The sequence below is a fragment of the Streptomyces bohaiensis genome (assembly GCF_012033785.1).
Lineage (GTDB): Bacteria > Actinomycetota > Actinomycetes > Streptomycetales > Streptomycetaceae > Streptomyces > Streptomyces bohaiensis.
The window spans coordinates 1-55,835 of sequence record NZ_JAAVJC010000005.1; the positions used below are offsets into that span (position 1 = coordinate 1).

Consider the following 55,835-nt stretch of genomic DNA (forward strand, 5'->3'; position numbering starts at 1 on the left):
CGTCGCGGCTGGGACGCCGCGGTCGGGGTCAGGCGTGCTGGTGCCTGCCGCCGTGGTGCGCCGTGCGGCCGGTGATCATCCCGTACAGCCCCAGCAGGATGACCGAGCCCACGATGGCGCAGATCCAGGTGGAGAGCGAGAAGAAGCCGGCCACGCCGACACCGAAGATCACCACTCCGAGCCATCCGCCGACCAGGCCTCCCAGGATGCCGAGCACGGCGGTCAGGATGATCCCGAAGTTGGCACGACCGGGCAGGATCGCCTTGGCGATCGCACCGGCTATCAGACCGATCACAATCCACGCGATAACACTCATGTCCAGACTCCTCCTCTTACGTGGCCTGATTCCACTATCCCCCCGTCGGGCGAATCCGGCATGAGGAGCGCTGCGGGGCAAGCCGCCGGGCCGGGCGGAAACCGTCGCCGTAACGAGACCGGGGAGACCTTCTGGCGGAGCGGTGAACTTTGGTAACCATGGGTCGTCCCCCCGCCTTGTCCCGCCTGTTCCCGCAAAACGCCCGGAGGGGCCGTGCCCGCACCATCGCCGGAAGCGCAGACCGCGCAACCCACCATCGAGGAGGACCGCCTCACCGGCGCCGTTCCCCAGCGACTGATCCAGCACGGCGGCCTCGCCGGCGCCGCACCCCGGCTCCTCGCCGCGCTCGCCGACACCGGGTCGGCGTCCGAGGCGACCGCGGTGGTCGCCCGCCACGGCCGGTCGCTGTGGCGCGAGGCGATACGCCGGCTCCGTGAGGGCGACGGCGACGACCGCCCGCTGTACTGGGCGCGGCTGGAACTGGCACGCGCGGTCCGCGGCTGGCAGCCGGCGTTCCCGGTCGACACCGGCGCACTGCTGGCGGCGCTCGGGCGGGAGTCGCGCGGCATCGGCCTCAACGGCCTGCCGGCGGGCCCGGACCGGCTGCGCGTCGTGATGACCGGCTTCGACCCCTTCGGTCTGGACGGGGACGTACGGCGCGGCAACCCCTCGGGGGCGGCGGCGCTGGCGCTGCACGGCACCGTCGTCCGCACCGACTGCGGGCGTTCGGCGCACATCGAGGCGGTGGTGCTGCCGGTGCGCTGGCGCGACTTCACCGACGGCGTCGTCGAGCAGGCCCTGCGCCCCTACCTGGAGCCGGGCCCCCGCCGCGTCGACCTCTTCATGACGGTCAGCCAGGGCCGACCGGGCGTGTTCGACGTGGAGCTGCACAACGCCGGCTGGCGGGGCAAGGGCGTCGACAACCTCAAGGAGTCGGCACCGGGCCCGGTCCCGCCGGTACCCGGCGCCGAGGGGGTCCCCAACCCGCCGTGGACCGCCGGCACACTGCCGCACGCGGCGATGACCGCCGCGGCCACCGGGCCGCACACCGTGCGCGGCAACGCGGCGGTCACCGAGGTCCCCGCGGGCGGCGGCGACCCGGTGGCCCGTCCGGACGGCCCGACGGAGGGATCGGCGGCACGGGCGGGGGGCGGTGGGGACTACCTCTCCAACGAGGTCGCGTACCGGGCGACGCTGCTGCGCGACCGCATCGCGCCGGGGGTGCCGGGCGGGCACCTCCACACCCCGGTGCTGGAGTTCGCCGAGGAGAACGCCGCGGAGGCGTCCGGCCGGTTCACCGACGGCACGCTGGTCGCCGGCCGGATGGACGTCACGGCGCAGATCCGCGCGCTGCTCGCCGTCGCGGCGGGCACCCTCCCGGCCGGCTGACCGCGCCGGCCGACCGTTCCGGGGCGGGGCCCGAGCGCGGCCGCGGTCCCACGCAAGCGCGGGCCCGGGGATGCCTCCCTCGCCGGGGTGGCGCCTCCCGGGCCCGCGTCGCCGTGCGGCCCGTCAGAGCCGCACGACCATCTTCCCCGTGTTGTCGCCCCGCAGGACGCCCAGCAGCGCCTCCGGGGTGTTCTCCAGCCCGTCCACGAAGGTCTCCCGGTAGCGGAGTTCGCCCGAGTCGACCCAGGGGGCGACCTCCCGGTGGAACTCGGGCAGGGATGCCTGGTGGTCGGTGACGATCATGCCCTGCGCGCGGATGCGCTTGCCGACCATCAGGCCGAGGTTGTTCGGCCCGGGCGGCGGCTCCGTCGCGTTGTACTGGGCGATCATCCCGCAGAGCACGATCCGGCCGTGCGTCCGCATCGCGGTGATCGCCGCCTCCAAGTGGTCACCCCCGACGTTGTCGAAGTAGATGTCGATGCCGTCGGGCGCCGCCACCGGCAACTGCTCGCCCACCGGGGCCTCGCGGTAGTCGAAGGCCGCGTCGAAGCCGTACTCCGAGGTCAGCAGCTCGACCTTGGCGGGCGAGCCCGCGCTGCCGACCACTCGGGCGGCGCCCATCAGCCGGGCGAGCTGACCGGCCGTGCTGCCGACCGCACCGGCGGCTCCGGAGACGAAGACGGCGTCGCCCTCCCTGATGTCCGCGATCTTCCGCAGCCCGACCCAGGCCGTGAAGCCGGGCATGCCGAGGACGCCGAGATAGGCGGAGGGCCGCGGGGTGTCGCGCGGGAGGGGTGCGACCTGGCGGGCTGGGACGGTCGCGTAGTCGCGCCAGCCGAGGTTGTGCGTCACGAGGTCGCCCGGGGCGAGCCCCTCGGCCTCCGAGGCGACCACCTCGCCGAGCGCCGCGCCGTCCATGGGCTCGTCCAGCGCGAACGGCGGCACGTAGGACTTGTGGTCGTTCATGCGCCCGCGCATGTAGGGGTCGACCGAGAGATGGGTGTTGCGCACCAGCACCTCGCCGTCGCCCGGCGCGCGGACCGGTTCCTCGCGCAGGGCGAAGTTCTCGGGGACGGGGGTGCCGTGCGGACGTGAAACGAGGTGCCAGGCTCGGCCGGTGGCGGGGAGCGACATCGGGTTCCTCTCGTCGTGCGGTCGGATGGGTCTGCCGGGACGGCTCGGGCCGGACGGTCCGAGCCGCCGGGCCGGGGCCCGGTGGGGTCGGGGCCCGGTGGGGTCGGGGTCCGGTGGGGTCGGGGTCCGGTGGGGTCGGGGTCCGGTGTGCGGCGAGGGCGGGCCGTCGGCCGTGCCTACCCATCGGGGCGCGGTGGAACGATCGCCACCGCCCGGGAGCGCTGTTCGCCGCTGGTGAACAACGCGGGCCGGCGGCGGCGCGAGGGCCGGCGGCGGGACGGCGGCGGCTCAGCCGTGCTCGCCCGAGAGCAGGCAGAACTCGTTGCCCTCGGGGTCCGCGAAGACATCGAACGACGGATGCGGCTCCCCCAGCTCCACCCGGCGGGCGCCGAGCCCCAGCAACCGGTCCGCCTCGACCGCCCGGTCGGAGCCGGGGGGCGGCGCGAGGTCCACGTGCAGCCGGTTCTTGACGGTCTTGCGCTCCGGGACCGGCACGAAGACCAGCACGGGCCCGGGCCGCCACGCGCCACCGGCATCGGAGGGCGGGGCGACCACGGCTCCCTCGGGCGACTCCTCGGCGACGCGCCAGTCGAGCACCTGCGCCCACCAGTGCGCCTGTGCGACGACGTCACGGCAGTCGACCACCGTGGAGAACCAACGAACGGGCATGCCTGGCTCCTTCTCGTGCGGAGTGGTTGCGATCACGCCGGGGGCGGAGGGGCACGGGCGGCGCAGCGCGGCGCGAGCCGTGCCGCCCGCCCGGACAGCGCGACGGGGGTGGGACGCACCTGGCCCGCCCCACCCCCGTCGGAACCGACACACCGCGCGGCCCCGTGGCCGGGAGCGGGCGGCGGTCGTACGACACCGCGTCAGGCGGCGCCACTGCCCCAGTCGTCGTCCAGCGGGTTCTGGCGGCCCTGCACCGAGCGCAGCTTCTGGCTCAGCGAACCGGGCAGCCGGTCACCGGCGCGGTCGGCGACCGCGTGGCCCGCGCGCACCGCGGCCTCCCGGCCGTTGTGGGCCGCGGTCTCCACGCTGTTGCGGACGGCGGGGTTCTCGGCGATCCGCCGGGCGGACGCGGCGATCCGGTCGTAGCACCCCCGGCCGGCCCGCGCGCCGAGCACGAACCCCACTGCGGCACCGGTGATGAACGTGAGCTTCCGCATCGGAACGCCCCTCTTCCCTGCACTCGTCGTCGCTCCGGACCGGTCGACCCGGAGCCCTACCGTCCGGGTACCCCGATTACCGATTTCAGAGCACCCCCTGTCATGCGCTAATGTATTGCTCGCAGCGAGGGAGCGCCCCCGGCAACGGGAAGCGGAACCCACGCGGCGCAGTCCCCTGTAGCTCAATTGGCAGAGCAGCCGGCTGTTAACCGGCAGGTTACTGGTTCGAGTCCAGTCGGGGGAGCATCACCCGAAGGGCCCCGTCCGGGGCCCTTCGGCGTTTCCGGCGCATAGCGGCCGCCCAGGAGGGAACCGATGTCTCCATGGCCTCGGCGGCGAGCTCGGGCGAGCACCCCCCGACCCGGGCGGGAGATCGTATGAGCGGCTATGCTGCGGCAGACGACGCGCACTGATGTGCGCGACGCGCCGCTGATGGGGCGGTAGCTCAGCTGGTTAGAGCAACGGACTCATAATCCGTCGGCCGTGGGTTCGAGTCCCACCCGCCCCACACAGCGCCCCACGCCATAGCAGCTCTGACCTGCGAAGACACGGTTCCTGGGGTCAATCGGCGTTAGGTGTTCGCCACACGGCGGTGTGGCGGACTTGGGTCTTCCCCTGTCGAGCGCGTTGCCTACATGGCTGTGACCTGGACTTTTTCTGGTCTCACGGTCGTGGGGGCGGTTAGCGACGATCCCACGGCCGAGTCACCCCGCGCGATCCGACGCAGGCCCCGGGGCCGTGCACGATCTCAGTACCGCTCCGCGAACCCCATCATCAGCGTCCCCGACGACAGCTCGGCGCCCCGAGCGGATCGCCGAGGTGCCACCGTTGCGACGAAGACCAGGCGGGGCAGGCTGCGCGGGTGAGACAGGGCCACGCCGAGGGGTCGCGGCAGGCGCAGTCGACGGCGGCGCCCCGCACCCTCCAAGCTTGAGCGTGCGTCACCGAGGACCGATCGCCACTGGCACCCTTCCAGTTCACCGAAGTGGCCAGGCCCGACGGTCAGACAGCGCTCAGGGCCTGTCCGGCGGGTCATGGGACTGTCCGATCGGCCGCTCGTTGGTTGGTCATGGGTCGGGGAGATTCGACGAATCGCGAGTGGTCGCTGCTGGAGCTGCCTGCTCCGGGTGGCCGTGGCGGCCGATGGAAGGATCACTGCGTCGTGCTCAACGGGATCCTGTTCCGGGTCCGTACCGGTGTGCCACGGCGCGACCTGCCGGAACGCCACGGTTCGTGGAAGACCGTCTACGAGCGGCATCGCCGCTGGTCCGTGGACGGCACCTGGGACCGGCTCTTGCAGCCCGGCCTGGACCGACGCCGACCTCGCCGGACGGATCGAGTGGGGCATGGTCGGCGTCGACTCGACGTCCTGCCGGGCACACCAGCCCGCGGCCGGCGCCCGTAAGGCCAAGCCGCAGCTCCCGAAAAGAGGACGACGCCCCGGCACCACCGCCCCGATGAGGGACTCGAACGGTCCCGGGACGGCCTGCCCTCCACGATCCGCCGTGCCGGTGAAGGCGGCTGCCACCCCTTGGCTTGACTGATCACTCCAGGTCAGTGGGGGTGACGCCCCGCAGATGATCGGGGTCCTGGACCGGATCCCGGTTCCCCGCCCGCTGGTCGGGCGGCCCCGGACCAGGCCCGATCACGTCAGCGGGGACAAGGCTTACAGCTCCCGCCGCGATCGCCGCTACCTGCGAAGGCGGCACATCGAACACACGATCCCCGAGCCGAAGGACCAGCGGGCCGACCGTCGGCACGGAGGCAGCGTGGGCGGCAGACCAGCCGGCTTCGACCGCAGGCGCTACCGACGACGCAACGAGGCCGAGCGGACCGTCAACCGAGTCAAGAACTCCCGCGCGGTCGCCACCCGTTACGACAAGCGGGCCTCCGTCTTCCACGGCACGGTCACCGCAGCGGCAGTCCGATGAAGGCTCCGCCATGATCCGCCGGACAGCGCCTGGGGCTCGGACCGCTCATGCCCAACCAACGCCGAATCTCCGACTCAGGTCACTGGCTGCAATCGCCCATGGATGCCCGCACCATCGTGCGTAGAGCCGCGCGGTCCGGCTTTCCCGCCGGGTTCAGAGGCACTTCCTCCAGCAGCAGGAGGCGTTCGGGGTGTTTGCGTCTCTCCACCCCGAGCGTGGTGAGATGCCGGCCCACGGATGCGAGATCGACGGTGCGCCCTGCGCGCGCCACGATGCAACTGGCCAGGCGCTCACCCATCAGGGCGTCGGGCACTCCCACGCAGACCACGTCTCGGATGTCGGGGTGAGAGGTGAGTCCCCGTTCGACCTCGGCCGGGCTGATGTTGGCTCCTCCCCTGATCACGATGTCCTTGAGTCGCCCCACGACGCGGAGGAGGCCGGCCTCGTCGATGACTCCGAGGTCGCCGGTGCGGACCCATCCGTCGGGCGCCCGGTAGCGCGCGTCGAGTTCGGGCGCCCCGACGTAGCACATCGGGGACATCGGCCCCCGGGATTCGATCTCACCCACGTCACCTGCCGGCAGCGGCTCGTGTGTGGCCGGGTCGGTGATGCGTATGTCGGTGACCATCGGGTCGGGGCGGCCCGCGACGAGACCCGAGGCGTCTTGGGGAGGCACCGTCGTGGCCAGGCCGGTGTGACAGTTGACCCCGTCGGCGGACCCGTAGAGGTTGACGACGGAACAGCCGAAGGCTCGGGCGGCGTCGGCGGCGGTCGTCTCGTCGAGCGCGGCGCCGCCCAGGACGATGGCCGTCGGTGCGGGCAGGGGCTCGTGGTCGGGGTCGAGGCTGGAGAGCATCATCCGCACCATGGTGGGGACTCCGAAGACATGGGTCGGTCGATGGCTACGGATGGCGTCCAGGGCAGCCTCAGGCGTGAAGTGTTCCAGCAGGACGAGCGTTCCGCCGTGTCTGGCCAGGGTGACCGCTGTGCCGTTGGAGCCGAACGCTGACGCGAGGGGGACGAGGAAGAGACAGCGTGGGGGTGTCGCGTCGGGGATCAGGGAGGCGAGAAAGTTTCCGCGCCCGCCTGCCAGAGCGTTGTGGGAGTAGGCCACCATCTTGGGCTCCGCCTCCGACCCGGAGGAGACCAGGATACGGGCCGGATCGTCGGCGCGGGGCCGGGCCGGCAGGAACGGCCCGGGGGCGGTCCTGGAAAGGGTGCGCAGGGGCACAGCGCCGCCGGGGGCGTCGGCGCCCACGGCAATCACCTGGCGAAGATGCGGCAATGCCGGGCGCAACTGGACGAAGTCGGCGGCGTGGTGGTGGTCCCGGTGACGGGTCGCCGCGATCACGGCGACCGCTTCGGAGCGGCGCAGCAGGCACTCGCTCTCCATGACCCCGCGACCGACGGGGAACGGAAGGGCCACCGCCCCCAGGGCAGCCAGGGCCAGATCCGCCATGACGGCGTCCCGGCCGTTGGGGAGTTGCACGCCGACCACATCGCCCGGGCCGATGCCGAGGCTCTGCAGGCCGGCGGCAAGAGAGCGCACCCTGCGGTCGAGCGCGGTGTAGCAGAGCGCACCCTTGGCGTCCAGGACGGCGGTGCGGTGCGGGTCGGCGACCAGCCGGGCCCGGAAGAGGCTGTACAGGTCGAGGTCGGGGCAGGTGCCGTCGACGGCCCAGGCTCGGCGGAGTTCGGTCGGCAGGAGGTCGTGGAGAACAACGGTCATGTCAGGCTCCAGGGGGTGCTGAGGGCGATTGCGCCGTGACTGTCGTTGCTGACGAGGCCGGCGAAGTGCGGGTCGTCAGCGATACGCGCCAGATCGGTGGTGACGGCGACTGCGGGTGTCCCCCGGCCGGTCACGGTCGCCAGCGCCTCACTCGTCGGCAGCTTGTCGAGTCCGGCTGGAGGTTCGGCCACCTGCTCGTCCGCGACCGCGACCCAGCCGTCGGCCGTTTGCAGCGGCCGACGGAATCCGGGGCGGCTCCGGTGCTCCCGCCCCTGGGCCAGCCGGCTCAACGCCGGAGCGGTCAGGACGTCCGCGGCCCCGAGGAGCGAAGATTCGGCCCGCACTCCGCATCCCGTCCGTTCCCGCAGCAGCAGTGCGGCGAGGACGGTCTCGGTGCCGAGCATCCCGCCCAGGACGTCCAGCAGCGTCATCAGCGACGGTGCAGGCACCTCACCCTCGGGACGAACCGCCTCGCCGACACCGGTACGGGCCTGGACCATGAAGTCGGTACCCATGGGCGGCGTACGCAGACGTCCCGCCCATCCGCTGGTGTAGGCGTACACGAGAGAGGGCCGGACCCGCGCGAGGTCGTCGGAGTCCAGCCCCAGCTCGGCGGCCTTGCCGGGTGCCCAGTTGTGCAGAAAGACGTCGGCGCCGCTCACCAGGTCGAGCAGCTGCCGCCGGCCCGACTCCGCCTTGATGTCGATCTCGACGGCCCGCTTGCCCCGGTTCAGGGCGAGCCATCGGGCGGAGACGCCGGAACAGGTCGGTGGCATCCCGCGCAGAGGGTCCCCGCCCGGTGGCTCGATGCGGATGACGTCCGCCCCCAGCATGCCCAGCAGGTGTGCCGCGAGAGGGCCCTGAATGCGTCTGCCCGCTTCCAGCACGGTGAGTCCGGCGAGTGGCAGGTCGGCCGGAGGGGCCGCCTGGCCGGGCCTGTGTGACGCGGGGTGGGCGGGCCGGAGAGACCACGGGGTCGCGCCGGTGTCCTCGGCGGCCCGCTCCCGGAGGGAGCGCAGTCTGCACACCTGGGCACCGGAACTGTCCGCCGCGGCCCGCAGGGCCGGCCAGCTGGTGGCGCGGGCCGTGTGGTGCAACGCCTCCGGAAGGGGGGCGCAGGCGGTGGCGTACCGGAACTGGAAGGGCCGCCATCCCGCCCGGATCGCCTCGGCCGGGGCGTCCAGAGCTCGCCAGAACGCGGCCCACGCGCCGGGGTCGAGCGTCTCCAGTTCGAAGTGGACGTCGTCCGCCGAGGTGAACGGTGGTCCGCCAGGCGCGAGTTCGGTCGCCTCGCTGTCTTCGGCGGCTGCGGCTGCGAGGTACTGCGAGACCGTCAGCAGCGCGGCGTGGTCCGCACGCGTCGCGGCCCTGCGGGTGGTGCCGCCGCGGGCCTGGCCGAGAAGCGCCGCCAGCAGACCCTGGACCGTCAGCACTGCGGTGGCGGTCGAGACGAAGTCGGCGGCGATCCCCCGCGGGGCACCGTGCCGCCTGCCGTGCACCGCCATGATGCCGCTGACTGCTTGGGCAGTGGCCTCGTCGACGGCTCCGCCCGGCCTCTCCGACCAGCGCACCGAGGCTTCCACGGGCACGAAGCCGGGACCGGCCAGGGTGAGATGGCCGACGGAGGAGGCCGGTGGCACCGCTGTGCGCGTCCGGGCACCGAGCCGCCGCAGATGGTCCGTGACGACGCCCATGATCGCCGGCGGTCCGGACGCGTCGAAGTTCAAGGTGTCCAGGGGCCGGTCCGTCCGGCTTCCTCCAGGTGACGCCATGTCTCTCCCTTCCCGGGACGGCGCTCGGCGCCGCTCCGGACGCGTGGTCTCGGGAACCGGCGGGCGTGCGAACCCGACCAGCTCCACGGACAGACAGTCGGACAACCGTTCCCACGGGTTCCCGGAGAACGAGAGAGGAGAAGCCGGTGGATGACGCGAACACCGCACACACCGACCCTCGCGAGGCCGAACCGGCCGCGGCCGCGCTGCGGGAACGAGTGGGCGATTTCGTCCGTACCCGGGTCATGCCGCGCGAGGGCGACCTCGACGGAGGCGGTGCGCCTGCGGCCGCCGCACTCCGCGACCTGAGAGCCCAAGCCCGGGGTGAAGGGCTGTGGGCGCTGCCACTTCCCACCGAACTCGGAGGTGGAGGAGCTGATTTCCGCACCTACACGACGTGGGCGGAGGTGGAGGGGGCGAGTGACCACGGCCCCGCCGCGCTGGGGTCCGCGTCTCTGCTCGATGTCACCATGCTGGCGCGGCACGCCGGGCCACGCGTGCGGCGCGAGTTCCTGGTCCGCCTGGTCGCCGGGGAACTGCGCGCCTGCTACGCGATGACCGAACCGGATCTGCCCGGCACCGACCCACTGCTGACGGCCACCCGGGCGGAGCGACGGCCGGACGGCGGCTGGCGCATCACCGGGCGAAAGTGGTTCACCTCCGGCGCGGCCGATGCGGACCTGGTGACGGTTCTCGCCCGCTCGGACGGCGGCCCCGGCGACCGCGCGGGCCTGTCCCTGCTCCTTGTCCCGACCACCGCCCCGGGGTTCCGTGTGGTCCGCGAACTGCCGGTCTGCGGGGTCGGCGGCCAGTACGAGATAGAGCTCGACGGGGTGGCGGTGCCCGCCGACCATCTTGTCGGAACGCGGGGCGCGGCTCTGGCCGTGGCGGGTGAGCGGCTGCGGATCGGGCGTACGCTTCGCTGTCTTCGCTGGCTGGGCCAGGCGCAGCGAGCCTTCGACCTGTTGTGCGAGCGCGCCGCGACCCGCACGGGTTCGCGCGGCCCCCTCAGCGGGCATCAGCTGGTCCAGCAGCACGTGTTCGATGCCCTGCTGGCGCTGCGCGGCGCGCGTGCGCTGGTCCACCAGGCGGTGGAGCGGATCGCCGCGGGCGCGGACGCGCGCGTCGAGATCGGACTCGCGAAGGTCGCCACCGCCAGGATGCTCCAGCAGGTCGCGGACTCGGCGATCCAGGTGCACGGCGCGGCTGGGCTCGGTCCTGACACGCCGCTGCCGGCGCTCTTCCGCACCGGCCGCGCCGCCCGTCTCCTCGACGGTCCGGACGAGCTGCACATCACCTCGGTCGCCCGCGCCGTCCTGCGCGGGTACTCCGTCGGGGACGCTACGTCCGGGTGAGGTCGACGACGCCCACGAGGGCGGCCAGGCCCACTGCCAGGAAGTAGTCGCCCCAGATCACCTCGTGGCGGACGGCCACACCCCGGTCGGCCTCGTAGCAGCCGTCCAGCAGCATGCCCGAGGGGCGATCGGGACCGCCACGGGAGAGGTGCCGCCGCACCAGGCGATTCAGGATTGCCGTGGCCCGCTCGGTGTACCGACCGGCCCGGCGACCGGGCACCCGAGCCAGTTTCAGCAGGGCGACGGCGGTGATCGCGGCGGCCGAGGTGTCGCACGGTCCGTCGCGCCGGGTGTGGTCGGCCAGGGGCACCAGCGGACCGGTCAGCACACCCTCCCCGGCCAGCAGCCGCTCGACGGTGCGGTCCACGGGCGTGGAGAGCCTCCGTGCCACCTCGGGCCGCAGCAGCGCGTCCACGGTGGCCAGGAGAAGCCAGGCGGGACCGCGACTCCAGCCCGGTGCGGGCGACGCGCACCTCTGCCAGCGTGCGGTCTCCTCGTCGAAGCGCCATGCGGGGAGAACGCCGTCACCTCCCAGGCACAGTGCGAGGTGGGCGTCGAGGTGAGACGCCGCCGCGGCAGCTCCGTCCGGGCCTGCGGCGGCCAGGAGAGGCACCATCCCGGGGACGCCGTCCGCCCGGGCCAGAAACCGGGGACCGCCCAGCGCCCCACCCCACGGGACCATGCCCAGGCGCGCGTCCACCGCGTCCAGGCAGGCGGCGGCGGCGCGGGCGCGGAGCGCGGCCGCGGCCCGCGCGTCGAAGGCGCCGCGGGGCAGGTGTTCCGCGGCGGTCCCGTACCACAGGATCAATCCTCGGGTCGCGGTGTCGGCTTCCGCCCAGGGACCGAGTCGACGCATGCAGTCGGCCGCGGCACTCCGGTGGTCCGGGTCTCCGGTTCTGCCGGCACGCAGCCACAACAGCCCCGCCCAGAACCCTCCGGTCCAGGAGCCGCGGCGCGTCGACGTCCAGCGACCGTCGGCGGGGTCGGCATACAGCGGGAAGCGCTCGCCCACCTCGGCCTCGGTCGCCGCGACACGGGCGAGGACACTGTCCAGCGCGTAGCCGGCCCACTGTGGGGCACCCGGCGCCGTCACCGGGCAGCCGCCCGTCGGTCACGGTGAGCCCACGCAACGGCGACCACCCCGGCCGCCGCGAGCTCGCACGCGACCAGCAGCCAGGCCGCGCCATACCGCTCGGCCTGCATCAGCAGTCCGAATACCGGCGGCCCCAGGGCGAATCCCGCGAAGAAGCCGGCGGCGACGAGCGCCGAGTCGTGGCCCGCGCGCCCCGGGAGGGAGCGCTGCACCACCAGGACCATGGTCACGGCGTTCGCCGACACCGCGAGAAGCCCGATGCCCGCCGCGCCCACCCACACCAGGGGCGGTACGTCCCGGGAGGCGATCAGCATCGCCACCGCGCCCACGGCTCCCAGGGCGAGCAGGCCGGGCAGCCACTCGGCGCGCCCGGGCCGCGCCACCCGGGCCCACCCCACACGGCCGACGACTCCCGCCACTCCCAGTACGGCGACGAGCACGCCTGCCTCCGTCGCTCCCATCGAGAGAGCACGCACCCCGTAGAGGGTCAGATAGGTGTTGACCGAGGCAATCGCCGCACCGAGCAGAAGAGAGAAGACCGCGAGCCGGGCGACCATTCCACGGAACGCGTAGCCGGCACGCACACCCGCCGCGGCCCGGCGCGGGCGCTCCGGGGGCAGGGCCCGCCACGTCCCCCACGCCAGCAGCAGCGCTCCTACGGCAGCGGCCCAGAAGGCGCTCCGCCACCCGAGGCCGCCGGCCAGAGCGGCCAGCGGCAGCCCCGCCGCGAAGGCCCCGAGCTGAACCCCGGACTGTTTCGTCCCCAGCACCGCACCTCGTCGCTCGGCCGGCACGACGGCGAGGACGGCGGTGTTCGTCGCCGGGTTGGCCAGTGCCTGCGGGATGCCTCCGAGGGCGACGGCGCACAGCAACAGTCCCGGGCCCGGCGCCGATCCGATGAGGGCGAGCGCACCGCCGGCCGCCAGGAGCAGAACCATCAGCGAACGTCGGGACCCGACGTGGTCCACGATGCGGCCGCCGAGCGGGGAGAGCACGGCAGCCGTACCGAACCCGATCGTCGTCGTCAGCCCCAGCACCACCGGGGAGACATCGAGTTCATCGACCAGCAGTGGGCCCAGCGCGCCCAGCAGGAACAGCTGGATCATCGAGAACGCCATACACGCCGTCAGCAGGGAGGTGAGCGGCCACGCACGGGCCGGGGCACGCCCCGGTGCCGAGACCGCCGATCGGTCCGTCATGCCACGCAGCTCCACTCGACTCGGACGGATTCAGCGCACACTCCAGTGAGTCGGCCCGGCGGACGAGATCGTTCCCCCACGCCTGGGCATGGTGAAGGCCGAACCCTCAGGATGCGGCTGTGGCGCATCAGCACTCCCGTGACGGAACCCGCCACTCCCCGGCGCCACTCGAACCACGGTGCGAGGGTGACGCCCGTGAGAAGTCCGGGTGGCTGCTCAAGGGGCGCGTGGGACTCGATGTTCGCGGCCGTCTGCGTGCTGCTCGCGGCGGTCGGCCACACGCACAGCTCCGGCACCGCGATCCCGTGGTGGCTCCTGGTCTCGGCCTTCGTCCTGACCACGGGCCTGACCTGGACTCTCGCGGCCCGCGAGCGCGGACGCCTCGCACTGCCCTCGACAGCCCTCGCGCCCCGGCTGTCCTCCACTGGGTCTTCACCCTCGCCGACCCTCCGCCGCACACGCCAGGCCCTCCGGACGATGCCTCATCCGGCCACGGGGTGGGGCGAACACCGGCGGAGCACGGGAGCGCGACGCCGTCCGACTGCCCCCTGCGCGAGGCGAGGCACCAGCACCCGCCCGAGGCAGCGGGCTTCGACATGATCGCAGGAACGGGCGGCCACGACCCGTGGTCGATGCCGGCGGGCATGCTGCTCGCGCATCTCGCGGCCACGGGCCCTCAGCGGCCTCTGGCCGGCGAACGAACGCGCCACGTTCCAGCTTCTGCGCGCGCTGGCCGGGCTGTTGCGCACGCCGCTGAACCTCATCCGTGCGTCACCATCCATCAGGCCCCGGCCCACGCCACGCATCCGGGCAGCTCGTCACGACCGGCCGCCACGTCTGGTGCTTCTGGCTCATGTCATCAGCACCCGGGGCCCCTGCGGCGACGGCTGTCCCTGAGGACAGCGAGATCCTCCTCGAGCGCCCGGCGTCCCATGGGCGCTCGGGGCCCGGTGCTGCCCCGTGGCAGGCCGTCGCACACGACCGGCGCGCCCCACGCACGCCAGCCCTCACCGGAAAGACCTGTGGCGACGACCCGAGCCCAGACACCAGCCGGCGGCACCTCCGCCCGGCGCTCCCCCGCATCCGACACGGCCGTCACCCAACTCGCCCTGGCTGCACGCGACGGCGACCCCGCGCGGCCCGCCGGGACTGGCAGCGCGCGGCGGAGCAGGCACAACGCCACGATCCTCCCGGCTGCGACGAGGGGACAGCTCTCACCGAGCTCCCTCCTGGCTCTGTCCGTGGAACGCCGGGGGTCCGATCCCCCGGCGCCGCGGTCGCGGGCGGGAGCACGCGGGCGGATGTCTGTGCTGTTGCAGGTAGCAGTCGACCGTGCCGAGCGCTCGGTGCACGGTGGGTGCTCACAGAACGCTGAATCGCACACCGTGCACCGGGAACTCACCGCGCACACGGCCCGACCAACTCCTGAGGAGGAGGGTGGAACGCCCTCCGAGCCGGATACGCAGGTGGCTGGAGGGCTGTTTGATGGGCGGGCTCGATGTCCGGATGCGCGACGTCCACTGCTGGCACGGAAGGACAGCGGCTGTCTCCGAGGTCGACCTGGAGATCGCCGCGGGGCAGCGGGTCGCGCTGACGGGAACGAACGGCTCCGGCAAGACGACACTGATGCGTGCTGTTCTCGGCCTGCACCGGCACTTCAGCGGGACCGTCCTGGTGGGCGGGTGCTCCGCCCGCACGGCCACCGAATGGGCACAGCGCCGCCGTGCCTGCGCCTGGATTCCCCAGAAGCCGGCCGCCGGCCGGTTCCCCCTCCTCGGGTCCGAGCTGCTCGCCAGCAGCGGTGCGGCGGGAGAGGCCGCGGACGCCGCCGCCCGGCTCGGGGTCGCCTCACTGACGGGAAACCCCCTGCACACCCTCTCCGGAGGTCAGCTCCAGCGGATGTACCTCGCCCGCGCCATCGGGTCCATAGCGGCCGGCGCCGACGTGCTGATCGCCGACGAACCCACCGCGGCACTGGACTTCGACGGGCAGGACGAGGCAGCCGACATCCTCACCGGGCTGCCCGTCACGCTGATCGTCGTGACGCACGACCGCGCCCTCGCCAACCGCTGCGACCGGGTCCTGGAGATGGCCGCCGGCAGGCTGCGGGAGATCGCGTGAACATCGCCTCCCAGGACCTCGGCACCCTGATCCAGTTGATGCCCGTGCAGAGAGCTGCCCTCGCGCTGCTGCTGGCCGCTGTCGGGCTGCCCGTGATCGGGGTGATCATCGTCGGGCTCGACATCATGCCGGTGCGCTTCGCGATGATGCACGTGGCACTGCTCGGCATCGCGGTGGGGCTGCTCACCGGTCTCGACCCGATGCTCTGTGCGCTGGTCGCCTGCGCCCTGGCCGGCGCCGGGGTGGCTCCGCTCGCCCGTACCCCCGACGGCCTCTCCGGCGCCATGGGGCTGCTGATGAGCCTGGCCATCGCGGCCGCCCTCCTGGTCCTGGCCGTCTCCGGTGTCAACGCCTCCGGCGCCTTCGCGCTGCTCTGGGGCTCGATTCTCTCGGTCGGAACCGCGGACCTGGTGGTGCTCGGCGCACTGGCGGTCGTGGTTCCCGGCCTGTTCTGGTGGCGACGGCGCGACATCGGCCTGCTGCTGTACGACAGAGAGCTCGCGCAGTGCTCGGGTGTCCCGGTCCGTGCTCTGACCCTGGCGTTGCTGGTGCTGGTCGCGGTGGCCGTCGCCGGGGCGATCAAGCTCACCGGGGCGCTGCTCGTGGACGCCCTGACTCTCCTGCCCGCCCTCGCCGCCCGCAGACTCGGCACCTCGCTGCGATCGATCGTCCTCTGGGCGATCGGCATCGGTGTGCTGGTGAACCTCACCGGTTTCCTGCTGGCCCTCTCCCTGGACTGGCCCCCCGGCCCCGTCCTCGTGCTCACGGCGGGGGCTGTCGTCCTCGCCGTCCATCTCATCCCCGAACGGAGACTCAGTTCATGGCGCGCACCCGCCTCCCCCGCACTTCCCTCATCGCACTGACGGTGGCACTCGCCTTCACCGCGGCCTGCGGCTCGGACGCCGGTTCCTCCTCGACGGACGACGCCGGCTCGCCGTCGTCGGAGGCTCCCGAACCCGAAGACCGCGGGGGCGACGACGGTGACCAGCCGGTGGTCGTCGCGACCACGACGTGGCAGGGGGCCTTCGCCAGTGCCGCCGGAATCGAGGAGGTCACGGTCATCGTGCCGCAGTCCGTGCACCACGCGCCGGACTACGACCCCAAGCCGTCCGACCTGGCAGCGATCGCGGAGGCGGACTTCGTCCTCTACGCGCCGTTCGAGCCCTACGCGGAGCAGATCAAGGACGCCGCCGGCTCCGACGCGGAACTCGTGGAGGTCGATCTCAACAACGACCCCGAGGTCGTGACCGCCGAGGTCGCCCGTCTCGGTGCTCTGTTCGGTACCGAGCAGACGGCAGAGCAGTGGAACGAGACCTTCGAGAGCGAGACCGCCGAGCTGGCCTCCTCCGTCGAGGACAGCTGGCCGGACGAGGAGAGTCCCCGGGTGGTCGCCCAGGTCTTCACCGGGTGGGCGGCGAAACTGGCGGGAGCGACGACAGTGGGCACCTACGGGCCGGAGTCGGTGACCCCGGCGCAGCTCGCCGAGCTGTCGGCCGAGGAGCCGGACCTCGTGCTGGACAACGCCCACATGTCCACCGGTGAGGTCCTGCCGGGCACCGATGCCGTGCAGATCGACGTCGTCAACTATCCCGGTGACGACCTCGACCTGCTCAAGGTCTACCGCGATGTGGCGGAACAGCTGCGGGAGGCGCTCGCCCGGTCCTGACGTCCCGGCGGGTGCGGCACGACAGGCTGCCGGTCGCACCGCACCCACCGGGCCGAGGTTGTTCAGGCTCGGACGACCGGGGAGAGCACCGGCTACACGCCGTGAGGTTCTGCGTACCTCCGGCCTGACGCGTGGCCCGGGGCCGCAGGGACCCGGGTGGGATGCCGGCCCGGGGTCACCCCGCTGCGCAAGGGTCCCGGCCGCCCGGCTCCACCAGGTACGGTCCGGCGGGTGCGGCGACGTCGCCGCACCCGGCGGACCGCGGAGGCGCAAGCAGCAGCACCGCGGTGGCGTTCGAGGAGGAGGCAGGTCGACCGCGGGAGCGAAGCGGCGGCGGAGACCTCGCGGCCCGAGTCCGCGAACTCAACCAGGCCGATGCCGAGCGGGCTGGAGGCACTTCTCACCATCACGACGTGCGAGGTTGACACTCTTGTCCGCCGTGTGACCGGTCTCGAGGACGAGCTCGCTCCGGCCCGCACACCTCCGCCGGCGTCGATCGCGTGCCGGGGGCGACGTCCGTTCCGTCGATCGCTGCCGCTCTCCGCGTGCCGAGTGGCCGGTCGCGCGGGCCGGCCGGTTCCCGTCCGGCCCGGGAACCCGATCGGGGGCCGCCGCCGAACTCACCGATCCCCGGTGCTCGCTGACCTCATTCGCCATGACGGACCACCACTGCGCTCGCCCGCACCTCGCCGGCCTGGCGGAAGACGAGCGTGAAGTCCAGCTCTTCCCCGAGCACCAGCGGACGCTTGAGGTGGACCATGATGTTCTGCGTGAACGCGGTCATCGCCAGCGTCTGCTCCGGCGCGAACGTGATCGAGTCGATCATCTCCATCCGTCCGGAGCCCTCGCTGAGGTGGACGTGGTCGGAGAACATCGTCTCGCCGACCTCACCGGCGTCCACCGCGATCAGCTCGTCCCCCGCGGTGGCCTCGTTGGTGACGGTGAAGAACAGAGCGGTCATCTGCCGGTCGTCCAGGATCGGACGGTAGACGCGGCCGTCGCTGACAGTCACGCTTCCCGGCACGCCCGCTTGGCCCGCCCCGACCCACAGAGCGAGCAACGCGAGTGTGCAGACGGCCGCGAGGACCGGTGCGGCGACCGGGCGCAGGGCGCGCGGTACACGTGGGGCTCGGAGGTTCATGCGGCCCACCGCCCGGTTGCGGCACGGGGTGAAGGGCGGGTCGCGCGTCCGTCGCTCCGCGGTGTCCAGGCACGCAGCTGGAGGCTGTGCGCCACCACGAGCACCGAGCTCACCGACATGGCCGCTGCGGCGACCATGGGGTTGAGCCAGCCGGTGGCGGCGAGGGGCAGGGTGACCACGTTGTAGCCGAACGCCCAGAGAAGGTTGATCCGGATGGTGCGGCTGGTCCGACGTGCCAGCGCCGACGCGTCGGCGAGCGCGGTGAGACCGCCCCGCATCAGGGTGATGTCGGCGGCCCCGGCGGCGGCGTCCGTGCCCTCCCCCATGCAGACGCCGAGGTCGGCTCCGGCCAGCGCGACAGTGTCGTTGACGCCGTCGCCGACAAAGGCGACACGGTGGCCTGCCTCTCGCAGCGATCGGACGAGGTCGGCCTTGGACTCGGGGGTGCAGCGGGAGTGGATCTCCTCGACGCGCAGTTCCGCGGCGACGGCCTGCGCCGCCCCGGCGCCGTCGCCGGTGGCGATCACGGGGCGGATACCGAGGCGGCGGAGCCGGTCGACTGCGCGGTAGGCGTCGGCGCGCGGGGTGTCGCCGAGCGCGAGGACGGCCTCGGGTTCACCGTCGACGACGACGGACACCGCGGTCCGTCCCATGGTGTCGGCCTCCCGCACCGCGGATGCCAGCTCCTCGGGAAGGCCGGTGCCGGGTACCCCGACCTCGATCGTGCGACCGTCGACGACACCCGCGACTCCGTGGCCGGCGCGCGCGGTGAAGTCGGTGACCGCGGGAAGGGTCTCACCTCGCAGCGCCTCGCCGGCGTGGGCGACGACCGCGCGCCCGAGGGGATGTTCGGAGCCCTGCTCCACGGCGCCGGCCCAGCGCAGCACCTCTGACTCCGACAGTCGCCCGTCCCGAGCGGTCACGGCGACCACCCGCATCCGGCCGGTGGTCAGGGTGCCGGTCTTGTCGAGCACCACCGTGTCCACCCGCCGCAGAGTCTCCAGCGCGCGCGGGCCGGAGACCAGGACGCCGAGTTGCGCTCCGCGGCCCGTGGCTGCGAGCAGCGCGGTCGGGGTCGCCAGGCCCAGGGCGCAGGGGCAGGCCACGACCAGGACGGCGACCGCGCTGGTCAGCGCGGCCTGCGGTGCGGCGCCCGCCCCCAGCCAGAACCCGAGGACCGTCACGGCCACGGTGATGACGACGGGGACGAACCCGCCCGCCACCCGGTCCACCATCCGCTGAACCCGCGCCTTCTCGTCCTGCGCGTGCTCCACACGCCGGGCGATCTCCGCCAGCCGCGTGTCCCGGCCGATCGCCGTGGCGCGCACGGTGAGCATGCCGCCGGCGTTGACCGCACCGCCGAGCACCGTGGAGCCGGGACCGACCTCCGCCGGTCGGGACTCACCGGTGAGCAGGGAGAGATCGAGCGCGCCGCGCCCGTCGACCACCTCGCCGTCGGTCGCCACGCGCTCTCCGGGCCGCACCCGGAACAGCCTCCCGACGGTGAGCTCGGCGAGCGGCAGACGGTGCTCGACCGAGTCGTCCACCACCGACACCTCGTCCGGTACCAACCGCTCCAGGGCGCGCAACGCCGTTCCGGCGCCCCGTTTCGCGCGGCCTTCCAACTCGCGGCCGAGCAGCACGAAGAGCGGCACCGCGACGGCTGCCTCCAGGTAGATGTGGGCCATGCCGTCGGCGGCGGAGGGCAGGAAGGTGAACGGCATGGTCATGCCTGGCTCCCCGGCGCCGCCCAGGAAGAGCGCGTACAGCGACCAGCCGAAGGAGGCCAGCACACCGACGGACACCAGGGTGTCCATCGACGCGGAGGCATCGCGCAACCCTGCCCAGGCACGCTGGTGGAACGGCCAGGCGCTCCACACGACGACCGGCGCGGTGAGGAGAAGACACAGCCACTGCCAGTTCGTGAACTGCAGTGGGGGCGCCATGGAGAGGACGAGGACGGGGAGCCCGAGCGCCGCGGTCACCACCAGGCGGTGCATCGGTGACGGGCCCGAGCCGCCACGGGGCGTCGGCACGGACCGCGGTTCGTCCGGCACGTGAGGTTCCGCCGGGTACCCCGCGCTGGTGACCGCATGCGCCAGCTCCTCGACAGTGGTCCCCCGGGGGTGCCGCACCGTGGCACGGCCGGTCACCAGGTTCACGGAGGCGCTCACCCCCTCCAGCTTCGCGAGTCGCTTCTCGACTCGTCGCACGCAGGCGGCGCAGGTCATGCCGGCCACGGTGAGCACGCTGGTCTGTTCCGCGACGGGGAGTCCGGCCGCCGACGGGGTCGATGGCACGGCCATGGTCACCGCACCGCCATACCGTGGTCGTGCCCGCCCCCACCGGTACCGGACGGCGCCTCGCCTTCACCCGGGTGCATGTCAGGAGAGACGGGCCCCATCAGGGATCCGACCAGCAGAGCCGTCGCGAACGCGCCGAGCAGGAGGAGGACGAAGCCTCCGACGCGCACAGCAGGGGAGCGGACCTCGAACGGCTGCGGGGCGTCGACGTTCCCGCTCGGCGGCCCGATCGGCTGTGGTGATGCCCTCATGTGCGGTGCTCCGTAATGACAGGTGGCTACCGGCCACCGGCCCGCGTCGTCCCGACCGGTCTTCCTCGACGGGGCGCAATTCCGGCAGCCTTCGGTTTGGCCAGTCAGTCGGAAGGGAATCCTGGTTGGTTCCCACGCTCCTGTGCCTACCGGCCCCCGCCAACGGACCCGGTGGCGGATACGGGGCCGACCAGTGCGAGCATGTCCCCACTGTGAAGAGTTGCCCCTGGGTGCGCACTGTCAGGGCCGTGGTGTTCGCGGCCCTGTGCGTGGTGCTCGCCGCCGGGGGCCACGTCATGATGTCGGACACGGCACTGCCGCTGTGGTCCCTGGCGACGGCGTTCGCGCTCACGGGCGGTGTGAGCTGGGCTCTCGCCGGCGTCGAACGCGGCGCCCTCGCCGTCACGTCGGCGGCCGTTGCTCTTCAGGCCGCACTGCACGTCGGGTTCTCCCTGGTACCGATGGCTCAGGCATCGGTACCCGTCGCCAGTGCCCCCTCGGTCGATGCGTCGGTGCAGGCGGCAGACGCGAGAATGCGGGAGCTGGCGGCTTCGCTGGTCTGCGGTGACAGCGGTGGAGCCCTCTCCCTGCCCGAGGCCCGACGCGTCGTGGCGGCCTTGGGCCTCGGTGATCTCTCATTCCCCGGGTCCCGTGCCCAGGATCCCGGGCACGCGGAGGGCCACCACGACGGTCCAGGGGACGGGCACGGAGGCGGGCACCACGAAGACGCTTCGCACGACGCAGGTGCCGCGCCGAGCCACGCCCCCTCGGGGCCGGCAGGTGACGAGCCACATGCGGCGCACGGCGGAGCGGACGCCGGTGCACTCGACCATCTCGCGCACGTCTCCCATGGCGGTATGTTCGCCGCTCACCTTCTCGCCGCACTGCTCAGCGGAGTCTGGCTCGCCTTCGGCGAGCGCGCCGCCCACCAGATCCTCCGGTCCGTCGTCGGCTGGCTCTTCGGCCCTCTCGCGCTCGCTCTCGCCCGCGTCCCCCTGCCCTGCGCCGCCCGCATCACCCCGGGCTTCCGGCGTCCTCGCCCGCTCCGCCGGTGCTTCCTGTCCTTCTGCGTCGTCCTGAGAGGTCCGCCCGTGGGGGCCGCTGTCGCCTGACAGCGGCACGTCCGCGGCTGACCGCCCCTTGGGCGGTCTGCGACCTGCGGCCCGACACCCCGCTGCCGCGGGGCCCACGACTCAGCACCCTCACGTGTCTCCGTGACGGTGCCCCCCGTCTCGCACAAGGACGACTTCCGCCATGCCTCCTGTCGTACCCCTGCCCGCGCCACCTGTCCGCGCTTCCTCCGACCACGCCTCCCGTGACGCGGAGGCCACAGCCTGCGCCCTCGCGGCGAAGTACGGGGACGAAGCCGCCACGGAGCGGCTGTTCCAGCTGCTGAACCGCGATGTGTGGCGCTTCGTCGCGTACCTCGCCTCCGACGCGCAGGCCGCCGACGACCTCACGCAGGAGACGTTCCTGCGCGCACTCGGCAGCCTGCACCGCTTCGAGGGCCGTTCCTCGGCCCGCACCTGGTTGTTGACCATCGCCCGCCGCACCGTGATCGACAGCATCCGCACCGCAGCCGCACGCCCGCGCTCCTGCGGGGCGGAGGACTGGCAGGGTGCTGCCGAGCGCGGCCAGTTCCACCCGCCCGGGTTCGACGAGGAGGTGGCGCTGTCCGACCTCATCGCGGCACTCCCCGAGGACCGCCGCGAGGCCTTCGTACTCACCCAGCTTCTGGGCGTTCCCTACCAGGACGCGGCGGACGCCTGCCGGTGCCCGGTCGGGACGGTCCGCTCCCGAGTGGCACGCGCCCGCGCCTCGCTCTGCAAGGAGGTGCTGGCCGCCGAGACCGACGCCGACGCTCCCGCGTTGTTGAGCGCCGCCGCCTGACGGCACGATGAGTGCGCCGGGCACGCGTGCCCGGCGCACTCATCATCCGCAGCCGCAGACGGGCTGCGATCCACTACGGAGCGTGACCACCCTGGCAGGTCCTTGGGCTGCGAGGACTGGAGGGCTCCCGGAGAGTCGGCACCCAGGCAGCGTGAACGGTTGCCTTCGACGGCCCCACGGTGCGGCAAACTTCCGTGAAAGGTGGTGCTGCGACCGCCCAACCGATGCCCATGCGAGCGTGATCGAGAGGGACGCAGCGCGATGGAAACGGGCCACTTTGTCCGTTGTTCTGGCATCGTTGCAGGTGAGAGGCGTCACTTGAATGGGTTCGAGTCCCACCCGCCCCACACAGCGCCCCCACCTCGAATCGCTCCGAGCTGCGGCTGCGGCACTCCCGGGCGACATCACCTGCGGGGCGAGCAGTGCACCGGCTGCGGCGACGCGAGACCCCATGCTTGCAGAGCGACCCGCGCACGGCCCCGAGCTTGAGCTGCTGTGATGCCGCATGCAAGTCGCGGAGGAGGTGGCGCCTCCGCCGTCACGGGCGGCGCCTGGTCGGCCCGGGGACTGTGGCGCGGCTCGGCAGGGGGTGAACTCGTCACATCGGTCGACCCAGATGCTGCCACCGGCGTCATGCCCGCAGTGGTGTTCCGCCCGCCGACCTCTCCACAGAACCCGAACTGCGGACCCGACCGTTCCGGTGCCGCCTCCCCATGCCTCTTCCCGAGGAGAGACAGGGACGCAGGCGAGTGACCCGCCAAGAGACTGTGACTCCGACATCACCCGCGCGTCAGGCCTCGTGAGCTTGCAAGGCTCTCTCGACACGTCAGGAGCGTGGCGCGGTGACGCTCGGCGTCGACCCAGTGCACGGCATCACTACGCCGTGCCCAGCCGGGGCGCGACGAGAGCCTGTACTGTCGCCCACAAGCCGGATGGCAACGTGAGGACCGGGAGTTCGACGTGGCCCGGGATATCAGCTCCTTCCCCTACCTCGAAGCTCTGTTGGCGATGCTCGGGGAGCCGCGAGGGCATGGCGAGGATGCCGCGGCCTGGGCGCGGTTGGAGACCGAGCTGGGTTGCGAGTTGCCTGCTGACTTCAAGCGGGTGAGTGAGCTGCATGCCCCGGTGGAGATCAACGGGCACATGAGCTTGCACCATCCCGCGACACAGAAGTGGAACCTTGCCGAGCGGATTGCTGGGGTGGCGAGGGCTTTCGGGGAGGTTGCGTGGGACTGGGAGTTCATGGCGGGTGACCCTCGCCCGGCCCTCGGGACCACTGAGCTGACGTTCGGCGGGCCGGGCGGTCTTGTCCCAGTCCTTGGTACAGACCGGGGTGAGCGGGTCTTCTGGGCTCCTCGGGTTGTCGACAGAGGCGGGCAGGTCTTCTGCCTCTGGGACGACGACGAGTTCTACCGGCATGACATGTCGCTCTCGGAGTGGCTGTACCGCTACCTGGTGGGCAAGGATCTCTTCGGTCCGAACAGCGCGGCCTTCTACCCCGGACCGGTCAAGCTGAAGAGCTTGCCGATGTCCTACGAGGACACACCCGCGCCTGGGCCAGCGACTCGGCCAGCTCGGCCTCCGGGCTTGCCGATGTCCTACGAGGACACACCCGTCGTCTGGTACGGGCCGGAGCGAGGAATGTGACCGCGATGCGGACGGAACTGGTCGACCTCCTCGGCGAGAGCCCGTGCCGGCAGGTGGCGCTGCGCCGGCACTGGCGAGTGGTGGAGGAGCAGATAGGCAGAGAGCTGCCGGAGGACTACCGCTGGTTCGTCGAGGAGTACGGCGACGCTCTGATCGCCGGCTCTCTTTACGTCCCGCATCCGGCGTCGCTCTCCGACTTCGCCGGCTCCGGGGACCTGCCCGAGTTCATCGACTCGCTTACCGATAGCTGGCAAAAGGCGTTGCCGTTTCTACCGAAGGGGCTGCCGGAGCGAGTCGAGGCCGTCCGGGACGAGGTGATCCCCTGGGCCGATCACACCTACAACGGCGATACGTGCCTGCTGCTGCCTCCCGCACCCGGGTGGCCGAAGTGGGAAATCGCCATCCTCTTCCGACAGTGCCCAGACGTCGCCGTGTTCGAAGGAGGAGTCGTGGAGTTCATCCACCGGCTGCTCATCCAGGGCATCTTCCCGCGAGGCTGGCCGACCGGACAGACCCCCTGGACGCCGTGCGACGATGACGACGTCGAGTGAGCGGGGTCATGAGCAGCACGCGTGCATGAGCCGCCCGCAACGCCGCACGGTCTGCGGGCGGTCTGCGGCGTGCGGTGACCCGCCACACCCCCAGCGCCGCCGTCCCGGTCCTCGCCGAGAGTGTGATCGGAGCCGCCCTGCGCCCCGGCCCCCGCGGGGCGGTGTCGGCCCACGGCCACGGCCGGCGGCGCGGTGAGCCGCCGGCCGTGCCCCGCACGGACTCCGTCCCGAGCGACTGCCCGCGGCGGGTCACGCCGCGGGAGGCTCCGTCACGGGAGGCGCCGTCACGAGCCGGACGGCCGAGGAGCGACGCAGCTTCCCGGAGGAGGTCTTGGGCAGCGTTCCCGGCGCGACGATGTGCACGGAGGCCGGCCGTGCGCCCAGCGCGTCGACCACGCGGGTGGTGATCAGCGAGCGGAGGAGCCGCTCCTGCTCGGGGTCGCCGTGGTGCCGCGACTCCGCCGCGACGGCGAAGCTCTCCCGCCGGGCGCCGGCGTCCAGCCGGACGGCGACGACGTTGCCCGCCCGGACCCCCGCCACGGAGTCGGCCGCCCGTTCGATGTCGGTGGGGTAGAGGTTGCGGCCGCCGACGATGATGACGTCCTTGGCGCGGCCGCAGACCACGATCTCGCCGTCGACCAGGTAGCCGAGGTCACCGGTGTCGAGCCAGCCTTCCTCGTCGGTGAGGGGCGCCGGGCCGTCTGCGGTCAGGTAGCCGCGGGCGATCGACGTGCCGCGCAGTCGGAGCCGGCCCACGGTGCGGTCACCGACCGGTGCGCCGGTGCCGTCGACGACGGACGCCTCCAGGCCCGGCAGCGGCGGCCCGAGGCGAGCGAAGGTGTCCTCCCCGAGACGGTCGGTGGAGAGCCCGGTGAAGAGCGGTGCGGCGGAGACGGCGACGGTGGCCTCCGCCATGCCGTAGGCCGGCCGGATGCAGGCGGCGGGCATGCCGAACCGGGCGCCGGCGGTCGTGAAGGCGCCCACCGAGGCCACGTCGATGGGTTCGGCGCCGTTGAGCGCGAGGCGGAGCGAGGAGAGGTCGAGCGCGTCGCCGTCCGGTACGCGGGCGAGGGCGCGGGTGAGGAGCGCGTAGCCGAAGTTCGGCGCGCCCGTGACGGTCCCTCGGTACTCGCTGATCAGGGTGGCCCAGCTGAGCGGGGAGCCGAGGAAGTCGGCAGGGGTGGACTTCACCAGCTCCAGGCCGAGGGCCATGGGCGTGATCAGCAGGTTGATCAGGCCCATGTCGTGGAAGAGCGGGAGCCAGGAGACGACCACGTCGCGGTCCGGGTCCAGTGCGGATACCTGGTCCATGCCGGTGATGTTGGCGTGGAGGTTGCGGTGGCTGATCATGACCGCTTTGGGGGCGCTGACCGAGCCGCTGGTGAGCTGGAGGAGCGCGAGATCGTCCTCGCCGGGGGGCGGGGGGAGCACCGGTTCGGCGTGGCCCCCGCGCTCACCGGTGCCCTCGCCGCCACCCGCGGGTTCGGCGGGATCAGCGGCGAGGTGGAGGAGCTCCGACAGCGGCCGGTGGGCGATGCCCTGCCCGGTCAGCGCCGGGGCGACGGCAGCGAAGTCGTCGCCTGTCAGCACGAGTTCGGCGCCGGTGGTCGCCAGCACCCGCAGGGTGTCCCGGGACCACTCCCCCAGGTCGGTGCGGGCCGTGGGCTGCTGGAGCAGGGTGACGGTGCCGCCGGCCAGCCAGACGGCCTGCACCGCCGGGGCGACCTGTGCGGGGTCGGCGGTGAGCAGCGCGACCACGTCGCGGGGGCGGACGCCGCCGGCGGCCAGTTCGGCCGCCATCCGCCGGGCCTGCCGGTGGATGTCTCCCCAGCCGCGCCGCACGGGGGCGGCCGGCGCGCCGGTGACCATGCCGCGGGAGGAGGTGGCGGCGGTGGACCGCAGCATGTCGAGGAAGCGGTTCACGCGTCTCTCCTGGTGGTGGGGCGGGGCCCGGGGAACTGCGAGCGCGTGATGGCGTCGACGGCGGCGTCGGGCAGCCAGTGGCTCACCGCGATGAGGCCGCGCGACATGAGCCCGACGGGGTAGCGGGCGCGGGGGCGGCGGGTGAGCGCGGCGCGCTCGATGACCTGGGCGACCTTCTCCGGGCTCAGTGCCAGACTCGTCCGCCGCTCCACGTAGGCGGCGCTGACGCGCTGTTCGACGGCGGCGTGGAACTGGTCGTAGGGGCCCCCGGTGGGCCCGGGGATGGTGGCGTTGATCTTGGTGGGGAAGGGGGTGCGGATCGGACCGGGTTCGACGAGGACGACGTCGATCCCGAAGCCGCGGACCTCCAGCCGGAGCGCGTCGGTGACGGCCTCGACGGCGTACTTGGTGGCGTGCAGGAATCCTGCGCCCGGGAGGGAGAAGTGGGCGCCCATGGAGGTGACGTTGACGATGCGTCCGGCCGAGGCGTCCCGCATTGCGGGCAGGACGAGCTGGGACAGCCGGGAGAGGCCGAAGAAGTTGGTCTCGAACATGCGGCGCGCCTCGTCGAGGTCGGTCGCCTCGAAGGCGGCCTGGATGCCGTAGGCGGCGTTGTTCACCAGGATGCCGACGGCGCCGTGCTCGGCCTCGACGCGGCGGACCGCGGCCGTCATGGCCGTCTCGTCGGTGACGTCGAGCGGGAGGGTGGTCGCGCCGGCGTCGGCCAGCTCGGCCAGGCCGGCGACCTCTCGCGCGGTGGCGTAGACGGGGTGGCCGGCCCGGAGGAAGCGCCAGGCGGCGGCCCGGCCGACGCCGGTGGAGCAGCCGGTGATGAGGACCGCGCGGGAGGCGGCCGGTGCGGTGTTCACGTGGTGGTGTCCCGGTCTGCGGTGGTGGGTTCGGTCTCCGCCGACCGGCTGCCGGGGCGGGGGAGGAAGCGGCCGGTGTGGTGGGTGTAGGCGGTGTACTCGGCGCCGAACTCCGAGGCGGCGAGCTTGCGTTCCTCCTTCGCGGCCACCGCGTTGAGCTGCACCGCCATGTAGGTGAGCAGCGCGAGCGTGACGAGGTGCGGGAAGACGGCGACGGCCGCGAGGAACGCCAGCAGGTAGGAGCTGTAGAAGGGGTGCCGCACCCTGCGGTAGGCGCCCCAGGTGACGAGGTGCCGGGGCGCGTCGTCACTCTGGTGCCACAGCGCGATGGGGATGCGGTGGGTGCCGAGCGTCAGCGAGACCAGGGCGATCGCGGCGGCCGCGAGGACGACGGCGGCCAGGCGGGTCCCCGTCAGCCAGTCCTGCGGCACGTGCGGTGCCAGTTCGGCGAGTTCGGCTCCCACCAGCAGGCCGGGCGCGACACCGACCGGGGCGGCCAGGGACCACCATCGGAGGTTGAGTTCGCCGTCGCGGCGGAAGAAGATCCGGGGCGTCACGGCGATGAGGACGAAGGTCAGCACGACGAGCAGCAGGGCGGGATCGGTCATGGTGAGGCTCCAGGCGCGGGCGTGGGCCGGTCAGTGATCGGCGGGGTCGGGCAGCCGGGAGCTGATGAGCGCGGCGAGGTCGCCGAGGGTCTCGACCGTGGCGAAGTCGTCACGGGAGAGGACGATGTCGTAGTCCTCCTGGAGGTCCACGACCAGTTCGACGGAGGCCATGCTGTCCAGTGCCAGGTCGGCGAGCCGGAGGCCGGGGGTGATCTCCTCGACGGGCAGCGAGACGAACGCGGCGATCTTCGGGGCCAGTTCGGCGAAGGTGTGCTCGGACACGGGCGGTACTCCTGTGTGGGACGGGGTGGCGGCCACGCTGAAGCAGCCGCGCGACAGGTCGAGGGTGAGGTAGGGCAGGTCGCGGGTGGGCGCGCGCACCGTGCGGGCGGTTCCGGCGCGCGCGCCGGGGTCGTCCAGGGCGTAGTCCCGCAGCCGGGTCCGCGCGTTGTCGGGGTCCGCCTTGTACAGCGCCTCCTTGACGGTCCACAGCCGTAGCAGCGAGGCGGGGCGCCGGGGGGCGGGGAGGGCGGCGAGATGGTCCTGTTCGCGGTCGGTGAGGAAGAACCGTGCGGTCCCCGGGGCCGGGGTCCGCAGTTCGATGTCGGCCCCGAGACCGGAGAGGGCGGAGGTGCCACCGGCCGCGACGACGGCGACGGCGAGGTCGCCGGCGTAGGAGAGCGACGCCCGCGGCTGGGGGAAGCCGTGGACGGAGGTGTCGGTGTCGAGCCCTGCCGCGGCCAGCGCGCCGCGCAGCGCCCGCCGCGCGGTGAGCCACAGCCGTCGCCGGTGCCCGCCGGTGAGCCGCGCGTACTGCCGTGCCTCCCCGGGGGTGAGGGCGGTGACCGGTAGCGGGTGGGAGGCGATCGCCACGCGCAGGGTGAGGCCGGCGACCGCCGGCGGCACGGGGGTCGGGGTCACGGCGTGTCCGGTTCGGGTCCGGCGAGGAACGCCACGCGGTCGCCGTACTCGGCGAGGGTCTTGGCGTAGACCTCCTGGTCGGCCTCGGTGAACCGCTGGATCGTGGCCTGGATGTGCTCGGCGCCGTAGCGCTCCTCCATGCTCTCCAGCGCCTCGCGCACGTACTGGATGTGCCACCGCTCGTCGAGCATGATCTGCTCCAGGGTCTGCTTCACCCGGGGGTGCAGACCGGGGACGCGCAGCTGGCGGTGGTACTGGCCGATCACCCGCTTCTCCAGCACCTGGGTGATCGCCATGACCTCCATGAGGTTGGTGGGCATGCCGACCGCGTCCAGGTACTGGTCCTGGTACGACTCGCGGAGCTTGATGGGGTGGGCGTCGAGGTCGTTGATGCACTCGTTCCAGTACTTCGCGTGGTTGGCCTCGTCGGCGAAGTGGTGGGTGACCTCCGCCTGGAGCGGGCCGGGCCGCACCATCCGGGAGACGCGCCCGAAGAACAGGGCGGCGTTGATCTCGGAGCTGCGGTAGTAGCTCAGCAGCCAGCGGTCGTTCTCACTCAGCGACATGGAGCGCTCCGATCACGAGGTTGAGCCGGCCCGTACCGGTCCGGCGTCGGCGCCCTGGCGGCCCCAACGGGTGGCGACCAGCGACCGGCAGGTGGCGGCGACCAGGGGAAGGCCGGCGGGGGTGGGCATGCCCGGCCACGCCTCGCGCAGCCGGTCGTTGGTGAACTCCTTGGGGTGGAACATCTGCTCCGCGAACGGCGCGACGGTGCGCAGCGCGCCGGCGGCCGGGCTGCCGCGGAGGCCGTCGGCAGCGGCGAGCAGGTGGCGGAAGGTCGCGTCGTCGCAGAACTCGGGCCGCAGCAGCCGTCGGCGGCGGAACGCGGGGTCCTCGCCGAACACGTCGAAGGCGGTGTCCATGACGTCGGTCAGCGGCAGCGCCTGCCCGGCGGTGGGTGCGAGGTGGTAGACGCCGGTGGGCGCGTCGGCCGAGGCGAGCCGGACGACGGCGGCGCTGGTGAAGGCGGCGGTGGCGAGGTAGAGCCGGGTGTGGGGCAGCCCCGGCATGACGGTCATCAGGCCGTAGAAGAACATCTTCAACGTGTTGTGGAAGACGTTGTACTGGGTGACGGCGCCCCGGTCGTCGTCGGCGACGATGGTGGACAGCCGGGCGACGGACAGCGGCAGGTCGGGGAACTCGGCGGCGACGAGGCGTTCGCCCGCTGCCTTGGACCATTCGTAGTGGTTGGCGTTCTCGGCCTCCCCCACCAGTGCCGTCTCCGGTACGGGGCCGGTGCGCAGCCCGGCGCTGACGAGGGTGGACAGCAGGACGAGGCGTTCCAGCGCGGGGCAGCGCGCCGCGAAGTCGGCGACGCGGCGGGTGCCGTCGACGTTGACGCGCTCGGCGACGGGGCGGCTGACGTCGAAGGCGGTGCGCGCCGCGGAGTGCACGACGGCGGTGACGTCGCCGGTGACGGCGGCGAGCGGCGCCTCGTGGGTGAGATCGGCCGGCAGGACCTCGACCCGGCCGTCGGCGGCGGGCCCGAGTTCGGGGAGCAACCGGGCTGTCTTGGCGTCGAGTTCGGCACGGTCGGCGGCGCGGACCGTCAGGACGAGCCGGGTGTCGGTGTCGGCGAGGAAGCGGGCCGCGACCCGGCGCCCGATGTACCCGTCGGCCCCGGTGACGACCACGCGGCCGCTCATGACGGGCTCCCCTGTGCGGCGGCGCGGACGTCGGGCCAGCCGTCGGGGTCGGCGCCCCAGCGGTGGGTCAGGGCGTACAGCCAGCGTTCGATGCCGAAGGCGACGCAGCCGGTGCTGGCGGGGCGGCCGTCGCGGACGATGCCGTAGGCGGTGCCGAAGTGGTCCTCGTGCAGGTTGACCGAGGCGAGGGCCAGCTGCCCGTACAGCGCCTCGTGCTTGGTGGGGCTGATCCGCTGCGCGAGGTGGCGGGGGTCGGCGGCGGGGTCGAAGAACGGATCGGTCGCGGCCTCCCAGCGCACCGGCAGGTCGAGTGCGGCCATGAGCCGCGCGACGGCGGCGCGGGTCGTGGTGAGGAACTCCCGGACCTCCTCGCGGGAGCCGACGCAGACGAGTTCCCGCATCTGGAAGCTCCACTGGCGGCGCAGCGGCGCGTAGTGCTCCTCGCGGCGGAAGCAGGTGTTGCGGGTGGTGACGTGGAGCGGGGCGCGCAGTTCCTCGCCGCGGTGGTGCAGGTAGACGTGGTAGCAGGCCGCGGGGGTGAGGACGTCCGCGGGCGGGGTGAGGCTGCTCGGCGGTACCGGCTCGCCGGGGACGCGGGCGTCCCGGAACGCGCGGAGGTCGGTGTCCTCGGGCGAGAGGGTCGCGGCGAGGGTCGCCAGGTGGGGGAAGGACCGGAGGTAGTCGACGGGGTCGAGGTCCGCGGCGCGCAGCACAGCCGGGTGGTGCTCGGGTTCCGGCGGGCGGGCTCCGGCGAGGGAGACGAACGCGTTGTCGCAGGCGGTGGCCAGGGCGAGCAGCGGACCGGTGAGGGTGGCGTGGCCGCTCTCGTGCCAGCGCAGGCCGGCGGCGCGCAGTCCCGCCGGGAGGACGGGGGCTTCGGCGGGGGCTTCGGCGGGGGTCACGGGGCGGTGGTCCGCTCCGTGGCGGTGGCGTCCGTGTCGAGGAAGGTGGCGGCGATGGTGGTGATGTCGCGGAAGTCCCCGGCCGTCAGCTCCTCGACGTCGACGGGGCGTCGGCGCAGCCGCTCCAGGAGCAGGATCAGCTCGGGCAGGTGGAGGGAGGTGAGGTGGCGTCCCTCCCACAGCGGCAGGTCGTCGGTGAGGCCGCCGGGCGGCAGATCGCGGGCTCGCGCGGTCACCCAGTTCCGTACCTGGTCGACGTCAGAAGGCATCGGCGGGTTCTTTCTGCAGGATTCCGGTGGAGAGGAGGAAGCGGAGGCACCGGTCGGAGTAGTTCCGGCGGTGGGCCCGCTGGGAGGGCGCGTTCCAGGCGTCCTCGGCGGCCTGCCAGGGGTCGGCGAGGCCCAGATCGGCGTAGACGTCGGGGTTGTAGTACTCGCGCCAGGTGGTGACGAAGAACTGGCCGATCCGGTCGCGGACCTCGTCGCGGGTGGCCGCGTCCCACTCCGGGGCGTGGGTGTCCCACAGGGCCTGCACGATGGCCCGGTTGAACACCAGGTGCCGGGTCTCGTCGGCGTGGTGGGCCTGGTTGATGAACCGGGCCAGCGGGTGCAGCCGCTCGTCGCGGGCCTGGTGGACGTTGTAGGCGTCGGCGTGCTCCTCGAACAGCAGCGCCTTGGCGAAGAAGAGGACGTCGGCGACGGACCGGTCGCCCTCGGCGGGGAAGGGGATGTTCCTGCTGCGGTAGAGGGTGCCGTAGCGGCGGCAGAAGCCCCCGAAGTAGACGCTGTGCTTGTTCTCCTCGTCGAGGAAGTGGTGGAGGTAGTCGGAGATCTCCAGCAGGTCGCTGCGGTAGAGGCGGCTCGCCAGGCCCTCCATCAGTGCCTTCTCGCCGTGGATGTTCAGGCTGAAGAAGTTGGACGCCTCCAGGAAGGCGAACCGCCTGAACTCCTCCGAATCGGGTTCCGGTTGGTGGGGCGTGCCGTGGAGGGAGGTGATCTCGGGGGTGAAGAACCAGTCGGCGCCGGGGTCGACGGAGTCCGGCCAGCTGAGCGCGGCGTAGGGGTTCTGGTACTTCGCGCGGGAGACCTCGCTGAGGCGGTCGACGGTGCCCGAGACGGCGGCGATCGCCGCGCGCAGCCGGGCGCCCCGGCCGGCGCGCGCCCCGCTGCCGCCGCCTGCGCTCGTCGCGGTCATGCGGTCACCTCCACCACGGTGGCCTGCCAGTTCAGGCCGTGGCCCGCCATGGCGAGCAGGATGCGCTGGCCCGGACGGAGTTCGGCGGACTCCAGCAGGGACGACAGGTTGATGATGTTGTCGGCGGAGATGGCGTGGGCGACGTCGGGGAGGGTGCGCTGCCAGACCCGTTCGTGGTCGATGCCGAGGAGTCCCGCGACGATCCGCCAGGCGTGCCGGTTGGTGTTCTGCGGGACGACCCAGTCGATGTCCGCGGTGGTGAGCCCGGCGCGTGCCAGTGTCTGCCGGACCAGGAGCGGGACGTAGGAGAAGAAGGTCCCGACCGACTCGTCGTCGCTCGCCGTGTGCAGCCCGCCGTTGGTGATCTGGTGCGTGGCGACCAGCCGCAGCCCCCGGGTGCCGGGAGCGGGGCGGGCGGTGACCAGGCAGGCCGCCGCGCCGTCGGAGATGACGTTGTAGGACTGCTCGTAGCGTGCGCCGGGCGGGAACCGGTCGGCGGAGACGCACAGGACGCGTTCCCACTCCGGCTCGGAGGCCAGCAGGGCGTCGGCCAGTCGCAGCGCCCCGAGCATGCCGGTGCAGCCCTGCTGGGTGAGGCCGAACACCACCGCCGTGTCGAGTCCGAGATCCGTCTGGAGGTGGCCGGCGGGGAACTCCATCAGGTGCTTGACGTCCCCGGTGGCCTCCCAGGCGGCCAGGTCGCCGATGCTGCCGTTCTGGGGCAGGCAGGTGTTGTAGACAATGGCGTCGACGCCGTCGTTCAGGGGCAGTCGGTCGGTGGCACCGCGGGCCAGGTCGTAACTGCCGTCACCGGGAGGGCAGACGTGGTGCCGCGCGAACCCCGCCGCGAGAAGATCGTCCGGGGAGGAGCAGAGCCGCCCGGCCGCCGCGGACTCCGCCAGTTCGTACCGGGTGGCTCCGAGGCTGTAGGCCATGTCGCCGATGAACGCGCGCGCCACGGGAGGGGACTCCGATCCGGAGGGAGCAGGCAGTCGCCCCCGGAGGGGCGCACTGGGATGCCGAGTATGCATAGGCGATCAAGAGCGGTCAACTTCCACCCAGAATCTGTCAACTGTGTTGCAAATACGCTCAGTTGAGCACCCGGCCATGAGGCGGTCGGTGATGAACGGCGCAAGCCGGTGAAGCGGTGGTGCACATCGCCGACGGCACGCGCGGAGCCGTGCCCGACGTCGGCGGGCGCACTCCTTCGACGGTCCGGTCGCTGCGGGACGGGAGCGTTGCCGACGCCCTCACGCCACGGCCCGAGTGGGCGATGCGTCGACACCTCCCCTCCGCAGGCCCGGGGCCGGCGCGTCGTCGGAGCCGAGCCGGTCGGACGGGGTGCGGAAGTCAGCCCGCCGCGCCCGTCCCTGCGCGGCCGGTGGTGTTCCAGAGCACGCACGCCCCGGCCCGGCACCGGCACCGGCACCAGCGGCGCCGGGCCGTGCCCTGACAGGTCGCCCGGTCGACGCCCCCGCGGTCGGGTCAGGTCGCGGTCAGGGCCAGGATGGCGCGGTCGTCGTCGATGTGGTGGGTGCCGGTGAAGTCGTGCACGGCTCCGGTCACGGCGGTGACGAGGTCCCGGGCGGTGTGCTCCGCCGGCAGGCCTCCCAGCGCGTGGGACAGGCGCTCCTCACCGAACTGCTGCCCCTGGGGGTCGCGGGCCTCGGTGATGCCGTCGGTGTAGAGCAGCAGGCTTTCCCGGGGGCGCAGCAGCAGGCGGTGGGAGGTGAGATGCGGGTCGAGGCCGATACCGAGGAGGGCGCCGGGCGTGTGCACGGCGGAGACGGTGCGGTCGGCGTCCACGGTCACCGGGAGGGTGTGGCCGGCCCGCGTCAGCTCCACCTCCGCTCCCCGGTCGCCCGGGGTCAGTTGTCCGTAGATCAGCGTGACGAACCCGTTGCCGTGGCCGTCCGGCCGGTTGACCAGCGCCCGGTTGACGGCACCGACGACGTCCTGCGGCGTCGGCAGGAGGGGGGCCACGGCGCGGACGGTGTGGCGGACCAACGCGGTCGTGGTGGCGGCGGTCGCCCCGCGGCCGCACACGTCCCCGAGCATGAAGGCCCAGCGGCCGTCCTCCAGGGGGAACAGGTCGTAGAAGTCCCCTCCGATGTCCAGCCCTTCACCGCACGGGTGGTAGTAGGTCGCGACGTCGACCCCGGGGACCTGCGGCAGGTCGGGCAGGAGCAGCCCCGCTTGGAGGTCGCGGGCGAGGGCGGCCCGGGAGGTGTACTGCCGGGCGTTGCGGGCTGCGGCGGCCGTCCGGCGGGCGAGCTCCTCGGCGAGCGCCACGGTGTGCCCGTCGAAGGTGTGCTCGCCGGTGGACAGCAGTGTGAGGGTGCCGAACGCCGTCCTGCGGTCCATCAACGGGACGCAGAGATAGCCGGTGACACCCAGGTCCTGCCAGGGGCCGGGACCGGTGGGGGTGCGGCGGGCGACCTCGGTGACCCCCGACGCCAGGACGCGCGCCACCGCGTCGTCCGCCGCGTCGTAGACGGGAATGTGCGAGGCGAGGAGGGCTTCCTCGCTGCCGGTGGGGGCGGCGGTGCCGATGCGGTCGACCCGCCCGTTCTCGATGACGTCGACCGCGCAGAGCGGCGCCAGCCGCGGTACGCAGGCGGCCGCCAGCTGTTGCAGTGCCTGCGCGGCGTCCAGGTCCGAGGCGAGGGCGGTGCTGGCCTCCAACAGGAACGCGAGGTCCTCTCGCGCGGCCTTCTCCCGTTCCTCGGCCGCCAGCCGGGCCGCTTCGGCGTGATGCCGTTCGATGGCCAGCGCCGCCGTGTCGGCGAAGACCCGGGCCAGCGCGAGGTCCGCCTCCTGGGGGATGCGCGGGACGCGGTGGTACATGGCGAAGGTGCCCAGCAGCGAGCCGTCGCGGCCCAGGATCGGGGTGGACCAGCACGCGGCCAGCGCGGCCCGGTCGGCCAGGGCGCGGAAGTCGTCCCAGAACGGGTCCTGCGCGATGTCGGTGACGATCACCGTCTGCCGGCGATGCGCGGCGGTGCCGCAGGACCCGACGCCCTCACCCGTGGCGATCCCGTCGATCGCCTGGTTGTAGAAGTCCGGAAGGCTCGGGGCGGCACCGTGGCGGAGTCGTCGGCCGTCGGGGTCGGCGAGCAGGACCGAGACCAGCACTCGACCGGGCGCCAGCTCCTCGATCACCCGCGCCATGCCGTCCAGCACGTCGGGCAGCGGCGCTTGACGCGCGATCTGCTCCAGCAGCGCGCGGTGCTCCGCCGTCAGCTGCTGCGCCTGCTGGACCTGGGTGACCTCCACGGCCAGGATCCGGACGCCCATCACGTTCCCGCCGGCGTCCAGCCGAGGCTCGTACCGGACGTCGTAGAACCCCTCGCGGACGTCGCTGCCCTCCCCGAGCACCGCCCGGGTGCTGCGCGCCGCATGGGGCTTGCCGCTCCGGTAGACCCGGTCCAGCGCGGCGATGACCCCCTGTCCGGCCAGCTCGGGAAGCAACTCGCCCAGGGGCTCGCCGAGTCGGACCCGGTCCTCCCCGACCGCTGCCAGGAACGCGGGATTCGCCGCCTGCACCATGTGCGCCGGTCCGGCCAGGGAGGCGAAGACCGCGGTCGACTCGCCGAACAGCGCCCGCAGGTCGTCCTGTGTCTCGTCCCCCGGGCCGGGCCCGCCGAGCGCGGGTCCGGACGACTGCTGTGGGGCGGGCTGCGCCGGAACGCGCGTCATGGGTGGTGCCTCTCGGTCGGCCGGGCCGGACGCTCGCGGTCGGCAGGATCACGACGGTGGTCGTCGGCGGCCAACGCCGCCTCGGTGTCGGCGTGCACCGGCAGTATCCGGTCCAGCCCCGTCAGCGCCAGCGGACGCGCCACCGTCGGGGGAACACACGACAGGCGCAGCGCCCGGTCCTGGGCGCTCAGCTGCTGCCACAGCCGCACCAGGGCGCCGATCCCGGAGGAGTCGCAGAAGGACAGCGCGCCGCAGTCGACCACGACGGGCCCCGCACCCGGGTCGTTCACCGGTTCGCGTTCGCCGGCTTCACGGAGCTGGACCACGCTGTCGAAGTCGAACTCCCCACGCAGGGTCAGCACCACGCCCCGCGCCTCCTGCCTGACGTCCACCGAGAACACTCTCAGCTTCCTCCGTGTAGAGCCCGTTGTCGACAACCGGCTCATCCTAGAGGTCGCCCATCTCGCGGGAGGGCACGGGCCACCGGCCGCGTGCCGGCCGCCCGTGCCCCGGGGCGGGCCCGGGCCCGGGCCCGCCCCGCCGACGGGTGCGGGGTTCGCCGTCGGTTCGGAACGACGACGAAGCCCCCGGCGGGCGAGGTGCGAGAGGCGACGAGGGGTGGCGGCCGGAGCCCGGCCGGCTTCACCGCCGGACCCCGCTTGCCGGTCCCGCGGGGTGCCGGGAGGATGGGGCGCACGCAACGGCGAGGGGCGCGGGCGGCGCCACCGAAGGAGGACGTGTGACGCGTCAGGCGGACCGGCCGGAGCCGGGCAGGCGGATCGACACCTCCGTACCGCACTCGGCACGGATCTGGAACCACTGGCTCGGCGGCACGGACAACTACCCCGTCGACCGAGAGGCCGGCGACGCCTACGCCGCCGCCTTCCCCGCGGTCCGCGACGTCGCACGCGCCAGCCGGGGGTTCTTGGCGCGCGGCGTGCGGTACCTGGTCCGCGAGGCCGGGATGAACCAGTTCCTCGATGTCGGCACCGGGCTGCCGACCGTCGACAACACCCACCAGGTGGCGCAGCGGCACGACCCGGGCGCCCGGGTCGTCTACGTCGACCACGACCCGCTGGTCCTGATGCACGCGGAAGCGCTGCTCTCCTCGACCCCCGAGGGGGCCACGCAGTACGTCGAGGCCGACCTGCACGACCCCCACCACATCCTCGCCGCCGCGGGCGACCTTCTCGACCTCGACCGGCCCGTCGCACTCGTCCTGTCCGACGTCCTCGGGCACGTCCCGAACGACGCCGAGGCCCGAGCAGCGGTCGACCACCTGCTCGCAGGGCTCGCTCCGGGCAGCCACCTTCTTCTCTCCCACGCCGTCGTGAGCGAGGGGGCGTCGGTTGCGCAGCAGGGGTACGACGACACCGGCGCCGTACCGTACAAGCTGCGCACACCGGAACAGGTCCGGACGCTGTTCGCCGGGCTGGACCTGGTCGAGCCCGGCGTGGTGCCGCTGACGGAGTGGCGACCGGAATCGGCGATGCCCGCCACCTTCGACGGAGTCGGCTGGGGCGGCATCGGCCGACTGCGCTGAGCCTTCCTCCCAAGGGACGCCGACGACTGCACGGAGCCCACCCCACCCGAGTGCTTCCCCCGGGGGCGGGGCGCGCGGTTCTCGCACGGCGCCGGCCCGGCCGCCTCACCTCGGCGGGGGCGGACGCCGCCGAGGGCCCGGCCGGCCCTGGCGTCAGCATGCCGCGTGGCCGCCCACGCCCCGCGGAACCCGCCGTCCGAATCAGCCCGCGTCCGGCGCGGGCCCGCTGTCCGGTTTCCTTCCCCGCGCCCGCGCGCCGATCCGGTGCCCTCTTCGCTCCCGCTTGCGTGCCGGGCTCGCGCCGAGGGCGCTACCGGCGGCGCGCACGCCGGCAAGCGGCCCCATCCGCCTCCACCGGGCCCCCGTTCACCACCAGCAAGCACGGTGATCCGCCCGAACCGGGCTCCGCACGCCCGGTTCGGGCCGTCCGAATCCGTTATCGGACACCGTTTCTCGCAAATCGGCCAAGGTTCGCGGCCGACCACCCCGAACTTTCGGCCACCGTTGCCGTACCGGCGAGTAGGGCGCGAACATCATTCTCCACAGGGGGTCTCGATCCGATTCCGGAAGCGAGCAAAGCCGTTGACACCGGGGGGCAACGGTGGCAGCGGTTGCCGGAAGGCACGGCTCCCCGCAGCGGGAATGTCAGGGGTTCACTGCAAGGTCGCAGCAGGAAGGCAGCCACCACCAGTGAAGATCAATCTTCTGGGGCCAATGGAGGTCACTGATGACGGGGTCCAGTTGCGGATACCGGGGGAGAAGTTACGCGCGGTCCTCGCCGCACTCGCACTGTCCGTACGCCGGTCGGTGTCCCGAAGCGAATTGATTGACGAATTGTGGGGGGAAACACCACCGAACAGCGCAGGAAATTCACTTCACGGCCACATCGCGCGCCTGCGACGCGTCCTCGTCGCCCACGGCGGCAGATCGGAGCTGCGGGACGTCATCCGCACCTCCCCCACCGGCTACGTGCTGGACCTCGCCCCCGAGAACGTGGACGTCTCCCGGCTCTTCCGCCTCGTGGCCCGCGCCGACGCCGCCGCGGCGCACGACCCGCGCACCGCCGTCGACCTGCTCAACGAGGCGCTGGCGCTCTGGCGCGGGCCGGCGCTGGTCGACGCCGGCAACGGCATGATCTGCCAGGTCGCCTACACCCAGCTGGAGGAGGTCAGACTGGGGGCGTACGAACGACTCTTCGACATCCGGCTGCGGTTGGACCAGGCCAGGGCCGTCATTCCCGACCTGGAGCTGCTGCACGCCCGCTACCCGCTGCACGAGCGGTTCTGCGAGCAGCTCATCACCGCGCTCTACCTGTCGGGGCGCCAGGCCGACGCGCTCAACACCTACCACCGCACCCGCGACTACCTCTCGCAGCACCTCGGCCTGCAACCCGGCCACGGCCTGCGCGACCGGGTGCAGGACATACTCCGCCAGGCGCCCCACCTCATCTGAGGGCGGCGGCGCGAGCCGGCCGGGGAGACCGGCTCACACCGACTTCGTGACCCGCAGGATCTGCCAGACGGCCCCCAGCCGCGCCTTCCCGTGGAACGCCAGGTACTCGGGATGGACCAGCTGGGGGCCCCACTTCTCCTTGTACGCCAGCTGGCTCGCGGCGGGGTAGATCTTCTCCCCGTGCTCGGCCAGCAGCCGCATGACGCGAGCGGTGCTCCGGCTGGACCGCGGCGGGTCGTGTTCCGGGGACAGGCCGGTGAACGGGGTGAAGCCGAAGTGCAGCCACGGCGCGCCCTCCTCGCGGAACGTCTCCAGCGCGGTGAGGTTGATGGCCTCCATGACGCCCGGGGGCGCCTGCGGGACCCGCCGGCTCAGGTCGTGCAGCCATCCGGGACGCGACCCGTAGGCGGGCGAGTAGGAGATGTACGCGATCGGTTCGCCGTCGAGCCGGCCCAGCAGCAGCCGACGGGCGTGCTGCGCGGGCCCGCCCAGCTCTCCGACCAGGAACTCGATCTCCTTGACGTGCCGGCCCTTGCCACGGAGCCACGCGGTATCGATGCCCTCGATGCGGGCGCCCACCTCCTCCGGCGCGACCTCCGTGACCTCCAACCCGCTGCGTCGCGCGCGCGAGATCTTGTTGCGCAGCTTCATGAAGCGCGTACCGCGCAGCGAGAACTCCGGCAGGTGGACCGAGTAGGAGGAACCGACCTGGTTGACGGTGTAGCCGCACCGGGCGTAGAGCTCGACGTCGGGCCCGAGCAGCTGGACCGCGACGGCCTTGCGGCGCCGCTCGCGCGCGTGGGCGAGGAAGGCGCGCAGCAGCGGCTCCCGTTCCGCCGGCGGCGCCCAGACGCCGCCGAACTGCACCAGGTACCGCCCGGCCTCCCGGTAGGCGATGACGCCCTCGGACGCAGGGGCGGTGAAGTAGGCGTTGCCCGCGTTGAGCGCGAGGAACGCGCTGGGGTTGTCGCCGTGGCTGCGCAGCTTCTCCAGCACCTCCAGCACCTCGTCGTCGGAGACGGTGCCGCCGGGGTTCGTCATCTCACTCCTGTGGTCCGAGGTGTCGGTGGGCGGGGCCGCGGCCCCGCACCATGCTCTTCACCTGCGCTGCCATCCCGCTGAAACGGCTGTCTCAGCGCGTTCTCAGTCCCGTCTCCGGGGATTCTCAGGTGGCTCTGTGAAGGTCTGACCCGTCACCTGGAGTGCGGAATTCCCGTCATCGGCGGGCCGGAGAGCGGAGGGCTGCGTGAGCAGCGATGTCGCAATGACCCCGACGTCGACGGAAGAACCGACCGAAGCGTCTTCTTCCGGTATCACGACCTATCTGTCCCTGGTGGGCGGCGAGACCGTTCCCGGTGAGGAGTGGGTCTATGTCGTCGACTCCGACGCCCTGCTCGACAACGCGTTCGCGACGCTGTCCCTGAAAAGAAAACTCGAACGCGGAAAAGTCTCGGCAAAGAATCTTCCGCCGACCATCGTCGGCCGGGTGGCGCGGGCCGACCGCGCCACCACGGAACGCGCCCTGGCGGCGGCGGCCGCGGCGACGGGGCCGTGGTCGCAGGTCCCTCCGGAGATCCGCATCGACCGGTTCGGGGAACTGCTCCGCCGCCGGCTCGTCGAGCGGTCCGAACAGCTGACCGAGGTGCTGGTCAGGGAGGGGCACCCCCTCGCGCTGGCGCGGTGGCAGGTGTCGGGCGCCCTGGAGGTGTTCGGGCCGGAATCGCTGGGTTTCTACCGTTCCCAGATGCTGCAGGAGTTCCACCACGGGGACCGGCGGATCTCGGTCCGCCGGCGTCCCGACGGCGTGGTCTGCCTCAACCCGCCGCAGAACGCGCCGCTCTCCAGCGCCCTGCTGGGAGTGACCGCCATCATGGCCGGTAACTCCCTTGTGGTCCGCGCGCCCCGTAGTGCGCCCCTGGGCGCGATGTACGTGCTGCAGGAAGTCGTCGCGCCGGTCCTGGCCGAACTCGGCGCCCCGCCCGGCACGCTCAACGCGGTCTGCGGCGACCCCGCCCCCATGCTGAACGCCTGGCTGGAGAGCCCGCTGGTCGACGACATCATGTACTTCGGCAGCAGCGAGAACGGCATCCGCTTCCAGGAGCGCTGCATCGCCGCGGGGAAGAAACCGATCCTGGAACTCGCCGGGAACGACGTCGTCCTGGTCTGGAAGGACGCCGACCTCGACGCGGCCGCGGACGCCATCACGGAGAGCTTCTACGGCTCCGGCCAGCTGTGCATGATCCCCAACCAGGTGGTCGTCCATCCCGACGTCTGCGACCGGCTGCTGGCGCTGCTGACCGAGCGGGCGGCGCGCATCCGGCCGGGCCGGGCCGCGGAAGAGGGCGTCCTGCTGACGCCCGTCCTGCGGAACGAGAAGTTCTTCTCCTGCCTCCAGGACGCCCTGGACCGGGGCGCCGAACTGGTCTGCGGCGGCCACGCCGTGCAGGAGGACGGCACCCGGGACACCGCCGGCATCTTCCTGGAGCCGACCGTGGTGCTGGTGCGCAGCGGGCTGGAGAAGGCGCGCGAGGTGCAGGCGGTCCGCGAGGAGACGTTCTTCCCGCTGCTGCCGGTGATCGTGGCGGAGCCGGCCCCCGACGACGTGCAGCTCGACCGGTTCGTCGACTTCGTCAACAGCAACGCCTACGGGCTGCGGAACTCCGCCTGGGCGAGCGACCCGGAGGTGGTCGACGCCGTCGTCGGCCGGATCACCCAGGGCGGGCTGCTGAAGGTCAACGACTCCCACATCGGCTTCCTGCCCTACCTGCCCACCCACGGCGGCACCGGGCTGACCGGCGGCGCCTTCGGCGAGGCCAACTACCCGATCCTGCGCACCTCCCACGTCCAGGGCGTCAGCGTCGCCACCGGCGTCCGTCCCACCGAGGCGGTCTTCGGCGCCTGGCAGGCGATGCGCGCCGCCGCCGACTGACCGGCCGCCCCGCTGACCGGCCGACTGGCAGCCGGCCGCCCGGCCGGCTGCCGCACCATCCGCCACCGGCCGCACCGCCCCCCAGCACGCCCACCGCCCGACGCGCCCGCGCGTCCCGCACACCGGCCCGCCGCCCTCCGGGGTCGCGCACCCGCCGTCACCCGCCGTCACCCGTTCCGCTGAGCCGGACAGAAGTCCCGAGGGGGTCCCTTGCGTTCGCTGCAATCCGCACGTGAGACGTGCGAGAAGTTCCTGCCCGGCCTGCTCGACCGGCTCGCCGACGTCCCGCTGGAGGAGCTGGAGGCGCCCCGCAGCGTCGCCTTCGACGACTTCCGGGCCGCCGGCGGCCCGGCCCTGCTGGTCCCCGCCTCCTACGGCGGTATCGGCGCCGACCCGCTGCAGGCGCTCGCGGTGGTGCGGGCCCTCGCGTCGCGCGCCCCCTCGCTGGCCGTCGCCACCACGATGCACCACTTCTCGGTGGCGACGCTCTTCACGCTCGCCGACAGCATCCAGAGCAGCGGCATGGAGTGGGCCCTGCTGGAGGGCATCGCCGAGCAGCGGCTGCTGGTCGCGTCCGGCTTCGCCGAGGGCCGCCCCGGTCGGGGCATCCTCTCGCCGACGATGTCGGCGGTCGAGGCCGAAGGAGGCTACCGCGTCAACGGCGCCAAGAAGCCCTGCAGCCTCGCGCACTCGATGGACCTGCTCACCGCGAGCGTGGCGCTGCCCGCCGCCGACGGCGGGGAGCCGTCCATGGCGGTGCTGCTGGTGCCCCGGGAGACCGAGGGGATCTCCGTCCACCCCTTCTGGGGCAGCCGGACGCTGGCCGGCGCCGAGAGCGACGAGGTGCGGCTGACCGACGTCTTCGTCGACGAGAAGCTGCTGATGCGCACCGAGCCCTCGGTCGCCGGCCGGCTCGACGACCTGCAGACCGTCGGCCTCATCTGGTTCGAGCTGCTGATCTCCGCCTGCTACCTCGGCATCGTCAGCGGCCTGGTGGAACGGGTGGTGGACGGCGGACGCGGCAGCGCCGCGGACCGTGCCCGGGTGCTGACCCGACTGGAGACGGGCGCCCTGCTGCTGGAGGGCACCGCCCGGATGATCGCGGACGGCGACACCGACAACGCCGACCTGGCACGCACCCTCGTCGCCCGCTACGGCGTGCAGGACGCGCTGCGGGACGCGCTGGGCCAGGCCGTGGAGCTCCTGGGCGGGTCGGCGTTCATGTCCTCCTCCGACGTCGGCTACCTCGCCGGCGCCGCGCACGGCCTGTCGTTCCACCCGCCGTCGCGGGCGAGCTTCACCGACCCCTATCTCGACCACGCCGCGGGCCGGCCGCTGCGCCTGACCTGACGAGGGAGAGCCATGACATCGACCCCAGCCGCACCTATGCCGCCGCTGCGCACCCCGGCCCCGCCGGCCGTGCGGACGGCCGTCCCCGGGCGGGACGAACTCGGGGCCCTCTACCGGGCCCACCTCAGCAAGGGCCGGGCCACGCTCGGCGAACTCTTCGGCGGTCACGTCGAGGTCGCCTCCCAGGGGGCCTGGGTCACCACCGCCGACGGCAGCCGCTTCCTCAACTGCGGCGGCTACGGCGTCTTCCTCTCCGGGGCGCGGCACCCCACGGTGGTGCGGCACGTCGCCGAGCAGCTGGCGACGCACCCCGTGGCGACGCGGCTGTTCCTGGAGCCCCAGGCGGCGCTGGCGGCCGACGCGCTGGTCGCCGTCGCGCCCGCCGGGCTGGAGCGGGTGCACTTCGCCGGCTCGGGGGCGGAGGCGGTGGAGGCCGCGGTGAAGCTGGCGCGCACCCGCGGCCGCCGCCGGCTGGTCGCCACCGAGAACGGTTACCACGGCAAGACGATGGGCGCGCTGAGCCTGACCGGCCGGAGCGTCTTCCAGGAGCCGTTCCGCCCGCTGCTGCCGGACACCACCCACGTCCCGTTCGGCGACGCCGCCGCCCTGGAGGCCGTGGTGGCGGCCCATCCGGGCGAGGCGTGCGTGGTGCTGGAGCCCGTCCAGGGCGAGGCGGGGGTGGTGATCCCGCCCGACGGCTACCTGCGGGCGGTGCAGGAGATCTGCCGCCGCCACGGCGCCTTCCTGGTGCTGGACGAGATCCAGACGGGGCTCGGGCGGCTCGGCTCGTGGTGGGGCGTAGACCGCGAGGGCGTCACCCCCGACGTGCTGCTGGTCGGCAAGGGCCTCAGCGGCGGGATCGTCCCGGTCTCGGCGGTGGTCGCCACCCACGCGGCGTTCCGGGCGTTCGACCGGGACCCCTACCTGCACACCTCCACCTTCGCGGGGGCGCCCCTGGCGATGGCGGCCGTCCGCGGGGCCCTGGCCGCGCTGCACGAGGACGACCTCGTCACCCGCTCCCGGCAGCTCGGCGCGGAGATCCTGCCGGAGCTGGAACGGATCGTCCGCGCCCACTACGGCACCGCCGTCCGCGAGGTCCGGGGCCGGGGGTTGCTGCTGGGGATCGAGTTCGCCGAGCCCGGCCCGGCCGGCGACCTGCTGATCGAGCTGATCATGAACGGCGTCATCGCCAACCACTCCCTCAACTCGCACCTCGTCCTGCGCTTCACCCCGCCCGCGGTGCTCACCCGCGGCGACCTGGACTTCTTCTACGAGGCGGTCGACCGGGCGTGCCGCGCGCAGAGCGTCCGCTACGGAACGACGACAGAAGGCGGCAGCAACCATGCGTAGCGTCAGCGTCACCCTCAGGATCGCCGACCAGGACGCCCAGCAGGCGTTCGACCGGGTCAGCGCGTTCAGCCGCTACCCGGAGCTGACCGACGTGATCCGGTCGGTGGAGACCCGGCAGGTCTCCCCCTCCGCGGAGATCAGCGACTGGGAGGTCTACTTCCGCAACGGCGTGCTGTGCTGGAGCGAGAGCGACCTCTTCGACCGGGAGACCCTCACCATCACCTTCGAGCAGGTGGACGGCGACTTCGCGGAGTTCCGCGGCACCTGGCGGATGGAGGCCGACGGGCCGCACTGCCTGGTGGTCTTCGCCGCCGAGTTCGACTTCGGCATCCCCAGCCTCGCCGGCATCCTGGACCCGGTCGCGCAGCGGGTGTTCAAGGAGACCATCGCCCGCGTGGTCATCGGACTGTTCGCGGGCGGCGCCGAGGTGGTGGGCGACGAGGCCGTCGCCCGGGCGGTCGCCGACGCGCGGGCCGTCGCCGAGGCGCGGGCCGCGGCGGCGGGCGCTCCGGGGGCGCTCTGATGGATGCCCGCAACCTCTTCGAGACGCCGACGACCTACCGGCTGATCCGGCTGGAGTACGCGCTGGGGCTGGCGGTCGCCACGGTCCTGCTGCTGGCCAACCTGGGCGAGGTCCGCTGGGTCGCCTTCGTCGCGCTGTTCGTGTACATCGACCTCATCGGCTACATCCCGGGGGCGATGGCCCACCACCGCAGCCCGACCGGGGAGGTCCACCGGGCCTACTACGTGCTCTACAACGTGATGCACAGCCTGGTGACGCAGGGGCTGGTGGTCCTCGCCTGGATCTGGCTGTGGGGCGCGGAGTGGGCGCTGCTCGCCATCCCGATCCACCTCTTCGGCGACCGCGCGCTCTTCGGCAACTTCCTCAAGCCGTTCGCGGTGAGCTTCGAGCCGGTCCCCCACCCCGCCTACGCGCGGCTCGCCGCCGACATGGCGGCGCCGGCAGCCGGTCGCCCCGCCGCCCCCGGCGCCTCCCCCGGCGCCTCCGCGTCCGAGGACGGCCCCGCCGGCGCGCCCGAGGCGACCGGCACCGCCGCCGCCCACCGGGCCCCGAACACCTGAGGGCGCGCCCGCACGCTCCGCGGCGCACCGACGACACCTCTTCCGGAAGGGGACACACCATGTCCGACACCTACCAGCGCCTCGTCCACCTGCTCGCCGGCTCCTTCGGCCTGGACGCGGCGGACATCACGCCGGACAGCACGCTCGGCGGCCTCGAACTGGACTCCCTCGCCCTCGTCGAGCTGTCGGTCGCCTCCCAGGAGGAGTTCGGGGTGGAGCTCGACGACAGCGAGGTCGACCTCGACTCCACCATCGCGCACGCGGCCGGGGTCATCTCCGGGAAGCTGACGGCCGTCTGATGAGCGGACCCACAGGGGCGCCGCCCCGGGAGCCGTTCCACGCCGCCGTCACCGGGGTCGGTCTCGTCACCGCCGCCGGCGTCGGGGTGGCCCGCACCTGGGAGGTGCTGCACGCCGCCCGGGGCACCGCGGCGGTCGACCATCCGGACCTCGCCGGACTGCCGGTCGACTTCGCGTGCTCGGTGCCCGACTTCGACCCCGGGGCGCTCATCGAACGCAAGCAGCAGTGGCGGCTCGACCGGAGCAGCCAGCTGGTACTGGTGGCGGCGCACGAGGCGCTCGCCGACTCGGGGCTGGACCGGGACGCCTGGGACGCCACCCGGGTCGGGGTCGTCCTGGGCAACGGCATCGGCGGCGCCGCGACCTGGGAGAAGCAGCACACCGTGCTGTTGGAACGGGGCCCGCGCCGGGTCTCCCCGCTCCTGGTGCCGATGCTCTCCCCCAACATGTGCGCCGGCTACGTCTCGATGATGTGCGGTGCCCGCGGGCCCAGCTTCGTGACCGCGACGGCCTGCGCCTCGGGGACCACGGCGACGGGTGTGGCGCGCGAGCTGCTGCGGTCGGGGCTGTGCGACGTGGTCGTCACCGGCGGCACCGAGGCTCCGCTGGTGCCGTCGCTGGTCACCGGGTTCAGCCAGATGGGGGCGCTGGCCGCCCGGCGCGAGGACCTGGCCGCGACCTCCCGGCCCTTCGACGCGGACCGCGGCGGTTTCGTACCGGCCGAGGGGGCGGGGGTGCTGGTCCTGGAGCGGCCGGAGCACGCCCGGGCGCGCGGCGCGCACGTCCGGGCGATGGTCAGCGGTTACGGCGCCTCGGCCGACGCCCACCACGCGACGGCGCCCGACCCGGACGGCGTCGGCGCCGAGCTCGCGCTCCGGGCCGCGCTGACCGACGCCGGCGTCGGAGCCGACGCGGTCGACCACGTCAACGCGCACGGCACCGCCACCCGGCTCAACGACGCCACCGAGGCCCGGATGATCCACCGGGTGCTGGGCGAGAGGCCCGCCGTCACCTCGGTCAAGGGGGTGGTGGGCCACTCGCTCGCGGCGGCCGGCGCCATCGAGGCGGTGGTGACGGCGCTGACCGTCGAGAGCGGCCACATCCCGCCGACGGCCAACCTGGAGAGCCTGGACCCGGAGCTGGAGGTGGACATGGTCCACAAGGCCGGCCGCCGGACACCGGTCGAGGTGGCCGTCAGCAACTCGTTCGGGTTCGGGGGTCAGAATGCCGTGCTGGTCCTCACCCGGGCCTGAGCGGGTCGCGGCAGTGCCCGGGCGTCGCGGGCACCGCCGCGGCCAGGGCCCGGACCACGGTCGCCGCGGCCAGGGCGTGGCCGCGTCCGGTGCGGCGGGTCCGGTCCCGGCTCCACGCCGGCACGGCCCCCGACTCGGCCCGCGGCGGGTCCAGGTCGACGCAGAGCGCGCCGTGGCGGACCGCGACGGCCCTGACCCGGTCCGCCATGCGGCGCTGCTGCTCCGCGGCCGGGTCGCGCCTGCCGCCCGTCCCGGGGCGGGCGGCGGGTCCGAGCCCCACCAGCGCCACGTCGTACCCGGCGTCGCGCAACGGGGCGACGGTCCGGGTGAGTTCCGCGGTCGCGCCGCGCAGGTCCGGCGTCTCCCGCGTGGCGTACCCGGCGCCCCAGCACAGCAGGGCGAGGTCGCCGCGGAAGGCGAGCGCGGCGGGCAGCTGCACGGAGCGCACCTGCGCGGCGGTGGTCGGACGCCGCCCCAGCAGGTTGAGGTGGGCGAGGTCCGCCGCGACCTCGCGCAGTGCCGCCGCGACCCGGTCGTACCAGGGCCACGGCGCGTAGCCGGGCACCGGCTCGGCCGACCGTTCGACCGGGATGTCCCCGATCACGACGAGCCGGCGCCACCGCGCGCCGGCGAGCAGCCGCTGCGCCTCGCCGGGGCGCAGGCAGCCGGGGTCGTCGGCCTCCCCCGTCGCGTACGGCACCGGCCCGGGCGTCTCGTTGATGGCGTTCCCCTCCCTCGCCGCCCTCTCTCCGCACCCCGAGGGCATCTCGTTGTTGCCCGTCGCGCGGCCGGTCCACTCCCCCGGCGGCGGCCGTTCCGGGACCGAGCACCGTCTCAGGAGAATCTCAGCGGGATCTCAGCCCGCTCCGGAAGCATCGGGGGCACGGCAGGAACGCGGCCCGACCGCCTCCTCGACCGGGAGAGGTACCCGAAGTGGCCCAACGGGGATCCGGAGCGATCCGGATCGGGTGCAAGCCCCCGCAGGTTCGAATCCTGCCCTCTCCGCCGACCGTCCGACGCCGCGCCCCGGCGGTGCGCCCGGGGCGGCCGCCCGCCGCCGGCGCCCGACCGGGTGCCCGCCGCAAGGTGCCCGACCGGGTGCCCGATCGGCCAGGGGCCGCCGCGCCGCCCCCGTCATTCCCGCCCGGTTCCCGCCGGGCCCAGCCGTGGACTCCGCCGGCGATCGCCGGCGCCTCTCGGACGTTGCGACGAGCGAAGGACATGCGCATGATCGACAAACTGCTGAAGCGGCCGCTCGAAGTGGTGGAGACCAACTTCCGGCGGCCCACCGGACGCTCCGGCACGCTGGTCGGCCACCTGATGGCACGCCAGCACCGCACCCTGACGGTGTGGGCGGCCGAGCACATGGACGTACGGCGCTCGCAGCGGGTCCTGGACATCGGCTGCGGCAGCGGCATGGCGGTCGAGCTGCTCTCCCGCCGGGCGAGCAGCGGGTTCGTCGCCGGCGTGGACTACTCGCCCGAGATGGTCCGCCAGTCCGTGCGCCGCAACGTCGACGGCATCGCTCGGGGCCGGGTGGAGATCAAGGAGGGCGACGCGGGCAACCTGCCGTACCCCGAGTCGTCGTTCGATCAGGTGAGCGCCATCGAGACGTTCTACTTCTGGCCCGACCCGATGCGGGGCCTCGCCGAGGCCTACCGCGTCCTGCGGCCCGGCGGCCAGGTGGCGATCACCCTGGAGATGAGCCGGGAGGCGGCCGAGCAGCCCTCCCCGATCCAGCGATACTTCGGGCGACGGTTCACGGAGCGGTCGGAGCGCGAGGGGCTGCGCATCCTCTCGGGGGCGGATCTGGTGGAGATGCTGACCAAGGCGGGATTCCAGGAGGGCCGGTTCGTCTCCGAGCCGCGCCGCTCGCTCGGCTGGGTCTGCGCGCTGGCGCGGAAGTGAGAGGGGGGAACCACCGATGACGACGTCACCTGGCACCCGCGCCTCCGCCGCACCGGCGGCCGCGCCGACCGGCTCCGCCCCGCCCCTCGCGCCGGAGGGCAGCGGACTGCCGGTACTGGGCAGCATCCTCGACTTCCGCCGCGACATCCTGCTGGCCATGCACCGGGGGTGGCGCGACCACGGCGACCTGGTGCGGTACCGGCTGGGCCCGGTGGTGGTGCACGGCGTCTCCAGCCCCGAGCTGGCCGCCGAGGTGCTCACCGACAGCGCCGCCTACGGCAAGCTCGGCCCGGACAACCCGCTCCGGCTGATCCTGGGCGAGGGCCTGCTCACCAGCGACGACCACGAGAGCTGGATGCGCAACCGGCGCATGATGCAGCCGATCTACACCAAGCAGGCCATCGCCCGCATGTACGAGTCGATGTCCGCGTCGACGGCGGCGCAGGTCGCGCACATGGCGCGCAGCCACCGCAGCGGCGACGTCGTGGACATCCACGGCGAGATGATGCGGGTGACCCTCGACATCGTCAGCCGCTGCATGTTCAGCACCGACGTCGAGCAGACCCGCGACGGCATCAGCCCCGAGGCCGTGGACGTCGCCATCAACTACGCCTTCGACCGGCTGCAGAACCCCTTCAGCCCGCCGACCCACTGGCCGACCCCCCGCAACCGCCGCTTCCGGCGCGTGATGGAGGGCATCGACGCGATGACCTACGGCATCATCGCGGAGCGCCGCGCGGCGGCCGCCGCCGGCACCGTGCGGGGCGACGGCACGCCCGACCTGCTGGACATGCTGCTGGAGGTCCGGGACGCCGACACCGGGCAGGGGATGAGCGACCGCGAGGTCCGCGACGAGGTCATCACGACCTTCGGCGCCGGCCACGAGACCACCGCCATCACGCTGACCTGGGCGTTCTATCTGCTCTCCCGCCACCGCGAGGTGCTGCGCCGGGTGCAGGAGGAGGTGGACGCGGTCCTCGGGGACGCCATGCCCACCATGGCCGACCTCGCCGCGATGCCGTACGCCCTCCAGGTCTTCGAGGAGGCGCTGCGGCTGTACCCCTCGGCGCCGATCGTGCCGCGGTTGGCGCTGCGGGACACCGAGTTGGGCGGGTACACCGTGCCGGCCGGCTCCCGGCTGCTGGTCGACCTCTTCACCATCCACCGCCACGAGCGGCACTGGGAGGACCCGGAGCGGTTCGACCCGGACCGGTTCTCCGCCGAGGGCAAGCGGGGACGGCACCGGTTCGCCCACATGCCCTTCGGCGCCGGCCCGCACCTGTGCATAGGCAAGCACTTCGCGCTGATGGAGGCGCACCTGCTGCTGGCGGCCCTGGTGCGGCGGTACGAGTTCCGCCACGTACCGGCGCACCGCGTGGTCAACCAGGCGTCGATCACGCTGCGGCCGCGGTACGGCATGGAGATGACCGTGCACACGCGGTCCCGGGCGACCGGCACGGGCTAGACCGGACCGGACCCGGCGGGTCGGTCGCGGGGCCCGCCCGAGCCGCAACTGACCCGCCGCCGCCGCGAACGCGCCCCGGGCCGACCGGCACCGTCCCGACACCCCCCGATCCGAAACCGCCACCGATCCGAAACCGCCACCGAACGGAAGACGGACCCGATGAACATCGACCCCAGCACCGCGGACGCCGCACGACTGAACTGGACGCAGTACCGCCCGGGGCAGCGGGCGGGCCACTACGAGAGCTTCTACCAGCGGGGCAACCACCCGACCGAGCCCCGCGCGTTCTGGATCCGCTACACCGTCTTCAGCCCCGAGGGGATGCCGGAGTCGGCCATCGGCGAGCTGTGGGCGGTCCACTTCGACGGCACCACCGGTCGGCACGTGGTGGCGAAGGAGGAGCACCCGATCGCCGACTGCCACTTCTCGCCGGACTCCTTCGGCGCGCGGATCGACGGGAGCGTCCTGGAGCCGGGCGCGCTGCGCGGCGAGGCCCGCGGCACGGACGGCCGGATCGGCTGGGACCTGACCTACAAGGGGTCCGAGCCTCCGCTGCTGCTGCTCCCGCCGCGGATGTACACCGGCGGCTTCCCCAAGGCGAAGAGCCTCGTCGGTCTGCCGCTGGCGACCTACTCCGGCACCCTCACCGTGGACGGCGAGACCGTCGACATCGACGGCTGGACCGGCAGTCAGAACCACAACTGGGGCAGCCGGCACACCGACCACTACGCCTTCGGGCAGGTCGCCGGGTTCGACGGCGAGCCCGACACGTTCCTGGAGATCGTGACCGGCCGGACCCGCGTGGCCGGGCCCGTCATGACGCCGAAGGTCACCTTCCTGGTGCTGCGCCACCACGACCGGGAGTACCAGCTCTCCTCCCTCGGCAGGGCGCTGCGCGCCAAGGGCGACTTCGGCTACTTCTACTGGGACTTCGCCAGCTCGGACGAGGCGGTCGCCATCCGCGGCCGGTTCACCGCGGCCCCGGCCGACTTCGTCGGCCTCAACTACTACAACCCGCCCGGCGGCATCAAGCACTGCCTCAACACCAAGATCGGCCGGTGCGACCTCCAGATCACCAACAAGGCGACCGGCCGGGTGGAGCGCCTGACCGCCTCCGACCGGGCGCTGATGGAGATCCTCACCGACGACCGCGACCACGGAGTCCCGATCCGCGCATGAACCTTCGCACCGACCGACCGCGCCCGGAGGGACACCGCGACTCCGGTGTGCCGACCCGCCTGGCGCGGTTGACCAGCCGTCACCGCCGCCCGCTGGCCGTGGTGTGGCTGCTGCTGCTCGCCGTGGCCGGCGTGCAGGCGTTCTCCCTGCCCGGCCTGCTCAGCGGGGGCGGCTGGTACGCCGCCGGCTCCGGTTCCGCCGAGGCGGCCGCACGCCTCGCCGACGACGGGTTCGAGGGGCGCGGCGCCACCTCCGTCACCGTCGTCATCACCGACCACCGGTACCGGTCGGGGCAGCCGCAGTTCGAGGCGCGGGTCGCCGAGGCCGCCGACGCCGTCCTGCGCGACGACCGGCTGCGCGCCTCGGAGAGCTACGGCTGGACCACGCTCACCGAGGAGGAGAACCGCGGCGCGTTCCTCGGCGAGGACGGCCGCACCGCCCTGGTGCGCGTGGGCTCCGACCTCGACGACGGCACGGCCCGCCGCGTGCTGCCCGACATCCAGGAGGGGCTCGACTCCCGGTTCGGGCCCGAGGAGCTGGACGTGTCGCTGGTGAGCCAGGCGGCGCTGTGGGGCGAGGTCAACCACCTCAGCGAGCGCGGGCTGATCCTCGCCAAGGTGGTGACCCTGCCGATCATCCTGCTGGTGCTGCTGCTGATCTTCCGCAGCGTGGCGGCGGCGCTGGCCACGCTGCTGGTGGGGGTGACGGCCGTCGTCTTCGCCTTCGGGCTGCTGGCGGTGGTCGCCCGGCAGGTGGAGCTGTCGGTGTTCGTGCAGAGCGCCGCCGCCATGCTCGGACTGGGCGTCGGGGTCGACTACTCGCTCTTCATGATCATGCGGTTCAAGGACGAGCTGCGGGCGGAGGGCGACTCCTCGCGGGAGGCCGTGGAGCGGGCGATGGCCCGCACGCTGCGCACCTCCGGGGAGACGGTCCTCGCCTCGGGGCTGACCATCGTCGCCGCGATGTCCACGTTGTTCCTGGTCGACCTCGGGGTGATCCGCTCCATGGCGCTGGGCGCCGTGGTGGTGGTGGCCCTCGCGGTGCTGATCAGCGTGCTGCTACTGCCGGTCCTGCTGCACCTCCTGGGCCCCCGCATCGAGTGGGGCCGGGTGGGACGACCCCGGGACGCCGCGCGGCGCGGTGAGCGCTGGACCCGCGTCACCCGGCGGGTGATGGCCCGTCCGGTGCTGTTCCTCGCCATCGGGGTGGGCGCCATGCTGGTGCTGGCGCTGCCGGCGCTGCGGTTGGAGACGTTCACCCCGGACGCCCGGGTGGTCCCCGCCGACACCGCGGTCCGCCAGGGGTACGACACCGCCCGCGACGCGTTCGGGGTGGGCAGCGCCGCGCCGTTGCAGGTGGTCGTCTCGGCGTCCGACCCCGTGCGGGAGATGCCGGCGGCGGCCCGTGCCGACCTGCTGGAGTTCCACGACGCCCTGGCCGGGCTGCCCGGCGCGGTCCGCGTCGACTCGGCGGTGGCGACCCTGCGCGCGGTGAACCCGCAGGACCCCCTCCTCGTGCCGGCCGACACCGGCGGGCTGCCCGACGACGCCCGCGCCACCCTCGGCCACTTCGTCTCCGCCGACGGCACGACGCTGCTCATCGAGGTGGTGGGCGACGACACCGCCTCCTCCGAGGCGGTGCAGCGGCTGCTGGAGGAGGTCCGGGCCGAGGCGGAGGTGCTGGCCGCGGCCGGTGACTGGCGCGTGGCCGTGGGCGGGGAGACGGCGGAGGGGGTGGACGCCAACGCGGTAATCGAGGACGCGCTGCTTCCCGTCATCGCCACCATGCTCGCCGTGATCTACCTGCTGCTGCTGTTCACGTTCCGCTCGCTCTTCCTGCCGCTGAAGGCCATCGCCATCAACCTGCTGTCGGTGAGCGCCACCTACGGCGTGCTGGTGCTGATCTTCCAGGACGGCTGGCTGAGCGGGCCGCTGGGGCTCGACGCCGACGGCCGGCTCACCAACTTCGTGCCCGTCCTGCTGGTGACGCTGCTGTTCAGCCTCTCCACGGACTACGAGGTCTTCCTGCTGAGCAGGGTCCGCGAGGACTACCTCGCCACCGGGGACAACACCGGCAGCGTCGCGCGGGGCATGGCGGACACCATGCCGCTGATCTCCGGTGCCGCCGTCCTCATGGTCGCGGTCTTCTCCGCCTTCGCCTTCACCGGCATCATCCCGATCCAGCAACTCGGCCTCGGCATGGCCCTGGCCATCGCGCTGGACGCCACCGTCATCCGGCTGCTGATCGTCCCCGCCTCGATGCGGCTGATGAGCCGGTGGAACTGGTGGCTGCCCTTCCGCCGCCAGGACCCGCCCGCCGTACCGGGCACCGGCACGCCGTCCGGGCCGTCCGGCCCCCCGGACGTGCCGCAGCCCGCCTCCACCGCCCCAGCGAAGGGACCGCACCCGTCATGACCGAGCAGACCGCCGCGACCCCCGGCGAAGCCGACACCCCGTCCCGGGTGAGCGAGTCCGTCGTCGTCCGGGTGCCGCCCGAGACCGCCTACGCCGCCGTGAGCGACGTGGCCCGCATGGGCGAGTGGAGCCCGGAGTGCAGGGGCGCGTGGGTGCTCGGCAAGGGCCCCGTGCGGGTCGGCACCCGCTTCGTCGGCCGCAACCGGGCGCGCTGGCTGCCCTGGCCGACGCTGTGCCGCGTGGTCGAGGCGGAGCCCGGGCGCGCCTTCGCCTTCCACGTCGGGTTCCTCGGCATCCCGGTCGCCGGGTGGGCGTACCGGTTCCGCCCGCTGCCGGAGGGGTGCGAGGTGCGCGAGGAGTGGCACGACCGCCGGTCCGGCCCGCTCGGCGCGGCGCTCACCGCCGTGACGCCGCTGGTGACCGGCGTCGTCCGCCGTCGGTCGCGCAACCGGACCACGATGCGCGCCACCCTCCTCGCGCTGCGCGACGCGCTGGAGGCCGAACAGGAGGGGTGACGGGCCGGACCGCCCGTCGCCGCTCCGGCCCGCCACCTCCCGCGCCCGGCCCCGCACCGGCACCGCCCCGCCACCGCCCGCCGGCTCCTCCGCCGGTCCGGCCCGCCGCAGAAGCACGTCGCACGTCGTACCCGCACGCCGTACCCGCACGTCGCATCACGAGCACGCCCGACCGGAGACACCCGGAGAGGAAGGAGCCCCCATGCCGCACGTCATAGCCGGCGCGCCGAGCAGCGGACCCGAGGCGGAGCCGGTGCCCGGCAGGAAGCCGTGCCTGGACTTCTTCTCCGGCCTGGCCGCCGGGGTCGCCCTCGTCACCGCGTCCACCGACGACGGGCCCGTCGGGACGACCGTCTCGACCGTCACCTCGCTCTCGGCGGAGCCGCCGCTGCTGCTGCTCTGCCTCGCCCACTCCTCGCGCACCCTGGACGCGCTGCGCACCCGCGACCGCTTCGCCGTCCACCTGCTGGCGGAGGGCCAGTCCCTCCGCGCCCGCCGGTTCTCCTCGGCACCGCCGGCGGAGCGGTTCGCCGCGGAGTCGTACGAGGAGAGCCTGGGCGCGCCCGTCCTGGCGGACGCCCTGAGCTGGGCGGTCTGCCGCACGGCCGAGATCCGCCCC

At 73.2% G+C, this 55,835-nt stretch carries 50 protein-coding genes, 3 tRNA genes and 1 pseudogene (1 of these 54 running past the window's edge); 28 read left to right on the top strand and 26 right to left on the bottom strand.

Annotated features, from left to right (window positions below):
* Nucleotides 1–28: 28 nt before the first annotated feature.
* Entirely contained in the window at nt 29–316 is a 288-nt protein-coding gene (locus HCN52_RS01470; RefSeq protein ID WP_168086490.1) for a GlsB/YeaQ/YmgE family stress response membrane protein, read from the bottom strand.
* 213 nt (nt 317–529) lie between these two features.
* Here HCN52_RS01470 and HCN52_RS01475 point away from each other — a divergent pair, with 213 nt between their 5' ends.
* Nucleotides 530–1,705, top strand: coding sequence for a PA0049 C-terminal domain-containing protein (locus tag HCN52_RS01475; RefSeq protein ID WP_168086491.1), 1,176 nt, complete (start codon nt 530–532; stop codon nt 1,703–1,705).
* Nucleotides 1,706–1,828: 123 nt separating this feature from the next.
* On the opposite strand, the gene HCN52_RS01480 is transcribed toward HCN52_RS01475, so the two are convergent.
* The 3 genes from HCN52_RS01480 to HCN52_RS01490 all read right to left on the bottom strand — a co-directional run bounded on the left by HCN52_RS01480 (nt 1,829) and on the right by HCN52_RS01490 (nt 4,005).
* Nucleotides 1,829–2,839 carry an NADP-dependent oxidoreductase gene (locus tag HCN52_RS01480; RefSeq protein ID WP_168086492.1) on the bottom strand — a complete coding sequence of 337 codons (1,011 nt, stop codon included), beginning with the start codon at nt 2,837–2,839 and terminating at the stop codon, nt 1,829–1,831.
* 288 nt (nt 2,840–3,127) lie between these two features.
* Nucleotides 3,128–3,508 carry a VOC family protein gene (locus tag HCN52_RS01485; RefSeq protein ID WP_168086493.1) on the bottom strand — a complete coding sequence of 127 codons (381 nt, stop codon included), beginning with the start codon at nt 3,506–3,508 and terminating at the stop codon, nt 3,128–3,130.
* A gap of 200 nt (nt 3,509–3,708) precedes the next feature.
* Nucleotides 3,709–4,005, bottom strand: a complete 297-nt coding sequence (locus tag HCN52_RS01490) for a YtxH domain-containing protein (protein ID WP_168086494.1) — start codon at nt 4,003–4,005, stop codon at nt 3,709–3,711.
* Nucleotides 4,006–4,176: 171 nt separating this feature from the next.
* Between HCN52_RS01490 and HCN52_RS01495 the strand changes: the two genes are divergently transcribed.
* From HCN52_RS01495 to HCN52_RS01505, 3 genes and pseudogenes are all read left to right on the top strand, one after another.
* Nucleotides 4,177–4,249: transfer RNA gene (locus HCN52_RS01495), tRNA-Asn, on the top strand.
* 190 nt (nt 4,250–4,439) lie between these two features.
* Nucleotides 4,440–4,513: transfer RNA gene (locus HCN52_RS01500), tRNA-Ile, on the top strand.
* A gap of 561 nt (nt 4,514–5,074) precedes the next feature.
* Nucleotides 5,075–5,936: pseudogene (locus tag HCN52_RS01505) on the top strand (IS5 family transposase).
* 79 nt (nt 5,937–6,015) lie between these two features.
* Here the strand turns inward: HCN52_RS01505 and HCN52_RS01510 are convergent.
* Both HCN52_RS01510 and HCN52_RS01515 read right to left on the bottom strand, forming a co-directional pair.
* Nucleotides 6,016–7,665 (bottom strand): class I adenylate-forming enzyme family protein, encoded by a 1,650-nt coding sequence (locus HCN52_RS01510; protein ID WP_168086495.1) that lies wholly within the window; start codon nt 7,663–7,665, stop codon nt 6,016–6,018.
* Nucleotides 7,662–9,437, bottom strand: a complete 1,776-nt coding sequence (locus HCN52_RS01515) for a CoA transferase (RefSeq protein WP_168086496.1) — start codon at nt 9,435–9,437, stop codon at nt 7,662–7,664. The genes HCN52_RS01510 and HCN52_RS01515 overlap by 4 nt, the downstream gene beginning before the upstream one ends.
* 146 nt (nt 9,438–9,583) lie before the next feature.
* Here HCN52_RS01515 and HCN52_RS01520 point away from each other — a divergent pair, with 146 nt between their 5' ends.
* Nucleotides 9,584–10,792 carry an acyl-CoA dehydrogenase family protein gene (locus HCN52_RS01520; protein ID WP_312876484.1) on the top strand — a complete coding sequence of 403 codons (1,209 nt, stop codon included), beginning with the start codon at nt 9,584–9,586 and terminating at the stop codon, nt 10,790–10,792.
* Here HCN52_RS01520 and HCN52_RS01525 read toward each other — a convergent pair.
* Both HCN52_RS01525 and HCN52_RS01530 read right to left on the bottom strand, forming a co-directional pair.
* Nucleotides 10,779–11,885, bottom strand: a complete 1,107-nt coding sequence (locus HCN52_RS01525) for a sugar ABC transporter permease (protein WP_168086497.1) — start codon at nt 11,883–11,885, stop codon at nt 10,779–10,781. The genes HCN52_RS01520 and HCN52_RS01525 overlap by 14 nt on opposite strands.
* Nucleotides 11,882–13,084, bottom strand: coding sequence for an MFS transporter (locus tag HCN52_RS01530; protein ID WP_168086498.1), 1,203 nt, complete (start codon nt 13,082–13,084; stop codon nt 11,882–11,884). The genes HCN52_RS01525 and HCN52_RS01530 overlap by 4 nt, the downstream gene beginning before the upstream one ends.
* Before the next feature lie 1,485 nt (nt 13,085–14,569).
* Between HCN52_RS01530 and HCN52_RS01535 the strand changes: the two genes are divergently transcribed.
* The 3 genes from HCN52_RS01535 to HCN52_RS01545 are packed head-to-tail and all read left to right on the top strand — an operon-like array spanning nt 14,570 to nt 16,871.
* Nucleotides 14,570–15,205: an ATP-binding cassette domain-containing protein gene (locus tag HCN52_RS01535; protein WP_168086499.1), complete on the top strand. Its 636-nt coding sequence runs from the start codon at nt 14,570–14,572 to the stop codon at nt 15,203–15,205.
* A gap of 38 nt (nt 15,206–15,243) precedes the next feature.
* Nucleotides 15,244–16,068 (top strand): metal ABC transporter permease, encoded by an 825-nt coding sequence (locus tag HCN52_RS01540; RefSeq protein ID WP_168086531.1) that lies wholly within the window; start codon nt 15,244–15,246, stop codon nt 16,066–16,068.
* Nucleotides 16,026–16,871, top strand: a complete 846-nt coding sequence (locus HCN52_RS01545) for a metal ABC transporter solute-binding protein, Zn/Mn family (protein WP_168086500.1) — start codon at nt 16,026–16,028, stop codon at nt 16,869–16,871. The genes HCN52_RS01540 and HCN52_RS01545 overlap by 43 nt, the downstream gene beginning before the upstream one ends.
* A gap of 646 nt (nt 16,872–17,517) precedes the next feature.
* Here HCN52_RS01545 and HCN52_RS25845 read toward each other — a convergent pair.
* From HCN52_RS25845 to HCN52_RS01565, 4 genes are all read right to left on the bottom strand, one after another.
* Nucleotides 17,518–17,883 (bottom strand): copper chaperone PCu(A)C, encoded by a 366-nt coding sequence (locus HCN52_RS25845; protein ID WP_168086501.1) that lies wholly within the window; start codon nt 17,881–17,883, stop codon nt 17,518–17,520.
* Between the two features lie 125 nt (nt 17,884–18,008).
* A complete protein-coding gene (locus HCN52_RS01555; RefSeq protein ID WP_168086502.1) occupies nt 18,009–20,318 on the bottom strand; it encodes a heavy metal translocating P-type ATPase in 2,310 nt (769 codons plus the stop codon).
* Between the two features lie 2 nt (nt 20,319–20,320).
* A complete protein-coding gene (locus HCN52_RS01560; protein WP_168086503.1) occupies nt 20,321–20,566 on the bottom strand; it encodes a hypothetical protein in 246 nt (81 codons plus the stop codon).
* A 635-nt stretch (nt 20,567–21,201) separates the two neighbouring features.
* On the bottom strand, nt 21,202–21,417 hold the full coding sequence (locus HCN52_RS01565; protein ID WP_168086487.1) for a hypothetical protein: 216 nt from the start codon (nt 21,415–21,417) through the stop codon (nt 21,202–21,204).
* A gap of 6 nt (nt 21,418–21,423) precedes the next feature.
* On the opposite strand from HCN52_RS01565, the gene HCN52_RS01570 reads away from it, so the two are divergent.
* From HCN52_RS01570 to HCN52_RS01585, 4 genes are all read left to right on the top strand, one after another.
* Nucleotides 21,424–21,678 (top strand): hypothetical protein, encoded by a 255-nt coding sequence (locus HCN52_RS01570; RefSeq protein WP_168086488.1) that lies wholly within the window; start codon nt 21,424–21,426, stop codon nt 21,676–21,678.
* 142 nt (nt 21,679–21,820) lie between these two features.
* Nucleotides 21,821–22,456, top strand: a complete 636-nt coding sequence (locus HCN52_RS01575; RefSeq protein WP_168086504.1) for a sigma-70 family RNA polymerase sigma factor — start codon at nt 21,821–21,823, stop codon at nt 22,454–22,456.
* Between the two features lie 960 nt (nt 22,457–23,416).
* Nucleotides 23,417–24,103 (top strand): SMI1/KNR4 family protein, encoded by a 687-nt coding sequence (locus HCN52_RS24635; RefSeq protein ID WP_209314039.1) that lies wholly within the window; start codon nt 23,417–23,419, stop codon nt 24,101–24,103.
* A gap of 5 nt (nt 24,104–24,108) precedes the next feature.
* Entirely contained in the window at nt 24,109–24,654 is a 546-nt protein-coding gene (locus tag HCN52_RS01585; RefSeq protein ID WP_168086505.1) for an SMI1/KNR4 family protein, read from the top strand.
* 249 nt (nt 24,655–24,903) lie between these two features.
* Here HCN52_RS01585 and HCN52_RS01590 read toward each other — a convergent pair whose 3' ends face one another.
* From HCN52_RS01590 to HCN52_RS01645, 12 genes are all read right to left on the bottom strand, one after another.
* Nucleotides 24,904–26,577: a fatty acyl-AMP ligase gene (locus HCN52_RS01590; protein WP_168086506.1), complete on the bottom strand. Its 1,674-nt coding sequence runs from the start codon at nt 26,575–26,577 to the stop codon at nt 24,904–24,906.
* Nucleotides 26,574–27,446, bottom strand: a complete 873-nt coding sequence (locus HCN52_RS01595) for an SDR family NAD(P)-dependent oxidoreductase (protein ID WP_168086507.1) — start codon at nt 27,444–27,446, stop codon at nt 26,574–26,576. The genes HCN52_RS01590 and HCN52_RS01595 overlap by 4 nt, the downstream gene beginning before the upstream one ends.
* Complete coding sequence (locus HCN52_RS01600) at nt 27,443–28,054, bottom strand: methyltransferase family protein (protein WP_168086508.1); 612 nt, start codon at nt 28,052–28,054, stop codon at nt 27,443–27,445. The genes HCN52_RS01595 and HCN52_RS01600 overlap by 4 nt, the downstream gene beginning before the upstream one ends.
* A 30-nt stretch (nt 28,055–28,084) precedes the next feature.
* Entirely contained in the window at nt 28,085–28,975 is an 891-nt protein-coding gene (locus HCN52_RS25115; protein WP_168086509.1) for a 4'-phosphopantetheinyl transferase superfamily protein, read from the bottom strand.
* Nucleotides 28,972–29,541 carry a ferritin-like domain-containing protein gene (locus tag HCN52_RS01610; protein ID WP_168086510.1) on the bottom strand — a complete coding sequence of 190 codons (570 nt, stop codon included), beginning with the start codon at nt 29,539–29,541 and terminating at the stop codon, nt 28,972–28,974. Before HCN52_RS01610 ends, HCN52_RS25115 begins: the two co-directional genes overlap by 4 nt.
* 12 nt (nt 29,542–29,553) lie before the next feature.
* On the bottom strand, nt 29,554–30,681 hold the full coding sequence (locus HCN52_RS01615) for an SDR family oxidoreductase (protein ID WP_168086511.1): 1,128 nt from the start codon (nt 30,679–30,681) through the stop codon (nt 29,554–29,556).
* A complete protein-coding gene (locus tag HCN52_RS01620; protein WP_168086489.1) occupies nt 30,678–31,583 on the bottom strand; it encodes a class-II aminoacyl-tRNA synthetase family protein in 906 nt (301 codons plus the stop codon). The genes HCN52_RS01615 and HCN52_RS01620 overlap by 4 nt, the downstream gene beginning before the upstream one ends.
* Nucleotides 31,580–31,852: a hypothetical protein gene (locus HCN52_RS01625; protein WP_168086512.1), complete on the bottom strand. Its 273-nt coding sequence runs from the start codon at nt 31,850–31,852 to the stop codon at nt 31,580–31,582. The genes HCN52_RS01620 and HCN52_RS01625 overlap by 4 nt, the downstream gene beginning before the upstream one ends.
* Entirely contained in the window at nt 31,842–32,777 is a 936-nt protein-coding gene (locus HCN52_RS01630) for a diiron oxygenase (protein WP_168086513.1), read from the bottom strand. The genes HCN52_RS01625 and HCN52_RS01630 overlap by 11 nt, the downstream gene beginning before the upstream one ends.
* On the bottom strand, nt 32,774–33,736 hold the full coding sequence (locus tag HCN52_RS25120) for a 3-oxoacyl-[acyl-carrier-protein] synthase III C-terminal domain-containing protein (RefSeq protein WP_168086514.1): 963 nt from the start codon (nt 33,734–33,736) through the stop codon (nt 32,774–32,776). The genes HCN52_RS01630 and HCN52_RS25120 overlap by 4 nt, the downstream gene beginning before the upstream one ends.
* 526 nt (nt 33,737–34,262) lie before the next feature.
* Nucleotides 34,263–36,476, bottom strand: a complete 2,214-nt coding sequence (locus HCN52_RS01640; protein ID WP_168086515.1) for a SpoIIE family protein phosphatase — start codon at nt 36,474–36,476, stop codon at nt 34,263–34,265.
* Entirely contained in the window at nt 36,473–36,868 is a 396-nt protein-coding gene (locus tag HCN52_RS01645; protein WP_168086516.1) for an STAS domain-containing protein, read from the bottom strand. Before HCN52_RS01645 ends, HCN52_RS01640 begins: the two co-directional genes overlap by 4 nt.
* Nucleotides 36,869–37,215: 347 nt before the next feature.
* Between HCN52_RS01645 and HCN52_RS01650 the strand changes: the two genes are divergently transcribed.
* Complete coding sequence (locus tag HCN52_RS01650) at nt 37,216–38,019, top strand: SAM-dependent methyltransferase (protein ID WP_168086517.1); 804 nt, start codon at nt 37,216–37,218, stop codon at nt 38,017–38,019.
* Nucleotides 38,020–38,733: 714 nt separating this feature from the next.
* Nucleotides 38,734–39,471, top strand: coding sequence for an AfsR/SARP family transcriptional regulator (locus tag HCN52_RS01655; RefSeq protein WP_245174794.1), 738 nt, complete (start codon nt 38,734–38,736; stop codon nt 39,469–39,471).
* A gap of 33 nt (nt 39,472–39,504) precedes the next feature.
* Here the strand turns inward: HCN52_RS01655 and HCN52_RS01660 are convergent, their stop codons facing one another.
* The gene (locus tag HCN52_RS01660; protein WP_209314041.1) at nt 39,505–40,512 is read right to left on the bottom strand and encodes an MprF family protein; all 1,008 of its coding nucleotides are present in this window, start codon (nt 40,510–40,512) and stop codon (nt 39,505–39,507) included.
* 223 nt (nt 40,513–40,735) lie between these two features.
* On the opposite strand from HCN52_RS01660, the gene HCN52_RS01665 reads away from it, so the two are divergent.
* The 7 genes from HCN52_RS01665 (at nt 40,736) to HCN52_RS01695 (ending at nt 47,735) form a co-directional block, all read left to right on the top strand.
* Nucleotides 40,736–42,400, top strand: a complete 1,665-nt coding sequence (locus tag HCN52_RS01665) for an aldehyde dehydrogenase family protein (protein WP_168086533.1) — start codon at nt 40,736–40,738, stop codon at nt 42,398–42,400.
* 210 nt (nt 42,401–42,610) lie between these two features.
* Entirely contained in the window at nt 42,611–43,750 is a 1,140-nt protein-coding gene (locus HCN52_RS01670; protein ID WP_168086519.1) for an acyl-CoA dehydrogenase family protein, read from the top strand.
* A 36-nt stretch (nt 43,751–43,786) separates the two neighbouring features.
* A complete protein-coding gene (locus HCN52_RS01675) occupies nt 43,787–45,100 on the top strand; it encodes an aspartate aminotransferase family protein (RefSeq protein ID WP_168086534.1) in 1,314 nt (437 codons plus the stop codon).
* The gene (locus tag HCN52_RS01680) at nt 45,093–45,623 is read left to right on the top strand and encodes a type II toxin-antitoxin system RatA family toxin (protein ID WP_168086520.1); all 531 of its coding nucleotides are present in this window, start codon (nt 45,093–45,095) and stop codon (nt 45,621–45,623) included. Before HCN52_RS01675 ends, HCN52_RS01680 begins: the two co-directional genes overlap by 8 nt.
* The gene (locus HCN52_RS01685) at nt 45,623–46,183 is read left to right on the top strand and encodes a hypothetical protein (protein ID WP_168086521.1); all 561 of its coding nucleotides are present in this window, start codon (nt 45,623–45,625) and stop codon (nt 46,181–46,183) included. The genes HCN52_RS01680 and HCN52_RS01685 overlap by 1 nt, the downstream gene beginning before the upstream one ends.
* Before the next feature lie 59 nt (nt 46,184–46,242).
* Nucleotides 46,243–46,482, top strand: a complete 240-nt coding sequence (locus HCN52_RS01690; protein ID WP_168086522.1) for an acyl carrier protein — start codon at nt 46,243–46,245, stop codon at nt 46,480–46,482.
* Nucleotides 46,482–47,735, top strand: a complete 1,254-nt coding sequence (locus HCN52_RS01695; RefSeq protein ID WP_168086523.1) for a beta-ketoacyl-[acyl-carrier-protein] synthase family protein — start codon at nt 46,482–46,484, stop codon at nt 47,733–47,735. The genes HCN52_RS01690 and HCN52_RS01695 overlap by 1 nt, the downstream gene beginning before the upstream one ends.
* Here the strand turns inward: HCN52_RS01695 and HCN52_RS01700 are convergent.
* Nucleotides 47,722–48,435, bottom strand: coding sequence for a GDSL-type esterase/lipase family protein (locus HCN52_RS01700; protein WP_168086524.1), 714 nt, complete (start codon nt 48,433–48,435; stop codon nt 47,722–47,724). The two genes, HCN52_RS01695 and HCN52_RS01700, sit on opposite strands and share 14 nt — an antisense overlap.
* 218 nt (nt 48,436–48,653) lie before the next feature.
* On the opposite strand from HCN52_RS01700, the gene HCN52_RS01705 reads away from it, so the two are divergent.
* From HCN52_RS01705 to HCN52_RS01735, 7 genes are all read left to right on the top strand, one after another.
* Nucleotides 48,654–48,740, top strand: a tRNA-OTHER gene (locus tag HCN52_RS01705).
* Nucleotides 48,741–48,962: 222 nt separating this feature from the next.
* The gene (locus tag HCN52_RS01710) at nt 48,963–49,643 is read left to right on the top strand and encodes a class I SAM-dependent methyltransferase (protein ID WP_168086525.1); all 681 of its coding nucleotides are present in this window, start codon (nt 48,963–48,965) and stop codon (nt 49,641–49,643) included.
* A 16-nt stretch (nt 49,644–49,659) separates the two neighbouring features.
* The gene (locus HCN52_RS01715; protein ID WP_168086526.1) at nt 49,660–51,108 is read left to right on the top strand and encodes a cytochrome P450; all 1,449 of its coding nucleotides are present in this window, start codon (nt 49,660–49,662) and stop codon (nt 51,106–51,108) included.
* 159 nt (nt 51,109–51,267) lie between these two features.
* Complete coding sequence (locus HCN52_RS01720; RefSeq protein ID WP_209314042.1) at nt 51,268–52,287, top strand: hypothetical protein; 1,020 nt, start codon at nt 51,268–51,270, stop codon at nt 52,285–52,287.
* Nucleotides 52,284–54,701 carry an MMPL family transporter gene (locus HCN52_RS01725; protein WP_168086527.1) on the top strand — a complete coding sequence of 806 codons (2,418 nt, stop codon included), beginning with the start codon at nt 52,284–52,286 and terminating at the stop codon, nt 54,699–54,701. The genes HCN52_RS01720 and HCN52_RS01725 overlap by 4 nt, the downstream gene beginning before the upstream one ends.
* Nucleotides 54,698–55,216 (top strand): SRPBCC family protein, encoded by a 519-nt coding sequence (locus HCN52_RS01730; protein ID WP_168086528.1) that lies wholly within the window; start codon nt 54,698–54,700, stop codon nt 55,214–55,216. The genes HCN52_RS01725 and HCN52_RS01730 overlap by 4 nt, the downstream gene beginning before the upstream one ends.
* Nucleotides 55,217–55,418: 202 nt before the next feature.
* Nucleotides 55,419–55,835 carry the 5' portion of a flavin reductase family protein gene (locus HCN52_RS01735; RefSeq protein ID WP_168086529.1) on the top strand. Its footprint extends 117 nt past the window's final position, so 417 of the gene's 534 nt are visible here — the first part of the coding sequence; it begins with the start codon at nt 55,419–55,421; the stop codon falls past the right edge of the window.

What these genes read in the sequence shown, in the direction of transcription:
- HCN52_RS01675 (WP_168086534.1), top strand. Translation starts at nt 43,787, where the DNA reads ATGCCGCCGCTGCGCACCCCGGCCCCGCCGGCCGTGCGGACGGCCGTC.
- HCN52_RS01575 (WP_168086504.1), top strand. Translation starts at nt 21,821, where the DNA reads ATGCCTCCTGTCGTACCCCTGCCCGCGCCACCTGTCCGCGCTTCCTCC.
- HCN52_RS01685 (WP_168086521.1), top strand. Translation starts at nt 45,623, where the DNA reads ATGGATGCCCGCAACCTCTTCGAGACGCCGACGACCTACCGGCTGATC.
- HCN52_RS01625 (WP_168086512.1), bottom strand. Translation starts at nt 31,852, where the DNA reads ATGCCTTCTGACGTCGACCAGGTACGGAACTGGGTGACCGCGCGAGCC.
- HCN52_RS01545 (WP_168086500.1), top strand. Translation starts at nt 16,026, where the DNA reads ATGGCGCGCACCCGCCTCCCCCGCACTTCCCTCATCGCACTGACGGTG.
- HCN52_RS01710 (WP_168086525.1), top strand. Translation starts at nt 48,963, where the DNA reads ATGATCGACAAACTGCTGAAGCGGCCGCTCGAAGTGGTGGAGACCAAC.
- HCN52_RS01570 (WP_168086488.1), top strand. Translation starts at nt 21,424, where the DNA reads ATGTTCGCCGCTCACCTTCTCGCCGCACTGCTCAGCGGAGTCTGGCTC.
- HCN52_RS01560 (WP_168086503.1), bottom strand. Translation starts at nt 20,566, where the DNA reads ATGAGGGCATCACCACAGCCGATCGGGCCGCCGAGCGGGAACGTCGAC.
- HCN52_RS01680 (WP_168086520.1), top strand. Translation starts at nt 45,093, where the DNA reads ATGCGTAGCGTCAGCGTCACCCTCAGGATCGCCGACCAGGACGCCCAG.
- HCN52_RS01540 (WP_168086531.1), top strand. Translation starts at nt 15,244, where the DNA reads ATGCCCGTGCAGAGAGCTGCCCTCGCGCTGCTGCTGGCCGCTGTCGGG.
- HCN52_RS01490 (WP_168086494.1), bottom strand. Translation starts at nt 4,005, where the DNA reads ATGCGGAAGCTCACGTTCATCACCGGTGCCGCAGTGGGGTTCGTGCTC.
- HCN52_RS01695 (WP_168086523.1), top strand. Translation starts at nt 46,482, where the DNA reads ATGAGCGGACCCACAGGGGCGCCGCCCCGGGAGCCGTTCCACGCCGCC.
- HCN52_RS01600 (WP_168086508.1), bottom strand. Translation starts at nt 28,054, where the DNA reads ATGACCGATCCCGCCCTGCTGCTCGTCGTGCTGACCTTCGTCCTCATC.
- HCN52_RS01480 (WP_168086492.1), bottom strand. Translation starts at nt 2,839, where the DNA reads ATGTCGCTCCCCGCCACCGGCCGAGCCTGGCACCTCGTTTCACGTCCG.
- HCN52_RS01615 (WP_168086511.1), bottom strand. Translation starts at nt 30,681, where the DNA reads ATGAGCGGCCGCGTGGTCGTCACCGGGGCCGACGGGTACATCGGGCGC.
- HCN52_RS01485 (WP_168086493.1), bottom strand. Translation starts at nt 3,508, where the DNA reads ATGCCCGTTCGTTGGTTCTCCACGGTGGTCGACTGCCGTGACGTCGTC.
- HCN52_RS01565 (WP_168086487.1), bottom strand. Translation starts at nt 21,417, where the DNA reads ATGGGAGACGTGCGCGAGATGGTCGAGTGCACCGGCGTCCGCTCCGCC.
- HCN52_RS01665 (WP_168086533.1), top strand. Translation starts at nt 40,736, where the DNA reads ATGACCCCGACGTCGACGGAAGAACCGACCGAAGCGTCTTCTTCCGGT.
- HCN52_RS01555 (WP_168086502.1), bottom strand. Translation starts at nt 20,318, where the DNA reads ATGGCCGTGCCATCGACCCCGTCGGCGGCCGGACTCCCCGTCGCGGAA.
- HCN52_RS01655 (WP_245174794.1), top strand. Translation starts at nt 38,734, where the DNA reads ATGGAGGTCACTGATGACGGGGTCCAGTTGCGGATACCGGGGGAGAAG.
- HCN52_RS01585 (WP_168086505.1), top strand. Translation starts at nt 24,109, where the DNA reads ATGCGGACGGAACTGGTCGACCTCCTCGGCGAGAGCCCGTGCCGGCAG.
- HCN52_RS01730 (WP_168086528.1), top strand. Translation starts at nt 54,698, where the DNA reads ATGACCGAGCAGACCGCCGCGACCCCCGGCGAAGCCGACACCCCGTCC.
- HCN52_RS01660 (WP_209314041.1), bottom strand. Translation starts at nt 40,512, where the DNA reads ATGACGAACCCCGGCGGCACCGTCTCCGACGACGAGGTGCTGGAGGTG.
- HCN52_RS01720 (WP_209314042.1), top strand. Translation starts at nt 51,268, where the DNA reads ATGAACATCGACCCCAGCACCGCGGACGCCGCACGACTGAACTGGACG.
- HCN52_RS01725 (WP_168086527.1), top strand. Translation starts at nt 52,284, where the DNA reads ATGAACCTTCGCACCGACCGACCGCGCCCGGAGGGACACCGCGACTCC.
- HCN52_RS01640 (WP_168086515.1), bottom strand. Translation starts at nt 36,476, where the DNA reads ATGACGCGCGTTCCGGCGCAGCCCGCCCCACAGCAGTCGTCCGGACCC.
- HCN52_RS01510 (WP_168086495.1), bottom strand. Translation starts at nt 7,665, where the DNA reads ATGACCGTTGTTCTCCACGACCTCCTGCCGACCGAACTCCGCCGAGCC.
- HCN52_RS01515 (WP_168086496.1), bottom strand. Translation starts at nt 9,437, where the DNA reads ATGGCGTCACCTGGAGGAAGCCGGACGGACCGGCCCCTGGACACCTTG.
- HCN52_RS01535 (WP_168086499.1), top strand. Translation starts at nt 14,570, where the DNA reads ATGGGCGGGCTCGATGTCCGGATGCGCGACGTCCACTGCTGGCACGGA.
- HCN52_RS01610 (WP_168086510.1), bottom strand. Translation starts at nt 29,541, where the DNA reads ATGTCGCTGAGTGAGAACGACCGCTGGCTGCTGAGCTACTACCGCAGC.
- HCN52_RS01470 (WP_168086490.1), bottom strand. Translation starts at nt 316, where the DNA reads ATGAGTGTTATCGCGTGGATTGTGATCGGTCTGATAGCCGGTGCGATC.
- HCN52_RS01530 (WP_168086498.1), bottom strand. Translation starts at nt 13,084, where the DNA reads ATGACGGACCGATCGGCGGTCTCGGCACCGGGGCGTGCCCCGGCCCGT.
- HCN52_RS01630 (WP_168086513.1), bottom strand. Translation starts at nt 32,777, where the DNA reads ATGACCGCGACGAGCGCAGGCGGCGGCAGCGGGGCGCGCGCCGGCCGG.
- HCN52_RS01690 (WP_168086522.1), top strand. Translation starts at nt 46,243, where the DNA reads ATGTCCGACACCTACCAGCGCCTCGTCCACCTGCTCGCCGGCTCCTTC.
- HCN52_RS01715 (WP_168086526.1), top strand. Translation starts at nt 49,660, where the DNA reads ATGACGACGTCACCTGGCACCCGCGCCTCCGCCGCACCGGCGGCCGCG.